Source organism: Bradyrhizobium sp. RDM12 (assembly GCF_051917485.1).
Taxonomy (GTDB): domain Bacteria; phylum Pseudomonadota; class Alphaproteobacteria; order Rhizobiales; family Xanthobacteraceae; genus Bradyrhizobium.
Map to the genome: position 1 here is coordinate 632,364 of NZ_CM133064.1, position 56,277 is coordinate 688,640.

The window sequence follows — 56,277 nt, forward strand, 5'->3', positions numbered from 1 at the left end:
ACACCCGCATGACGCGTGCCTCGATGCTGGAGGTGAAGCGGCTCGATTTCGTCAAGACCGCGCGCGCCAAGGGCCTCTCCGACGCCGTGATCCAGCGCCGCCACGTGCTGCGCAACGCGCTCCTTCCTGTCGTCACGCTCGCCGGCGTCCATGCCGGCACGCTGATCGGCGGCGCCGTCATCACCGAGACCGTGTTCGCCTGGCCCGGCATCGGGCGTCTGATGTACGACGCGCTGCTGCAGCGCGACTACAATCTGTTGCTCGGCGTGTTCGTGACCTGCTCGGTCATGGTGCTGATCTTCAATCTCATCACCGACCTCGTCTATCGTCTGGTCGACCCACGCATCGAATTCGCCGCATGAAACAATTCTGGAAATCGATGCTGAAGAGCCCGAGCGGCGTCATCGGGCTCGTCATCCTTCTGCTCGCGATCTCGGTTGCGGTGTTCGGGCCGTTGTTGTTCCCGAACTCGCCCTGGCGCATGGTGCAGCGGCCGTTCCTGCCGCCGTTCACGCTCTCGACCGTACCGCTCGGCACCGACGCGCTCGGCCGCGACGTACTCGCCGGCATGATCTTTGGCGCACGCGTCTCGCTGCTGGTCGGCCTCGTCTCGACGCTGGTCGCGCTCGTCGTCGGCGTGCCGATCGGCGCGATGGCCGGCTATTTCGGCGGCAAGGTCGACGACGCGCTGATGCGCTTCACCGAGTTCTTCCAGACCATTCCGAGCTTCGCGCTCGCGATCGTGCTGGTGGCAATCCTGCAGCCGTCGATCTACTCGATCGTGGCCTCGATCGCCGTGGTGAGTTGGCCGCCTGTCGCGCGCCTCGTCCGCGGCGAGGTGCTGTCGCTGCGCACGCGCGAATACGTCCAGGCCGCCGTGGTCACCGGACAGAGTAACACCTGGATCATCCTGCGCGAGATTCTGCCCAACGCGCTGTCGCCGGTGATCGTGCTGGCCTCGCTGATGGTGGCGACCGCAATCCTCCTGGAATCCTCGCTGTCCTTCCTTGGCCTCGGCGACCCCAATCTGATCTCCTGGGGCTATATGGTCGGCGCCGGCCGCACCGTGATCCGCCAGGCCTGGTGGATCACGGTGTTTCCCGGCGTCGCGATCCTGATCTCCGTGCTCGGGCTCAACCTGATCGGCGAAGGGCTCAACGACGCGCTCAATCCGCGCCTGTCGCGGGAAGGACGCTGATGATGACCGCCCCGCCCGCCGTCTCGATCAGGAACTTGCGGATCGCGTTGCCCAAGGGCGCCGAGCGGCCTTTCGCGGTCGACGGCGTGTCGCTCGATTTGCACCCCGGCAAGATCGTCTGCGTCGTCGGCGAATCCGGCTCCGGCAAATCGATGTGCGCGCACGCGCTGATGGGGCTGCTGCCGGACACGGTGAGCGTCACCTCCGGCGAGATCCTGTTCGAAGGCCGCGACCTGCTCAAGCTCGATGACGACCGCTGGCGCGACCTGCGCGGCCGTCGTGTCGCGATGATCTTCCAGGAGCCGATGACCGCGCTCAATCCATTGATGCGGATCGGCGACCAGATGGCGGAGATGTTCGAGGCCCACGGCCTGCTCACGCCCAGGGAGCGGCGCGCGAAGGCGCTGTCGCTGGCGCGCGAGGTCGGCCTGCCCGATCCCGAACGCATCGTGCGCGCCTATCCGCACCAGCTCTCCGGCGGTCAGCGCCAACGCGCCATGATCGCGATGGCGCTCGCGCTCGAACCGGCCGTCCTGGTCGCCGACGAGCCGACCACCGCGCTCGACGTCACCACGCAGGCGCAGATCCTGAAGCTGATCCGCAATCTCCAGCGCAACCGCAACATGGCGGTGATGTTCATCACCCATGACTTTGGTGTCGTCGCCGACATCGCCGACCAGGTCGTGGTGCTCCGCCATGGCAAGGTCGTGGAGGAAGGGCCCGCCGCGAGCGTCTTCAACGAACCGCAGCACGATTACACCAAGGCACTGCTCGCCGCCGTGCCGTCGATGCATCCGCCGGCGCGCGCGCCCGTCGACGATCACGCCAGAGCCGTCGAGGTGATCGGGCTGGACAAGACCTATGTCACCTCGGGCGGCTGGTTTCGCGATGACCGTCGCGTCGACGCCGCACGCGCGGTCAACTTCGACATCCTCAAGGGCGAGACGCTCGGCCTCGTCGGCGAATCCGGCTCCGGCAAATCGTCCGTGGCGCGATTGGTGATGCGGCTGATCGAGGCCGACCGCGGCACGATGCAGATCGGCGACACCGATCTCACGCAACTCTCCGGCAGCGCGCTGCGCACCGAGCGCCATCGCATCCAGATGATCTTTCAGGATCCGTTCGCTTCACTCAACCCGCGCCGCAAGATCGGCCACATCATCGCCGACGGCCCGATCGCGGCCGGCACCGATCGGAAGGTCGCATTCGACCGCGCCCGCGATCTCCTGAAGATGGTCGGCTTGGATGCCGGCGCGCTCGAGCGCTATCCGCATGAATTTTCCGGCGGCCAGCGCCAGCGCATCGGTATCGCGCGCGCGCTCGCGCTCGAGCCCGAAATCATTGTCGCCGACGAGGCCGTCTCCGCGCTTGACGTCTCCGTGCAGGCGCAGGTGCTGAGGCTGCTCGAGGACCTCAAGGCCCGCCTTGGACTCTCGATGCTGTTCATCACCCACGATCTGCGCGTCGCCGCCCAAATCTGCGACCGTATCGCGGTGATGCAGCGCGGCGCCATTGTCGAACTGAAGCCAACCGCGCAGCTCTTCGCCGCGCCGGAACATCCCTACACACGCGAGCTGCTCGCGGCTGTGCCGGGGCAGACGGAACGTGCGCCGGCAGCGTGAGGTTCCGTTTCGGTATCCAGGTCCGCCCTAGGAACGGAGCGGTCACGGGCTTTTTATCCCGTGTGACCGTGTGCACGGCGGCAAAGCCGCCGCTGGCACCCCACATGCGAATGGAATGATTGCCATCATCTGATGGTGGATTGAGGATCTATTTGGAGGCCGATGATATGGGTCAGGTTGTTCAGTTTATCTCGAAATCCGAGCGCGAGCGCATTCGCCTCATCCAGGAGGCCCGCGCGATCTACGACAGCATTTTCCCGCCGGCCGATCCAAGCGGCGAGCGGCACGACGCGGCGGCGATCAGCCGTGCGGCACGCGGCGACGTGGGAAATCTGGCGTGATCAGGATCATCGCAGTGCTCTGCAGTCTCTCGTCTCCGGGAAATTGCCACGAACAGACCGTCACCACGTCGGACTTCGCTGAGGTCTCGATGCAGTCCTGCATGATGGGCGCGCCCCAGCTAGCCGAATGGATGAACCAGCATCCAGCCGAGCGGCTGGCGGGATGGCGCTGCGAGATGGGTCAGCAGGGCGGCCGGGGAGCTTAGGCTCTATCGCATCGGCGGGTTCGTGTTGCTCCAGGTCGGGACTGCGTTGGTGACGCCGACCGACGGCCAATTATATGTTCCGACCGAGGGCGCCGTCACTGTTCCAACGGACGGACCGGATGTCCCGTAATATGTCCTCGGCTGCGCCGCAGTCGCTCCGGCGCCGCTATTGGTCGGCGCCATCACGCCCGTGGAATAATGTCGGCTCGACCTGTGCTTCTTCGCTTCAGCCGCAAACGGCGCGGCAAGCAGTCCAGTCGTGATGAGTGTGGCAATGACGAGTCTGATCGTTGTCATGACTGATTCCTTCATTCGCTGCGGGCCTGTTGCGCCATATGTTCATTCATCAAAGAATTCCCACAGACCCCCGTTCATAACTCCGTGTGCGCGGAAACGAGCCGGAGCGCCATGACACCGCACAAGCAGCGCCGCTTGGGCCGGCGCGCCGTACTACGACCATGGCTGCCTCCGGATGGACCCGAATCAGCATTAGTGCATTGGCTTCGGCAGCTCTCCCGAATGCGATGAACATGACCGGCCCAGAACTGAAGCAACTCCGCGCCGACCTCTCCGACGCCATCGAGCGCAAGCTCGCCGCGGCCGACATGGCGAAGCTGTGTGCCTTGCCCGAGAAAGGCGGTGCCGACACGATCCGGCGCTGGGAGGTGAGCGGGCCGACGCCGGCCGCAACCAAGGTGCTGCGCGTGCTCGCGATGGCGAGCGAGCGCTATCCGATCTTGGAGAAGTTCGACATTTTCGATCGCCACGACGTGCGCGTGGAAGACCGGCCAGCGAAGCGCGCGGCCTTTCGCGCGCAGATGCGCGACGAGGTGCTGCGGCGTCTTGGTTAACGAGACGCGCGCGCAGGTTACCGGACGGCTCTCGGATTAAGCCTTCCTTCACCCCTTCTTAAGCCGGCATTAATCACGAAAATCATTTAGCGCCCAATAAGTTAGGCTGGGCGCCGCTGTGCCATGCATGTGACAGCATTTTCGTCAAAAGCGAGCTATCTGCAAAACCGACGACGGCGCGGACAGAGGGCGCCTGCCGGGGACCTTAGTGTTGGAGTTAGGACTATGAAGAAGATTCTGTTTGCGACTGTTGCGCTGCTCGCATTGAGCGCGGCTGCACCGGCCCTCGGTGCCGATCTCGGCGCCCGCCCCTATTACAACAAGGCTGCGCCGGCCTATGCCGCGCCGATCTACAACTGGACCGGCTTCTATATCGGCGGGCATATCGGCGGCGCGTTCTCCAGCGACAACAATTTCAACGGCCTCTCCACCGGCAACAACGGCAACGGCCGTTTCCTCGGTGGTCTGCAGGGTGGTGCAGACTGGCAGTTCAACCCGAACTGGGTGATCGGTGCCGAAGCTCAGTATTCCTGGCTTTCCGGCAATGTCGGCGCAGTGTTTCCGGGCGGCGTGGCCTACACCAACGACCAGCGCGGCCTCGGCTCGATCACCGGCCGCGTCGGCTACACCTGGGGCCCGGGCCTGCTCTACGTGAAGGGCGGCTACGCCTATTCGGACAATAACGAGAAGGTGACGATTGGCGGCGTGCCGACCGGCTTCATCATCGCCGGCGACCACCGCAACGGCTACACCGTCGGCGCCGGCCTCGAGTACATGTTCGCGCCGAACTGGTCGGCCAAGGCCGAGTACCAGTACTACAATTTCGGCGACGCGCACTTCACCGCAGGTCCGCTGGTCGGCACCGGCAACTTCACCACCGACGACCACACCATCAAGGCCGGCCTCAACTACCGCTTCAACTGGGCGAGCCCGATGGTCGCGCGCTACTGATCTCGCCTTCCAAAACCTGCTTCGCTATCGAGGGCCGGCAGCACTGCCGGCCCTTTCTTTTTCGCTCTGCGGAACTGCCAAGCAATTGTGCAACTTGCGATTTTTTAACCCGCGCCGAGGATACTCCGCAGCGAAAACAAGAGATCACGGTTGTGGAGGAATTTCGATGGCGATCCGTCTGAGCATTGGCCTTTTCAAACCTCGTTTCAAAATGCCGAAATGGGGCCTGCGCGGCAGCCTGTTTGCGGCCTTCGCCGTGATTGCGGGCATGGGTCTCCTGATCGCAGCCGGCGCCGGCTTCGTCTTCAACCATCTCGGCTCGACCATGATGGACCTCAGCGGCCGCGATATCCCGCGCCTCTCCGCCAGCCTTCAGCTCGCCTCGCAAAGCGCGACGCTCGCAGCGCAGGGACCGGGCCTGCTCGCATCTCCAAGTGATGATGCGCTGAACGAGCGCACCAGGAACGTGAAGGACATCCAGCAGCTCGCGATGGCCAAGCTCGGCGAGATCATCGAGCTCGGCGCCGATCAGCAGACCGCGAACGCACTCCGCGACACCGCCAAGAGCATCGACGAAGCCACGCAGAGCCTGGTTTCTGCGGCCCGCGAACGGCTCGATACCGGCGCGCTGCACGACAAGCAGTATGAAGCGCTGCGCAAAGCCCAGCTCGCTTTCGTCGGCGCCGCCGGCCCGGCCATGCTGGATACCCAGACGCGCCTCAACGCGATCCTTGGTGCTGCAGAAGTGTCGGCAGACGATGCCACCGAAGCCGCCCGCACCGTCGCGCAGGTCTCGACCATCTCCGCCAATGGCAACCTGATGGCCGCCGACATGATGGCGGCGCTCTCGGCCAACAGCAGCGACACACTCGAGGCGATCGAGAAGGAATTCAAGGCGAGCCGCGACCGCGTCAAGTCGAACCTCGAGGACATCCCGAACATTGCCTCGATGCAGGCGGTGCGCGACGCCGTGCAGAAGCTGTTCGCCTTCGGCGAGGGCAAGACCGGCGTGTTCAAGATTCGCCAGAAGGAGCTCGACGCCATCGACTACGGCCAGACCATCCTGGACGAGACCCGTAAGCTCAACGTCGGTCTCGGCATCAGCGTGCAGCAGCTCGTCGACGGCGTGCAGAAAGAGACCAACGCGTCGACCTTCCGGGCGCGCCAGGAGATCTCGCTCGCCACCACCGCAATGCTGGCCCTGGGCGCGCTCACTCTGATCGGCTCGGCGCTGTTCGTCTGGCTCTATGTCGGCCGCAACATCCTGCGCCGCATCCGTGAGCTTCAGCGCGCCATGCAGATGCTCTCGGCCGGCGACCTCGACACCGAGATCGTCCGCTCCCGGCAGAACGACGAGATCGGCGCGATGAAGGAAACGCTGACGGTGTTCCGCGACAGCATGATCGAAGCCCGGGCGCTTGCGAGCGAGCAGGACAAGGATCGTGTCGTCAAGGCCGAGCGTGCCGCGCATATGGAGGCGAAGATCGCAGAGTTCGAGGGCACGGTGCGCGCCGCGCTCGACAATCTCGCGCAGTCGGCCAATTCGATGCAATCGACCGCGCAAAGCATGTCGAACACCGCGGACCAGTCCAACGCACTGGTGAACGCGGTCGCCTCCGCCGCCGAGGAAACCTCTGTCAACGTGCAGACGGTGTCGTCAGGCACCGAGCAGCTGTCGTCTTCGATCGAGGAGATCAGCAAACAGGTCGTCACCTCGGCCGCGATTGCCAAGAAGGCGGTCGACGAGGCCGGCGCCACCGACGCCACCGTGCAGAGCCTTGCCGACAGCGCAAGCCGCATCAGCGTGGTGGTCGATCTGATCCAGACCATCGCGTCGCAAACCAATCTGCTCGCGCTCAACGCCACCATCGAGGCGGCGCGCGCGGGTGAGGCCGGCCGCGGCTTTGCGGTGGTCGCGTCTGAAGTGAAGAGCCTCGCCAGCCAGACCGCGAAGGCGACGGAGGAGATCCGCACCCAGATCGCCAGCATGCAGCAGGTCACGACCTCTGCCGTCGGCGCCATTCAGGGCATCGGCCGGATCATCGGCGAGATCGACAACGTCACCACCACGATCGCGGCTGCGGTCGAGGAACAGGGCGCAGCCACCCGCGAGATCGCCCGCAACATCCAGCATGCGGCCGGCGGCACCAGCGAAGTCTCCAGCAACATCGTCGGTGTCTCCACCGCTTCGGCCGAGGCCGGCGCCGCGGCAACCGAAGTGCTGAGTGCCTCGGACGCCCTCCGCCGCGAAGCCGACATGCTGCGCGGAGAGATCGACGCGTTCCTCAACAACATGCGGGCGGCGTAGGGACGCCGTCCCTTGGGCCGGATCGAGCGCGTAATCCGGGCTACGGAAAACTGCGAGGAATGACCGCCATGCGGACGGGCCGCGCGTTGTTTTTCGGCTGGCGCCTCGCCCGCGCTGGGTTTAAGCCGGTAGCATGAACGCAAAAACCGACACCGTGCAGTCCTCCGCCGAGGCCCTGCGCTATCCGTGGGAACAGCATCCCGGCGCCGAAGAGGTCGTGGAGATCAGGCCCGGCGTGTTATGGGCGCGGCTGAAGCTGCCGTTCCGCCTCAACCATGTGAATATCTATCTGCTCGCCGACGGCGACGGCTATGCGATGGTCGACGCCGGCTTCGGCAACGAGGAGACGATCGAGGCCTGGACAAAACTGTTCGAGGGGCCGCTGAAGGGCGTCAACATCACGCGCCTGATCGTCACCCACTCGCATCCCGATCACGTCGGCCTTGCCGGCTGGATCGTCGAGCGCTTCAACTGTCCACTGGTGATGTCGCAGGTCGAGTACCTGCAATCGGTCTATCACCAGAACCGCGGTACCGAGGAACGGCGCGAGGCACAGCGGCTGTTCTTCCGCCGCCACGGCATGGATGAGTCGCTCACCGAAAAGCTGCTCGGCCGCGGCCAGGATTATCTCAAGCGCGTCTCGGTGCTGCCGCCGTCCTACCGCCGCATCTCGCATGGCGACGAGGTCGTGATCGGCACGCGCCGCTTCAAGGTGATCACCGGCGGAGGGCATGCGCTCGACCAGGTGATGCTGTATTGCGCCGACGACAAGCTGTTCCTCTCGGCCGACCAGGTGCTGAGCAAGATCTCGCCGAATGTCAGCGTGTGGGCGGTCGAGCCCGACCAGAATTCGCTCGGCGAATACCTGGCGTCGCTCGCGAGCCTCACCACCACCCTGCCCTATGATTTGCTGGTGCTGCCCGGCCACGGGGTGCCGTTCTACGGACTGAAGACCCGCATCAAGCAGCTCGCCGACCACCACGAGGAGCGCTGTCGCCTGATCGCGGAAGCCTGCCGCGAGGTGCCGCAGACCTCGCGCGCCTTGGTGCCTGTGGTGTTCAACAAGCATGTGCTGGACGAGCACCAGATGGGCTTTGCCGCCGGCGAGCTCGTCGCCCACGTCAATTACATGATTGTCGAGGGCCGGCTGACCGCCGAGACCAAGGACGGCGTGCTCCAGTTTCGGACGACGTGAAAGCAAGCGCCGGTTTAACACCGGCATATCGGCGGATGCTGCGGAGCAACATTGAAGCTCCGCGCGACTTGATCGGGAATCACGTTTCAGATCGCACGATGGGGCATTTTGCCCAAATGCCCCTCACGGCCAAATGTGGGATAGCGCATAGACATTAGAGCTGGAAAAGCTCTAGAACGATGCGCCCTTTTGGTCAGTTCCGTCTCAGGTTGCGCCGATGGATTACGCCCAGTTTTTCAATTCCGCCCTCGATCGGCTCCATACCGAGCGCCGCTATCGCGTGTTCGCCGACCTGGAGCGCACGGCTGGCCGGTTCCCGCATGCGGTCTGGCACGCGCCGAAGGGCAAGCGCGACGTCGTGATCTGGTGCTCCAACGATTACCTCGGCATGGGCCAGCACCCTAAAGTGGTCGGCGCCATGGTCGAGACCGCAACCCGCGTCGGCACCGGAGCAGGTGGAACTCGCAACATCGCCGGAACGCATCATCCGCTGGTGCAGCTCGAGGCCGAGCTCGCCGATCTCCATGGCAAGGAAGCCGCACTGCTGTTCACCTCGGGCTATGTCTCGAACCAGACCGGCATCGCCACCATCGCAAAGCTCATTCCGAACTGCCTGATCCTGTCGGACGAGCTCAACCACAATTCGATGATCGAGGGCATCCGGCAGTCCGGCTGCGAGCGGCAAGTATTCCGCCACAACGACCTCGCCGACCTCGAAGCGCTCCTGAAGGCTGCCGGTCCGAACCGGCCGAAGCTGATCGCCTGCGAGAGCCTCTATTCGATGGACGGCGACGTCGCCCCGCTCGCCAAAATCTGCGATCTCGCCGAAAAATATGATGCGATGACCTATGTCGACGAGGTTCATGCGGTCGGCATGTACGGTCCGCGCGGCGGCGGCATTGCCGAGCGTGACGGCGTCATGCATCGCATCGACATCCTCGAAGGCACGCTGGCCAAGGCGTTCGGCTGCCTCGGGGGCTATATCGCGGCCAACGGCCAGATCATCGACGCGGTGCGTTCCTATGCCCCCGGCTTCATCTTCACCACCGCGCTGCCGCCGGCGATCTGCTCGGCCGCGGCCGCCGCGATCAAGCATCTGAAGACTTCGAACTGGGAGCGCGAGCGCCACCAGGATCGCGCCGCCCGCGTCAAGGCGATCCTCAACGCCGCCGGCCTGCCGGTGATGTCGAACGACACCCACATCGTGCCGCTGTTCGTCGGCAATCCCGAGAAGTGCAAGCAGGCCTCGGATATGCTGCTCGAAGAGCATGGCATCTATATCCAGCCGATCAACTATCCGACCGTTGCCAAGGGCACCGAGCGCCTGCGCATTACGCCCTCGCCGTATCACGACGACGGCCTGATCGATCAGCTCGCCGAAGCGCTGTTGCAGGTGTGGGACCGTCTGGGTCTGCCGCTGCGCGAGAAGTCGCTGGCGGCGGAGTGATCGTCGTCCTGGCGGAAGCCAGGACCTTAACCACGTCCTGTGGCTATCGGTCCTGGCTTTCGCCAGGACGAGCCGGGGGCTGCACCTTAACGACAACCCCAGTTCCCGCCGCAACTCGGCATTTCGCTGTCGCCTCTGCCCGCCCAACGCGCTAGATTTACAGGGAAAATGAGAGCGGGCGCTTTCGCGCCTTAGGAAGATCGGGCGCTACCGCGCCATGGGAGAAGCACGCTCGCCATGCTGCACGACTGGGGCGTGATCGCTGCCGCCTTCGGCTATATCGGCTTCCTGTTCCTGGTGGCGAGCCATGGCGACCGCCGCTCGCCGGCCGGCCACGGCCGCGCGTCCGGGCTGATCTACCCGCTGTCGCTGGCGATCTACTGCACCTCCTGGACCTTCTTCGGCTCGGTCGGCTTTGCCACCCGCACCTCGACCGACTTCCTCGCGATCTATGTCGGCCCGATCCTGATGATCGGCCTCGGCGCCGGCGTGCTCCGCCGCGTGATCCAGCTTGCGAAAGCGCACAACATCACCTCGATCGCCGACTTCATCGGCGCGCGCTACGGCAAGAGCCAGGCGGTGGCGGCCACCGTGGCGCTGATCGCGATCATCGGCTCGGTGCCCTATATCGCACTCCAGCTCAAGGCGGTCGCCTCCTCGCTCGAAGTTATCCTGAGCGAGGACCAGGCGTTCTCCCACATCCCGATCCTCGGCGACATGGCGCTGATGGTGACGCTGGCGATGGCGGCGTTCGCCGTGCTGTTCGGCACCCGGCAGACCGACGCCACCGAGCATCAGCACGGCCTGATGCTGGCGGTCGCGACCGAATCCATCATCAAGCTGGTCGCCTTCCTCGCCGCAGGCATCTTCGTCACGTTCTGGATGTTCTCGCCGCACGAACTGATCGAACGCGCGATGAAGACGCCGGAGGCGGTGCGCGCCATCGACTATTCGCCGTCGATCGGCAACTTTCTCACGATGACGCTGCTATCGCTGTGCGCGATCATGCTGCTGCCGCGGCAGTTTCACGTCAGCGTGGTGGAGAATTCCTCGGATGCCGAGGTCAGTCGCGCGCGCTGGCTGTTTCCGCTCTATCTCGTCGCCATCAACGTGTTCGTGATCCCGATCGCGCTCGCCGGCCTCGTCAGCTTCCCGTTCGGCGCGGTCGACCCTGATATGTACGTGCTGGCATTGCCGATGGAGGGCGGCGCCGGATTGCTCAGCGTCGCCGTCTTCGTCGGCGGCCTGTCGGCGGCAACCGCGATGGTGATCGTCGAGTGCGTCGCGCTCTCTATCATGGTGTGCAACGACCTCGTGGTGCCGCTGGTGCTGCAACGACGGCCCGACGGCCGTGCCGGCGCCACCGATTTCGGCGACTTCCTGCTGCGCTCGCGGCGGCTTGCGATCTTCGCCATCATGGTGATGGCGTATTTCTACTACCGCGCGCTCGGCAACACCCAGCTTGCGGCGATCGGCCTGTTGTCCTTTGCCGCCATCGCGCAGCTCGCACCCGCCTTCTTCGGCGGCCTGTTGTGGCGGCGCGCCACCGCGCGCGGCGCCATCGGCGGCATGATAGTCGGCTTCGTGGTGTGGCTCTACACGCTGTTCATACCGAGCTTCATGGATTCCTCGACCGCGGGCATCATGCTGCTCCAGCATGGTCCATTCGGCATCGAGGCGCTGCGGCCGCAGGCGCTGTTCGGCGCCGACCTGCCGCCGTTGATGCATGGCGTCGTCTGGTCGCTCTCGCTCAACATCCTCACTTACGTGCTGCTGTCGCTGGCGCGGCAACCCTCGTCCATCGAGCTGGTGCAGGCCGATCTGTTCGTGCCCAACACGCTGGCCCCGATCGCCCCGAATTTCCGCCGCTGGCGCACCACCATCACGGTGCAGGACATCCAGACCACGGTCGCGCAATATCTCGGGCCCGATCGCGCCCGGCATTCGTTCGAGGCGTTCTCGGCACGGCGCAACATGCGGCTGGAATCCGGCGCACCCGCCGATTTCGAGCTGCTGCAGCACGCCGAGCACCTGATCGCCTCCTCGATCGGGGCTGCGTCCTCGCGCCTCGTGATGTCGCTGCTGTTGCGCAAGCGCACCGTCTCCGCGAAAGCCGCGCTGAAGCTGCTCGACGATTCTCATGCGGCCTTGCATTTCAACCGCGAGATCCTGCAGACCGCGCTCAACCATGTGCGCCAGGGCATCGCGGTGTTCGACGCCGATCTGCAGCTGATCTGCTCCAACCGGCAGTTCGGCGATCTGCTCAACGTGCCCCCGCACTTCATCCAGTTCGGCACGCCGCTCCGCGAGATCCTGGAGTTCATGGGCGTGAGCGACCCCGCCAATGAGGCCGACCGCGAGGCGATGATCGAGCAGCGGCTCGTGGCCTACACCACCGACAGCGAGCCTTATCTCGAACGTCTGCCGGAACGCCACATGGTGATCGAGGTGCTCACCAACCGGATGCCCGGCGGCGGCTTCGTCATCACCTTCACCGACGTCACGCCGACCTTCGAGGCGGCGGAAGCGCTGGAGCGCGCCAACGCGACGCTGGAAAAGCGCGTGCGCGACCGCACCGAGGAGCTGACCCGGCTGAATTCCGAGCTGGCGCTGGCCAAGAGCAGCGCGGAGGACGCCAGCATCTCCAAGACGCGCTTCCTCGCGGCCGCCAGCCACGACATTCTCCAGCCGCTCAACGCAGCCCGGCTCTATGTCACGAGCCTGGTCGAGCGCCAGCACAGTGGCGAGGAGACGCGGCTGGTCGAGAACATCGACGAATCGCTGCAGGCCATCGAGGAAATCCTCGGCGCGCTGCTCGACATTTCCAGGCTCGATGCCGGCGCGATGACGACCTCTATCTCGAGCTTCAAGATGGCCGATCTGATGCGCTCGCTGGAGATCGAGTTCGCGCCGATCGCGCGCGCCAAGGGCCTGGATCTCAGCTTCGTGCCCTGCTCGCTGCCGGTCGAATCCGACCGGCTGCTGCTGCGGCGGCTGTTGCAGAATCTGATCTCGAACGCGATCAAATACACCCCGCGCGGGCGCGTGCTGGTCGGTTGCCGCCGCCACGGCCCCTCGCTCAAGATCTGCGTTTACGACACCGGCGTCGGCATCCCCACGGTCAAGCGCGGCGAGATCTTCAAGGAATTCCACCGTCTCGAACAGGGTGCGCGGATCGCGCGCGGGCTGGGGCTGGGACTGTCGATCGTCGAACGGCTGGCCCGCGTGCTCAACCACGGCATCGCCATCGACGCCAATAAGAGCGGAGGTTCGCTGTTCTCCGTAACGGTGCCGACGGCGAAAGCCGTGACGCTCACCGCGGCGGTGACCAGCGCAACGCCGCTGGCGCGCACGCCGATCTCCGGCGCGCTGATCGTCTGCATCGAGAACGACGCCGCGATCCTCGACGGCATGCGGACGCTGTTGAAGGCCTGGGACGCCGAGGTGATCGCGGTCGCCGATCCCGAAGGCGCGATCGCCGCGATCGAAGCCGCCGGCGGGCGCGTCACCGGACTGCTCGTCGACTATCACCTCGATCGCGGCAACGGCATCGCCGCCATCCGCGAGATCCGCCGCCGCTTCGGCGACACCATCCCCGCGATCCTGATCACCGCCGATCGCAGCCCCGCCGTGCAGATGGCCGCGCGCGACGAGAAGATCGCGGTGCTGAACAAGCCGGTGAAGCCGGCTTCGCTGCGCGCCTTGCTCGGGCAATGGCGGACGCAGCAGATGGTGGCCGCGGAATAAGGCGCATGGTCGATCAATAATCGGTCGAGACGCTGAGCGCGCGCCATCTTTCCAATTCATCGAGGCGCTGCCGATCCGTCGCCGAGATGGCATTCACGGCATCGCTGCCGAGCGCGATGCGCTGGGGCGGTGGATCCATTTCCACGAGCTGCAGCACAACGGCAGCAGCCTTGGCGGGATCACCGGGCTGACGGCCGTCATAATCGCGTTGCATCCTGACAGCAGCACCGACGACGGCGTCATACTCCGCACGGCCCTCGTCCGTGTCATGTGCGGCCTGGGCGAAGCCGGTCCAGAATCCGCCGGGTTCGACGATCGTCACGCGCACGTCGATCAGCGCCATCTCGCGTGCCACGGATTCGAGAACCCCTCGATGCCCCATTTCGCAGCCGAATAAGCCGCGCGGGCCGGCGCGCCGATCCGCCCGCCGACAGAGGAGAGCTGCACGATGTGCCCGCGGCGCTGCCGGCGGAGCACGGGGATCGCGGCCCTCGTGACGATGATGGTTCCGAACAGATTGGAGTCGATCTGCCGACGAAATGATTCCAGGCTCGTGTCCTCGGCCGATCCGAGTTCGCCATAGCCTGCGTTGTTCACGACCACGTCGACGCCGCCGAACGCGTCGACCGCGAGGTCGATCGCAGCTTGCGCGGCCGCCTCATCGGTCACGTCGAGCGTTGCAAGCCGCAGCCTCTCACCGAAGCGTCCGAGCAAGGGTTCGAGCGGACCGAGATCGCGGGCTGTTGCAACCACCTGGTCTCCCGCATCGAGTGCTGCCTCCGTGATGGCACGCCCAAGTCCCCGCGAACTGCCACTGATGAACCATGTCTTCACGATGAGACCTCCTCAGGGCGCAAGCCGGGTGAAGACGTAGTCATGGCCGTTAGCGCGAGCCTCGTGGCAAGCAAAGCAGGTGCGGTGCTGCGCCTCGTCCACCGGTTTGCCGTTGATGAACCGGCCAAACCCCCAGCCGCCGGTCGCAGCATATCTCTTGGAATCCTTGACCATGACCTGGACCGTGGTGGGAGTGCCGGGGATTGTCGCGGAAGCGAAGTCGGGAGACTGCGTCCGCTTCCAGGCGCGCTTCACCAGAATGGTGCCGTCGGGGAATGGAAGCTTGCCGTCCTGATAGGCATCGATTGCAGTCTGGTTGCCGACCACGGCACGCAATTCGTTCAGGGCGCGGCCTCCTCCGCCGGCGCGATCAGCTCCCACTGCTTGTAGCCCGCAGGGATCGTGACGCCGAAGATCGGCGAGGCAGCCGCCGTCGCAGGACCTTCCGCAAGCACTGTCGTGACCAGATACGGCACGCAGGTCAGGAGAACGACGAGCAGGAGCACGGCCAACGCCGTGACCGTGGCATAGGAGGACTTTTTCTCTTCAGATCCGATTGACGGCATGACGTTTCTTCAAGTTGGGATCGCCGCGTAGCCCGCGGTCCGGCCCGCGCCGGACCGCGGTGTCGAATGAGCGCGGGGTCAGGCACCGCTGTCGGCATCGATGACGGCTTTGGCAAAGGCTTGCGGTGCTTCCTGCGGCAAATTGTGACCGATACCGCCGGTGACCAGGCGATAATCGTAGCGGCCGGAGAATCTCTTGGCGTAGGCGCTGGGATCCGGGTGCGGCGCGCCGTTGGCGTCGCCCTCCATCGTGATCGTCGGCACGTTGATAACAGGAGTTGCCGCGAGCTTCTTCTCGATCTCCTCGTACTTCGCCTCGCCCATGGCGAGCCCGAGCCGCCAGCGGTAATTGTGGATCGTGATCGCGACATGATCCTTGTTCTCGAAGGCCTTCGCGCTGCGATCGAAGGTGGCGTCGTCGAAGTTCCACCGCGGCGAGGCCAGCTTCCAGATCAGCTTCGCGAAATCATGCGTGTATTTCTCGTAGCCGGCGCGGCCGCGCTCGGTCGCGAAATAGAATTGGTACCACCATTGCAGCTCGGCCGCCGGCGACAGCGGCGCGTTGCCCGCGGCCTGGCTGGAGATCAGATAGCCGCTGACCGACACCAGCGCACGACAGCGCTCCGGCCACAGCGCCGCAATGATATCGGCGGTGCGCGCGCCCCAGTCGAAGCCGGCAACGACCGCCTTCTTGATGTCGAGCGCATCCATCAGCGCGATGATGTCGACGGCGAGCGCGGCCGGCTCGCCGTTGCGCAGCGTCTCGCCGGAGAGGAAGTACGTCGAACCATAGCCGCGCAAATAGGGAATGATGACGCGATAGCCGGCCTGCGCCAGGATCGGCGCGACATCGACAAAGCTGTGAATGTCGTACGGCCAGCCGTGGAGCAGGACCGCGACCGGGCCGGTCGCGGGCCCGGCTTCGGCGTAACCGACATTGAGGACGCCGGCATTGATCTGCTTGATCGTGCCGAACGATGCACTGGTTGATCGCGGCGTCTCGGTTTCGGCGCGTGCGAGGTCGATCACGCCGAGGCCGACGGCGACGGTCCCGGCTGCGAGGCCGAGGAACTGGCGACGATGCTGGTCGATAATCTGTGTCATGATCTCTTGCCTCGTTGATGGTTGTTGGAATCGTCAGATCAGATCGACAGTGACGTCGATGTTACCGCGAACGGCTCTGGAATAGGGACAGGTTTGGTGCGCCTCATCGATGAGATCGCGGGCGACGTCGCGATCGAGGCCGGGCAGGCTGACACCGAGGCGCGCTCTCAGCGCGTAGGCGCCCTCGTCGAGGACGAGATCGATCTCTGCCTCGATCGCGCTTTTGCTTGGAATCGCGATTTTCCGCTTCCGGGCCGCGATCTCCATCGCACCTTCGAAACAGGCGGACCAGCCGGCTGCGAACAATTGCTCGGGGTTGGTGCCGATGCCCGCGCCGCCGGGCGGCGACAGCCGCACGTCGAGTCGCCCATCCGAACTGCGGGACATGCCGTCCTGACGTCCGCCTGAGGTATGGGTCCGGGCCGTGTAGAGCAATCTTTCCATTTGGCTCATGAGAGTCTCCTTGCCGTCACGCAACTGACTATCAGCGACCACGCCGGGACACCCGTTTGGTGTTGTGAGAAGTTGTGAGGCCCGCGGGGAACCGGGCTTACGAGCCCTGCGAACGCAGCGTGATGCCGATGCAACGCCGGCCTTGCCGGATTGCTGCGCGCTGGCTATCCGGTTCTGCAAAGGGGCAAGATTTCGTGATGACCGAGCCGGCCGGGCCTGCGGCAGCAACGCTGTCGTTCGGGCCGTTCATCGTGAGGCCGCATGAGCGGCTGGTGACGCGCGACGGCGTCGCGCTGCCGATGGGCGCCAAGAGTTTTGACACGCTGATCGCGTTGATGTCGCGACCGAACGAGGTTGTCAGCAAATGGGATCTGATGGGCTTGGTCTGGCCCGGCATGGCCGTTGAGGAAACCAATCTGCGCTTCCACATCGCAGCGCTGCGGAAGGCGCTCGGAGACGGCAAGGACGGCGCCCGCTACATCACGACGCTGTCCGGCCGCGGCTATTGCTTCGTGGCGCCGATCTCGCAGGTCGGTATTCAAGCCGAGGCACATCTCGCGCCGCGCGCGGAATGGCCGCCCGTAAAACTGCCTAACCGATGGCAGCGGATGGTCGGACGCGCCGACGCGGTCGCCACCGTATCGGACAAGCTCGTTACATCCCGCTTCGTCACGATCGTCGGCCCGGGCGGCGTCGGCAAGACGGCCGTAGCTGTTGCGATCGCGCACGACCTGCTCGCGACGTTTGCAGAGGCCGCACACTTCGTTGATCTTGCCGCGCTCAGCGATCCCGATCTCGTGATCACCTCGCTGCTGCTGATGCTCGGACTGCCGGCCCAGACCGACGATCCGATGCCGGCCTTGCTCGCGCATCTGCACGACAAGCGAATGTTGCTGATCCTTGACAATTGCGAGCATGTCATCGCGGCGGCCGCACCGCTCGCCGCGGAGATTTTTCAGGCCGCGCCGCAGGTCCATATCCTGGCCACGAGCCGCGAGGCGCTGCGCGTCGAGGGCGAACAGGTGTACCGGCTGGCGCCGCTTGGCGTTCCACCCGATGATTCCGAGCTGACGGCCGCAATTGCCCGGACCTATCCGGCAATCGAGCTCTTCCTTGAGCGCGCAAAGGCGAGCGGCGCCCAGATCGCACTCGACGATTCCAATTCCGCCATTGCCGCCAGGATCTGCCGCAAGCTCGACGGCATGGCGCTCGCGATCGAGCTCGCCGCCGGGCGGGTCGAAGCTTATGGCCTGGAGCAGACGGCAGCGCTGCTCGACGAGCGCCTCAATCTGCTCTGGCAAGGTCAGCGCACCGCGCCGCCGCGGCAGAAGACGTTGCAGGCCACGTTGGACTGGAGCTACGGACTGCTGTCCGAGCTCGAACGCATCGTGCTGCGCAGGCTCGCGGTCTTCGCCGGCCATTTCACCATTGACGCAGCCCTCGATATCGTGCCCGACCACCAGGTCGACCGCGCGCTTCTGTTCGACGCCATCGACAGCCTCGTCGCCAAATCGATGGTCGCGCCGCGGCCGATCGGCGCCATGATGCGCTATCGTCTGCTCGACACCACGCGCGCCTATCTGCTCGCAATCGATGACGATGGATCGGCCCCCGCCGCGCGCCACGCCAGCTATTACCGGCGATGGCTGCAGCAGGCCGGCACCAAATGGGCGACGGTGCCGAGCGCCGACGAGCGCGCCATCCATTTCTCGGCGCTCCACAACGTGCGCGCCGCGCTCGACTGGTGTTTTGGCCCGAGCGGCGATGTCGGCATCGGCATCGCGCTCGCCGCCGCGGCAGCACCCATCTTTCTCGCGATGTCATTGCTGACCGAATGCCGGCGGTGGTCCGAGCGGGCGCTGGCGGCGATCGATTCCGCCTCGCACGGCAGCACGGAAGAAATGCATCTTCAAGCCGCGCTCGGATTGACTTTGATGTTCACGCGCGGCGGCAGTGAAGCGGCACGCGGCGCGTTGACCCGGGCCTTTGCCATCGCGGACAGGCTCGGTGATGCACCGAACCAGCTGCAACTCCTCGGCCGCATGCAGATCTTTCACGAGCGGATCGGCCAGTTCGATGCTGCGCTCGCCTATGCGCAACAGAGCCTCGTCCTTGCCAAAGCGCTGGGCGATCCTGCCTCGCTCGCTCTCGCGCAGTCGCTGCTCGGCGTCTCGCTGCATCTCGGTGGTGAGCATCGCGATGCGCTCAGAATGCTGGAGGCCGCCTGGCGCGGTCCCGGCACGGAGCAGATCAGCACGGTCTATGGCTTCGACCACCGCAACCGGGCCGGCATCTCGCTGGCGCGCGAGCTGTGGCTGCAGGGCCGGCCGGCGCAAGCGCGGCAACTGGCGCAGCAGACGGTCGCTGAGGCCGCGCAGATGGATCATCCGATCACGCTCTGCATCGCCCTGATCTGGGCGGTCTCTATCGATCTCTGGACCGGCGACCTCGCTGCCGCGGATGAGAACATCGACCGCTTCATCGCGCACGCCTATTCGCGCTCGATGGGGCCTTATCTCGCGGCCGGCCGAGGCGTCAAAGGCGAGATCGCAATCCGGCGCGGCGACGCCGAGGGCGGCGTGGCGACGATCGCGCACTGCCTGCAGGAGCTGCACGAGTCCGGCTACGAGCTGCTCACTACCACGTTCAGCATCGCGCAGGTTCAGGGCCATCTCGCGCTCGGACAGGTCGAGCGGAGCGCGCATTTGATCGACGATACGATCCGCCTCGTCGAACGGAGTGGAGATCATCTGTACATGCCCGAGTTGCTGCGCATGAAGGGCAAGGTCCTGCTGTCCCGCCTCGAGACCGAAGAAGCGGAAGCTCACTTCATGCAATCGCTGGAACTGAGCCGCGGCAGCGGCGCAAGAGCTTGGGAGCTGCGCGCCGCGATCGACCTCGCAACACTGATTGCCGACCGCGGCGAAGCGAAGCGATTGCTCCAATCCGCGCTCAAGGGTTTTGCCGAAGGCTCGGAGACGGCGGACATCAGGACCGCCGATGCGCTCCTCAAGAGGCGATAGGGATCACCCCGTCGGCGTGCCCTGCTTCCACTGGGCGCCGGCAATCCGGGCGGCGGCGATCACCGCCTGGGTCCGGCTCTCGACGCCGAGCTTTTGCAGGATGGCCGAGACATGGGCCTTGATGGTCGCCTCGGAGACGCCGAGCTCGTAAGCGATCTGCTTGTTGAGCAAGCCCTCCGACAGCATCATCAGCACCCGCACCTGCTGTGGCGTCAGTGTCACCAGGCGGTCGCGCAGGCGCGTCATGTCGGGGTCGGCGGCGGCCGACAGGTCGGTATCGGCGGGAACCCAGACGTCGCCTTCCATGACCTTGAGGATAGCGTCGCGCAGCGTCTCGACGCCGAATCGCTTGGGGATGAAGCCGGAGGCGCCGAAATCGAGCGAACGCCGGATCGTGGCGCTGTCGTCGGAGGCCGAGACGATCACCACCGGGATCGCCGGATATTGCGCTCGCAGATAGATCAGGCCGGAGAACCCGGAGATGCCAGGCATCGAGAGGTCGAGCAGGATCAGGTCGAGGTCGGAGGTCTGTTCCAGAAGTTTGGTCAGATCCTCGAACGACCCGGCCTCGTCGATCTTCGCCGTGCTGAGGACACTGGCCACCGCCTGCCGCAGGGCATCGCGGAACAGCGGATGGTCATCGGCAATGACCAGATGGGTGGAGGGAGCGCTCATCGATCTCTTGCTGTCGTTCACAACCGGGCCAGTAGTCCGGACCGGCGCAATGGTCAATTCTTCCCCGCCCGGCCGTGGCATGCAAGGGCACATTATTCCTTTGCCGGAAAGGGGTTAATCCGCAAATCGTGCGCCGAGGCGCAGCAATATACATCCGCGCCGTCAGTTGCGCGTCAGTGCGCAAGGCCGAAAGTCGTATTGGGGCCGGTTTCACGCCAATGTTACCTTGGGGGCAAGACCCGGGTTGATCCGGCAGGGCCGGACAGCCGGGACGCGAGGAAACGAAATTCGGGGAGTCTAACGATGACGATGACAGCGGCGGCCAGCGGCGTCGGGGCGCGGGGAATGACCGGCGAGGAGAAGAAGGTCATCTTCGCATCCTCACTCGGTACCGTGTTCGAATGGTACGATTTCTATCTGTACGGCTGGACTGCAGCCCAGATCGGCAAGGCGTTCTATTCGGCGTTTGACGCCAACACGCAGTTCATCTTCGCGCTGCTGACCTTTTCGGCGGGCTTCCTGGTTCGCCCCCTCGGCGCGCTGGTATTCGGCCGGGTCGGCGATCTGGTCGGCCGCAAATATACCTTCCTCGTCACCATCAGCATCATGGGCTTGTCGACCTTCCTGGTCGGCCTGACGCCGGGCTACCAGACGCTCGGCTGGCTGGCCCCGACCATCCTGATCGGTTTACGCCTGCTGCAGGGTCTCGCGCTGGGCGGCGAGTACGGTGGCGCCGCCACTTACGTGGCCGAGCATGCGCCGCAGGGACGTCGCGGATTCTACACGTCGTGGATTCAGACCACCGCGACGATCGGCCTGTTCCTCTCGCTGCTCGTCGTCTACATCGTCCGCAACAGCATGAGCGCCGACGCATTCGGTGATCCGAGCCTCTCGGGCGGCTGGCGCATCCCCTATCTGCTCTCAATCCTGCTGCTCGGCATCTCGATCTGGATCCGCATGCAGCTCTCGGAATCGCCGCTGTTCCGGAAGATGAAGGACGAAGGCAAGGGCTCCAAGGCGCCTCTGACGGAAGCCTTCGGCAACTGGCAGAACGGAAAAATTGCGCTGATCGCGCTGCTCGGCCTCACCGCGGGTCAGGCTGTGATCTGGTACGGCGGGCAGTTCTACGCGCGCGTCTTCCTCGTCAATACGCTCAAGGTGCCGGCGAACTCGGCTGACATTGCGCTCATTATTGCGCTCGCGATCGCGACCGTCGGCTTCCTGTTCTTCGGCTGGCTCTCGGACAAGATCGGCCGCAAGCCGATCATCCTGGCCGGCTGCCTGCTCGGCGCATTGACCTATCATTTCGCCTTCAGCCTGCTGACGACCGCCGCCAACCCGGCGCTCGAGAAGGCGCTGGCGAATGCGCCCGTGTCCGTCGTCGCTGACCCCAAGGACTGCAACGTGCTGTTCGACCCGGTCGGCGGCAGGGTGTTCACCAGCTCCTGCGACGTCGCCCGCAACGCGCTGATCGCCTCGTCGGTGAACTTCAAGCTGGAACCCGGCGCGCCAGGCAGCCTCGCCAAGGTCGTCGTCGGCAACAAGTCGTTCGATTCCGTGAACGGCAATGGTGCCGATCCCAAGGCCTTCGCAACCGCCCGCGCCGCGTTCACGACCGCCGTCACCGCTGCGGTCGGCGAAGCGGGCTATCCGGTCAAGGGTGCCGATCCGGCCGCGATCAACATGCCGCTGCTGATCGTCGTCCTGACCTACCTCGCAATCCTCGTGACCATGGTGTACGGCCCGATCGCTGCCGCTCTCGTCGAGCTGTTCCCGACGCGGATCCGTTACACCTCCATGTCGCTGCCCTATCATATCGGCAACGGCTGGTTCGGAGGACTGCTGCCGCCGATCGCGGTCGCGCTGGTCGCCGCGACGGGCAATATCTACGCAGGCCTCTGGTATCCGATTGCGATCGCGTCGATGACCTTCATTGTCGGCCTGATCTTCGTACCCGAGACCAAGGACGTCGACATCACCAAGACCTGATCCTGTTCGCGTCGCGAACATCTGATCAACCGGCCGCGGAGCGATCCGCAGCCGGTTTGCTTTTGAATGTTATTGATTGCCGCCGATGAATTGCAGCACGATTTCGCGCCGATGCGGGCGCGCGCGGTGCTCGACGAGATAGATCGCCTGCCAGGTGCCGAGCGCGAGCCTGCCGTTGAGGACGGGGATCTGAAGCGACGTCTGCGTCAGTATGGTCTTGACGTGCGCAGGCATGTCGTCGGGTCCTTCGGTATCGTGAGTCCAGGGCACGTTTTCAGGCGCGAGCCGCGACAGCGCGGTGGTGAGATCAACGAGCACCGAAGGATCGGCGTTTTCCTGGATCGTCAGCGAGGCTGAGGTGTGGCGGATGAACAGCGTCAGCGCGCCGTCGCCGGCGTGTGCCTCGTTGATGAACTTGGCGGCTTCGCTAGTGAGATCGGTGAAGCCGCGGCCGGGCGTCTGCACGGACAGCAATGACGATACGATGGTGGTGGCTTGCACCGACGATGGCGCCGAGCGTGTGACGGATCTGGCTGATGTCATGAAAGGTCTTTCAACTCGAAGGCTGCGGTGGGGTGGGCAAAGCGAAGCGTGCCCATCAATCCGCACAGCGATATCAAGGTGGTGGGCACGGCGCTTTGCGCCTTTGTCCACGCTACCGCAGCTCAACGCGTGGCTAGCGCGTTCGGGTCCTCAAATCTTCCCCGACACGTCCTTCTGTACGCGATTGGCCATGTCGATCAGCCGGCGCCACGCCTTTTCCAGGAACGACATCGCGCGGTCGAGGTCCTGATCGCTCGGCAGCGGGATCTCGAGCTTGCGGTCGCCCTCGGCGGCCTTCGGCTCTCCCTTCTTCAGGGAATCCGATTTCGGCAGCGCCTCGTCGATCTTGCCGGAGACGGTCGGACCGGCGGCGAGCTGTCCCTTCAGCGTCTCGACCTCGGCCTGGAGGCGGCCGATCTCCGCATCGAGCGCGGAGCGCTCGTCGGGCACGGCGTAGCAGGCCCAGCCGGCGCCATTCCTGGTGCAGGTCGAGACCATGCCGGTGCGGGTGTCGAGCCGCAGCACGCCCTCGGGGATCGGCGTCATGCTGTAGCGGCCGTTTTCGCTCTCTGGTGCTGATTGAGCGGCAACCATGCTCCCGCTGAGCGTCGTCACCGCAACGATCGTCGCAGCAATCCATGATCCTGTGGATGATTTTGCCGGTCGCATCGCGCTCTCCGCTACGCCGCACAGGTGGCACACCCTCGCATTCTACACCCGGGCGGGCGACGGCGCACCGCCGGCCCGCTCGAATCCGTCGCCCAAAGCGGCATCCGCAAAATCAACGGTGGCGGTTCGTCCCTTTGATCCCGAAAGCTGCAGCGAAATCTCGGCGATATCGGCGGATCGCGCGGAGCGCTGCTGCGGTGCGGCGTCGCGCTGTGTGCAGCGCTGGCCATCAAGGCAATATCATCAATGAAATCAGCTAGATAAACGAACACGACGCAATCGTGACTTGGCTTGACTTGATTATGAGCGGTCAGTATGGTCCGCGCGGCTTTTGAGGGTGGCGGGCGTAATTTCCATTCAACCGCGGCGTTTCGGGTCTTCGTGGCATGGCTCAAGACACGGGACACGGCGGGAATGGAGATCGCGATAGATCGTCCGAGGAAGCTGCGCTTTCCGAACGGCTCGGAAATCTTGATCAGCGGTTGTCCGAACTTCGCGGCCGCCACGTCAAGACCGAGCAACCCGCAGGTGACGGTGGAGACGGAGCGGCCAGAGCCTCGGCGATGGCGCTTGGTTTTCGGTTATCTTCCGAGTTGGTCGCCGGTGTCGTCGTCGGAGCGGGGATTGGCTGGGGTTTCGACCGCTTGCTGTCGACGTCGCCTTTCGGATTCATCGTGTTCATGCTGCTGGGCTTCGTGGCCGGCGTGGTGAATGTGGTGAGAACGGCGGGCGCGGGTCAGAACAGGCGCGGTGGTTCTTAACGCCGATCCGAACAGGAGAGGAATTTTCGCGCCGGCTTCGCCGGTGCGGGCCGGCCCGGCCGGCAGACCGAGACACGCCGGCTAGCCCGGCAGACCAAGAGATGCCGCGCCGATGAAAATCGATCCGATCCACCAGTTCAACATCGAGCCTCTCTTCACGATCGGCCATATCGGCAATCAAACGATCGCCTTCACAAATTCATCACTCTACATGCTGGTGGCAGTCGCGATCATCTCACTTCTGATGCTTGCCAGCGGCACGCAGCTGGTTCCCGGGCGCTTCCAGTCGCTCGCCGAGATCTCCTACGAGTTCGTCGCCTCGACCATCCGTTCGACCGCCGGCTCGGAAGGCATGAAGTTCTTCCCGCTGATCTTCTCGCTGTTCATGTTCCTGTGCGTCTCGAACCTGGTCGGCGTCATTCCCTACACCTTCACGATCTCCAGCCATTTGATCGTGACGGCAGCGCTTGCGCTGCTGGTCTTCTTCACGGTCCTGATCTACGGCGTCGCCAAGAACGGCCTGAAGTTCTTCAGCATTTTCGTGCCCCACGGCGTCCCCGGCTACATCCTGCCGCTGGTGATGTTCATCGAGATCCTGTCGTTCTTCCTGCGGCCGGTCTCCCACAGCGTCCGACTGTTCGCCAACATGCTGGCCGGCCACATTGCCTTGAAGGTGTTCGCGGGCTTCGTCGCGATGCTCGGCTTCTCGCTCGGCGCCCTCGGCTGGGTCGGCGGCGTGCTGCCGCTGGCGCTCACGATCGCGCTGTACGCTCTCGAGATCTGGTCGCGTTCCTGCAAGCCTATGTGTTTGCGATCCTGACCTGCATCTACCTCAACGACGCCATTCATCCGGGGCACTAAGCGGTCCGGGGAATCTCCACCCACAACCAAATCTTTCCTCCAAGGAGTCTAAAATGGATCCGGCATCAGCAAAACTTATCGGCGCGGGCATTGCATGCATCGGCATGGGCGGCGCGGGCGTCGGCGTGGGCGTGATCTTCGGCAACTACCTCGCCGCAGCCGTTCGCAACCCGTCGGCTGCTCAGGGCCAGTTCGGCAATCTGATCTTCGGCTTCGCCGTGACCGAAGCGCTCGGCATTTTCTCGCTGCTGATCGCACTGCTGCTGCTGTTCGTTCCGCTCTGAGGACGATTTTTCGCGTCGCATCAACCGACGCGGCGCGCATGACAGCAACAGGAGAACTCCATGGCTGAGAGTCATGGCGGGGCGAAAAGTCCGGCGGCGGGCGCCCACACCGAGACCGAAGGCGGTCACGGTGGCGGTTTTCCGCCGTTCGAGAGCAGCACCTTTGCTTCGCAGCTGGTGTCGCTCGCGATCTTCTTCGTCGTGCTTTACGTGATCGTGTCCAAGCTCGCTCTGCCGAAGGTCGGCGGTGCGATCGAAGGGCGTCAGAACAAGATCGAGGGCGACCTCGCCGAGGCGCAGAAGCTGAGGGATCAGTCCGACGCGGCGCTGAAGGCCTATGAAGGCGAACTCGCTTCGGCACGTTCGCGGGCGCAGGCGATCGGCAACGAATCCCGCGACAAGGCGAATGCGCTGGCGGACGCCGAGCGCAAGGCTCTGGAAGAGCAGCTGGCGGCCAAGCTCGCCGAGGCGGAAAAGACCATCGCCTCGACCCGCGCGACCGCCATGACCAACGTCCGCGGTATCGCGGCCGATGCGGCAGGCACGATCGTGCAGCAGCTCACCGGCGTCGTTCCGGATGCGGCGTCGGTCAATGCCGCCGTTGATGCGTCCTTGAAGGGTTAGTCGATATGTTCTTCGATCCTGAAACCTGGGTCGCCGTCGCTTTCGTCATCCTGATGATCGTGTTCGGCTATCTCGGGGTGTTCAAGAAGGCGACGGCTGCGCTCGACCATCGCGCCGACCGTATCAAGGCCGAGCTCGACGACGCGACGCGCCTCAAGCAGGAAGCGGCCAAGGTGCTCGCCGATTACAAGGCGCGCACCGCCTCGGCCGAACGCGAGGCCGCCGACATCATCGCCAACGCGAAGTCCGAAGCCGAGCGCATCGCAGTTGAGGCCAAGGCAAAGGTGGAAGACTTCGTCGCCCGCCGTACCAAGACCGCGGAGAGCAAGATCGCGCTCGCAGAGGCCCAGGCGGTCGCCGATGTCCGCGCCGCAGCCGCGGAAGCCGCCGTGCAAGCTGCCTCCACGATCCTGTCGCAGTCAGTCAAGGGCCGGGTTGCCGACGATCTGCTCGCCAAGGGCATCACCGAGGTTCGCCAGAAGCTGAACTGAGGGCAGAGCCTCATCAATCAAAAAGTCGGCGCGATGAGCGCCGGCTTTTTTGTTGGGCCGGTACGACCACCGCAAACTCCGTGTCATCACCCGCGAAAGCGGGTGATCCAGTACTCCGAGACGGTTGTGATGGATAGGCCGCGGATCGGGATAGGGGAAGCCTCACGGCTTCACCCCTCCCACACCACCGGACGTACGGGTCCGTATCCGGCGGTTCGCTGGATTAAGCGGGTCGCAGTGCTGCGATGGAGCGTAGGCCGAGTGAACGCAAGAAGGCGTTTGGCAAAGCAGTGTTGAGCGCGGGGCTTTGAGCGAGCCGCCAAGGGCCACGTGGGCTGCCGGCGGTTTTCGCCGCTAGGTCCCGGCCGACGCCGCGGCGTCGCAGCTCATCGAAGCGGGTGCGTCCGCATCTCCACTGTTTCCAGACGATGGCGCGCAACCGTCGCCTGATCCACTCATCAAGGGCGCGCAGCACCGACGGCGTTTGGCAGAAGCCGAAGTAGCCGCGCCACCCGATCAGGTAGATTGACAGCTCCTTGACGATCTGCACGAGGCTTCGCCCGCCCGTGCGCCGCGTCAGCTCCCGAACTCTCGCCTTGAAGCGGGCGATCGCCTGCGGCGCAATGCGCCGCCGCGGTGCTGTCCCGCCGGTGAAGCTAAAGCCCAAAAACTTGCGGGCGCTCGGTTTGGCGACCGCACTCTTGGCCCTGTTGATCTTCAGCTTGAGACGCGTTTCGAGGAACTTTTCGATGCCCGCCAGCACCCGTTCGCCCGCCTTCTGACTGCGCACATAGATGTTGCAGTCGTCGGCGTAGCGCACGAAGCGATGGCCGCGCTTCTCCAGTTCCTTGTCCAGCACATCCAGCATCAGGTTCGACAACAGTGGCGAGAGCGGTCCACCTTGCGGCGTGCCCTCCTCCGTCGGACTGACCAATCCTCCTCCATCACACCCGCATTCAGGAAGGCGCGGATGAGCTTCAGGAGATGCTTGTCAGCAACCCGTTTGGCAATGAGCCCCATCAGGATGTCGTGGTTGACCCGGTCGAAGAACTTTTCCAGGTCGATGTCCACAACGAAGGCGTACCCGGACGCGATGTACGCCTGCGCCCGTTCCACCGCCTGATGCGCCGAGCGGTTCGGCCGGAAGCCGAAGCTCGCCTCGGAGAACGTTCCGTCCCAATCTGCCTGCAGCACCTGCAACACCGCCTGCTGAATGAAGCGGTCAAGCACCGTCGGGATGCCGAGCGGCCGCAGGCCACCCGACGCCTTCGGTATCTCCACCCGCCGTACCGGCTGTGGCTTGTAGGTGCCGCCAAATAGCTGGGTCCGGATCGCGAGCCAGTGCTCCTTCAGATAGGCCGGCAGTTCGCCGACGGTCATCCCATCGACGCCTGCCGCGCCCTTGTTGCGCGTCACTTGCGCCAACGCTTTCTTCAGGTTCTCACGCTCGACAACTGCTTCCATCGACGGTCCTGCGACCGCCGGGTGTTCGAGGCTGGCCTTCGCCGCACTTGCTTCGGTCTCTCGGGCGGCGGCGGTCAGGGCTTCACCCTTCGCTCCGGTGCCCGAGTTCAGTTCAATCTGATTCTTCTGCCGCATGGCTCGCACGAGATCGACCGCTCTACTGACCACTTCCAGCGTTCAGGCCTTCGGCGGCGCGCCGCCGCCTACTATGCCCTCTGCTGACTTCTGCGCGGCGATCAGGCCGCCTTGCGGCGACCTCAGTCCCGTTGCCGGGACACCGTGCAGACCTCCCGAGGTAAGACCGACCGCCTTCGCCGCACGCCCGCCGGATCTACCACCCCGGCCCTTGATGACCGTGGACTTCGCGATCAACGGCTCGCTCGTCCGGCCGGGTAGGCCTCGTTATCCGGTGTTTGTCCATCGAGCCGCGGCTTTGCTCCACGCTGTCTTCAGACCCCACCTCACGATGACGCCCTTGCGCTTCGCTAATCCTTCGCCGTCATCAGGCTGGATAGAGGACTTCCACCTCCAAGCTGTCGTTCATACTCGGCACACCGTACTGGATGCCCCGGTCAAGCCGGGGCATGACAGCAGAAGTTGTGGCGCCCTACTTCTTCTTCCCCCGCGCCTTCGGCTCGGGCGAGAGCGCTTGCGGGTCGAAGCCGACATAGAAGATGTAGGAATCGGCGGCGGCAGCTGAAGGCACCGGGTAGGACAGGTCCTCGGCGACGAAGGTAAAGGGCACGCTGCCGCCCTCGGACATCTCGACCGTGGTCCGGTAGGCCTTCGAGGCGATGACCTTCTCGCCGACGCCGCCCTGCACCACGGCGACACGGAGCGGCACCTCGACACTATTCGGCGCACCCGCCGGGCCGGCGATGACACGGCCCTGGATGCCGATACGCGCGGTGATCTCGCTCCCGTTGCGGATGCATTCACGCGCCATCTTGGTGATCGATGCCTGGAAGCGCACGTCGTTGCCGACGGCCGGCTTGCCTGTCGCCCCGACCCCGTAGGTGGACGCTCCGGAGCGCACCGTGACCTGCGGGCAATCGATGTCGTCATCGGCCGCCGGCTGGCCCGGTGGGCGCAGGGTTGGGCTGAGCGGGTTCGTCGGACTTGCCGCCGAACAGGCTCTTGAAGCGGTCGGTCAGCGACTGCGCCGCGACCGGCGACACGGACGCGAATGACACCGACAGCGCCAGCGCGATCACCGGACCCCGCCGCAGCGCATGCCGCAATGATCGAAGCTCTTTCATGAACGGCAGTACTCCATGACACATTCCGGCCGATCGGCCGACCAGCGGGTTATATCGCCAAAATCGGCGATCCCAAGGCGAGAAAACAAGACAGGAAAAACGGTGATCCCGGCGCGCGAACAAGCCCGGCTCAGCGGCGGAAATCCTCGTGCAGCAGGCCGAACAGGAGATGGTCCTGCCAGACCCCGTTGATGCAGAGATAACGGCGCGCAAGTCCCTCGCGCGAAAAGCCGCACTTCTCCAGCACCCGGATCGACGGCGCATTGGTGGGGATGCAGGCGGCCTCGACCCGGTGCAGGTTGAGCTCGCCAAATAGCGTCGGCAGCAGCACCCTGAGCGCCGCGGTCATGTAGCCGCGATGGGCGTGGGGCTGGCCGACCCAATAGCCGATGGTGCCGGCCTGAACGATGCCGCGCCGGACGTTGGCGAGCGTGATACCGCCGACCATGGCGCCGTCGAGCTCGCGAAAGATCAGAAAGGGATAGGAGCGGTCCGCGGCAATATCCTCGGAATAGCGGCGCAGGCGGCGACGGAAGCCAGACCGGGTCAGGTCGTCAGACGGCCAGATCGGCTCCCACGGCGTCAAATAATCACGGCTGGTCTCGCGCAGATGCGCCCACTGCAGGAAATCCGACATCTGCGGCGTCCGCAGCAACAGCCCGTTGCCGCGGGGGGCGAGAGCAGCAGGTCCACTGGATGGCAGGCGAAAGAGGGCCATTGTGATGCTTCCCGAGGCGCGAGGCGCTGGTTGCGCGGCTCCTAGTGCAGCCGCGCCTTGGCGCGCGCCTTTGTCAATCCTTCCGCAAAAGACACCGCCGTGTCCAGACCCCTGCCGCTGCCCAATGCAACCACCGCAGGCCGGCTGCGCGAAAGCAGCGCACGCGCCGCGTCGCGGGTCGATTCAATACTGACGTCATCGATCCGGGCCACCAGCTCCTGCACCGTCTGCGGCCGGCCATAGGCCAGCACGTGCCGGGCGAGCTGCTCGGCGCGCGAGGAGCAGCTCTCCAGCGCCATCAGAAGGCCCGCCTTCATCTGCGCCTTGGCGCGGGCGATCTCGACCTCGGTCAGGGTCTCGACCGAATCATTCATGATGTCGACCACGACCTCCATCATCTCGGGCGCGTCGGCGGGATCGGTCCCGGTGTAGAGGCCGAAGAAACCGGTGTCGGCATAGGGCGCGTGGAACGAGTAGATGGAGTAGCAGAGGCCGCGTTTTTCGCGCACCTCCTGGAACAGCCGCGACGACATTCCGCCGCCGAGGATGTTGGTGAAGACCTGCAGCGAGAACAGCGACAGGTCGGTCTGCGGCACGCCTTCCAGCGCCAGCGTCAGATGCGCCTGCTCGAGTTCGCGATGCACGACCTTGACGCCGCCCTTGCCGAACATCGCCGCCTGCGGCTTCGGCCCCGGCGTCGCGTCAAAGCTCGCAAAGCGCTTCTCGACCTCGGCGACGACCTGCTTGTGATCGACGGCGCCCGCCGCCGCCACCACCATGTCGGGCCCGCGGTAGTGCGTCGAAAGATAGTCGCGCAGCGCGTCGCGGTTGAAGGCGCGCAGGGTCTTGGCGGTGCCGAGCAGCGAGCGGCCCATCGGCTGGTCGGGATAGCAGAGCTCGTTGAGATGCTCGAACACCACGTCGTCGGGCGTGTCCTGGGCCGCGCCGATCTCCTGCACGATGACGTTCTTCTCGCGCTCGAGCTCTTCGGGCTCGAAGGCGGGGTTGGCCAGAATGTCGGCAAGCACGTCGAGCGCGAGCGGCACGTCGGCCTTCATGACCCGGGCATAATAGGACGTGGTCTCGGTCGAGGTGCCGGCATTGAGGTCGCCGCCGACCGCCTCGATCTCTTCGACAATCTCGCGCGAGGAGCGCCCCGTCGTACCCTTGAACGCCATGTGCTCGAGCAGATGCGAGATACCGTGCTCGTTCGGCTTCTCGTCACGGCCGCCGACGCCCGCCCAGACGCCGAGCGCGGCCGTCTCGAGATGCGGCATGTTGTCGGTGACGACGGTCAGGCCGGAGGCAAGCTTGGAGATCTCGACGCTCATCCGGCAACTCCCTGTTTTGCGGCACGGCTGACCGACAGCACGAAGCGCTCGACCTCGGCCTGATCGTTCTTCATGACCTTCATATGTTCGGATTTGGTCATGAGACCATCGAGCCAGGCCGGCAGTTGCGGCCGGTGGCCGCAGGCCGCATCCACGGCATCAGGGAATTTGGCCGGATGCGCGGTCGAGAGCACGATGTTGGGCACGGTCGTGTCGGTGGTGTCGCGATCGGCCACCGCGAGCGCCACGGCCGTGTGCGGATCGACGAGCTCGCCGGCCTCGCGCCACGCAGCGCGGATCGCAGCCGCGGTTTCGGTCTCGTCGGCGCGCCCGGCGTCGAATTCTTCGCGGATCGCAGCGAGCGTGGCGTCGGGCAGAACGAAGCGGCCCGACTGTTTCAGCGAATCCATCAGCCGGCGCACGCCGGCCGCGTCGCGCTTGCCGGCTTCGAACAGCAGCCGCTCGAAATTCGAGGAAATCTGGATGTCCATCGACGGCGAGGCGGTGGCGTGCACCTCGCGCACTTCGTAGATACCCGTCTTGAGCGTGCGGGCGAGAATGTCATTGACGTTCGCCGCAATGCGCAGGGTTCGCACGGGAAGCCCCATGCGCTTGGCGACGTAGCCTGCAAAAATATCGCCGAAATTCCCGGTCGGCACGATGAAATCCACCGCGCGCGCCGGTGCGCCCGCGGCGACTGCGGAGGTGAAATAATAGACCACCTGCGCGACGATGCGGGCCCAGTTGATGGAATTGACGCCGGACAGCGAGGTCGCGTCGCGGAAGCGGTGGTTGTTGAACATCCCCTTCACGAGCGCCTGGCAGTCGTCGAAATTGCCCTCGACGGCAAGCGCGTGGACATTGGCAGCGCCCGTCGTCGTCATCATGCGCTGCTGCACCTCGGAGATGCGCTTGTGCGGGAACAGCACGATGAGATCGACATTCTCCAGACCTGCGAAGGCCTCAACCGCGGCGCCCCCAGTGTCGCCGGAGGTCGCGACCACGATGGTGGTGCGCTGGCCGCGTTTGGCCAGCACATGATCCATCAGCCGCGAGATCAGCTGCATCGCCACGTCCTTGAAGGCGAGCGTCGGACCGTGGAATAGCTCCAGCATGAATTGATGCGGCGACATCTGGCGCAGCGGCACCACGGCCGGATGGCGGAAGGTGGCATAAGCCTCGTTCGCCATGCGGCCGAGGTCGGCGTCGGAAATCTCACCACCCACGAAGGGACGGATGACGTCGACCGCGACCTCCCAATAGGGGCGGCCGAAGAACCCGGCGATGGTCTCGACCGAGAGCTGCGGCCACGTCACCGGCACATACAGGCCGCCGTCGCGGGCAAGCCCTGTCAGCATCACGTCGCAGAAGCCAAGCTCAGGGGCCTCGTCCCGGGTCGAGATATAACGAGTCAAACTGCCCTCCAAAGGCCGGCCCGACCTGAATCCGGGGCCTTAAGCCTTTGATTTAATGATGTTCCTAGTTCGCAGCCAGAGGCTTTGCGGCACCATAGAGTGTTTTGCAGGGTCACACCATGCCCAACGAAAACGGGCTGCGGCGATGCCGCAGCCCTCTTGGAAGGTCTGTCGTTGATGTGTGCAGACCGGTTTCCGCGTTGGGACGCCTGCCCAAAAATCGTTCGTTCGAGCTATCGTCACCTGCCACGTGATCGTCAAGGAGAAAACGGCGCGCAACGCCGAATGTTCCAGTTTTTCCCGATATGCCCCAGCGGGCCGACGATCGGACTGTCCGAAGCCCGGTCCTCTTGCCGCATTTTCCCGAATCGATGCGCCTGATGAGGAACGAACGCGTCGTCGGCCCATTGTGTCGGCGGATGGTATCTGCCGTCGTCCACGCATTGCCCGGACGCGCGGCGGCGCCGATCCGTCGGCCGAACCGGCTGCCTCCTGGAGCAGCCGGTTCGGCTCCTGACGGTGTCAGTTCATCCCGATTTCCACCGCGATCCGGATCAGGTCAGAGTGGTTCTTGGCCCCTAGCTTCTGCTTGAGCAGGGACGTGGTGTTGGCGACGGTCTTGTAAGAGATGCCGAGCGCCTCGGCGACCTCGACGATCTTGTTGCCGCGCCCGAGCAGCCGGAGAATCTCGAGTTCTCGCGGCGTCATCTGCGAAGCCGGATTGGCCTTGATCGCGGCACCGGAGAACGTCACGGCCTCCGCAAGCTGCGGCGAAATGAAATTGTCGCCCGCGACCACCTTGCGCACGGCCTTGAGCAGGATCCGGGGATCGTCGCCCTTGGAGACATAGCCCTGCGCCCCGAGCTCGACCGCGCGCACCACGAAGGCCGGATCATCGTTCATGCTGAACATGATGATCTTGGCGTCCGGATCGTCCTTGCGGATCCGGCGCATCAGCTCGAAGCCCGAGACGTCAGGCAGGCTGATGTCGATCACGGTCACGTCGGGTCGCTTGCTGACATAGGCGCGGTGGCCTGATTTCGCGTCGGTCGCCTCGTCGATCCGGATCGAATGGTCGGAGGCGAAAAGGGTGCGGCAACCGGACAGCACCACTGGGTGGTCGTCGACAATCAGGACCCTGGTCGCCGGCTTGGCGGTATCTTGCATCGCGCGCTCTCGTGTTTTCTGGACTCATAAACCGGCGGGAACAAATGGAAAGAGAAAATCCCGCCAATGCGCGTTAGAATTGACCTAATGTGGCAACGGCTCTCATTCAGGACCCAGCTGTTTCTGCCGCTCGGCATGAGCTTTGTTGCCGCGCTGGCGATGGGCGGCGTGCTGCTCCAGACCTTCGCGGCCGGCCAACTGGCCGACGAGAATGAGCCTGGTCGACGCTCGACCCAGGCCGTCGCAGCCGCGCTCAACAGCACCCTGAACGCGTCGGATAATCCGCGGAAGATGCTCGACACATTTGTCAGTTCTTTGGGCACCTCCTCTGATATCCAATTCCGCCCGGTCGAAGCGGGTCCCTCGCCTACCGTACGGAACGGCCTGCGGGATGCGCATGGCGTGCCGCAATGGTTCGTGGACCTGATTGGCATCCCTGACGTGGACGCGGCGTCTCCCATCGTCATCGACGGCAGGCACATCGGCGATATCGTGTTCATGCCCGATCTGTCGGCTGATCTGTTCGAGAAATGGATCGCCTTCCTCGCACTGACGAGCCTCGTCGCCATGCTCATGGTGCTGACCGGAACTATCGCCCATCTTTTCGCAGGATCCGCGCTGCGGCCCCTGCAAGATCTCGGTGCAGGCCTCACCCGCATGCGGCGCGGCGATTATGCCATTCCGATCCGGTCTCAGGGCCGCCGGAAATCCGGCAAAGCTGCGAGGAAGCCAACGCGCTGGCGAAAACGCTCGCGCAATTGAGTCAGGACAATCGCGACCTGTTGCACCGGCTGGTGTCGCTCCAGGACAACGAGCGGCGCGATCTCGCCCGCGAGTTGCATGACGAGCTTGGCCCGCTGCTGTTCAGCATCCGTGCCGGCACCATCGCGCTGAGCGAGGCCTCGCCGCAGACGGGAGATCTCGGCAACACCGTCCAAGAGGTGATGCGATCCGTCGAGGCGCTGCAGCAAACCAACCGCCGCATCCTCGATCGGCTGCGGCCGCTCTACATCGAGGAATTGGGGCTCGAGGCCAGCGTACAGACGCTGCTCCGGAATTTTCGCAGGCAGGCGCCGCATATCGGCCTTACTGCAACGATCGATCCTGATCTCAACGGCATCGACGGGCCGCTGGCTCAGACCGTCTACCGCGTCATCCAGGAGACCTTGACCAACGTGCTGCGCCACGCAGGAGCGCGCAACGCCCATGTGGAGACGGCGATTGCCGGCGATGTGCTCGCGGTCGAGATCTCCGACGACGGCGGCGGCTTTCGCGCCGACAATGTCTTCGGCCGCGGCCTGACCGGCATGCACGAGCGCGTGCGCGCGCTCAGCGGATCGCTGTCACTGCTGCGGGCGGACGAACGAACCTATGTGCGTTGCCGCCTTCCGCTCGGCGAAATCCGCGACCCTGTCTCAGGCTAATTAGCACGCGCCGCAATCGTGCGAGCCCTGCGGAGCCGGCTTGCATAGCATGCTGTGGATCTTGCCTTCCGCACTGAAGCGGAACGTAGCCCGGACACGCAGCGCGCCCGCGACGGAATATTCCAGATCAATGCCGTTCTGCGCGGGATGGATTTCCTCCAGACCGAAGCCCGCCGAGGAGAAGGCACTGAGTCTCGGTCCCCAATAGGTTTCGAGTTCGCGCCGGCCGCGATAAAGATGCGTGCCGTTGCACGCGCATTCCACCTCGCCATCGTCTGTATAGAGGTCGAGCAGCGTCGCGAGGTCGCCCTTGCGGCAGGCATCCACCCAATCGACAACAAGTCCCATCTGATCGAAATCGCGCACGCCAGCAATCCTGTTTGCCGCGGAAAATTTCAGAAGCGGCTTACGATCACCCTCGTGAATACGCGCTGAATAATAAAGCCCGGACGATCCCGGGTTCCCACCGGAAACCTACGGGTTTGCGCCGCCATGCCGTCGTCCCCTCACCCATACGCCGAATGCAATCAGCACGGCGCCGGCGAGCGCGAACCAGGTGATCGCATATTGCAGATGGTCGTCCTTGAGATGCACGTCGAGCGGCCCCGGGCGCGGAATGCCGTTCTCGGGCACCGGCTGTTCGAGATCGACGTAGAACGGCGCGGTCGCGCCCCAGCCGAGCGCACTTGCGATCGCCGGATGATCGCGCACGAACCAAAGCCGCTTGTCCCGGTTTGCGGCCGGCGTGAGCCAGCCCGGCTCTTCCGGGAAGCGCAGGTAGCCGGTGAGCGCGACGGGCGCGCCGGTGACGAGCTTCTTCACCGCGCGATCCTCGATGCTGCGCTCCTGCATCGTATTCTCGACGAAGCCCGCATCGATCACGACGATCTCGCCGGTCGGCAGCCGCGCCGGCAGGAAGGCCCAGGTGCCGGGGCCGGAGGCATCCTTGCGCACGGCGGAGCCGGGCGAATAGACCATCGCATCCGGCGCGGCGGCGTAAGTGGCCGTGAAGCTGACGCGGCGAAATTCGTCCCGTGCGGGCGTCAGCGCCGCCCATTGCGCCGACGGCGGCAGCGCAACCGGTTCGGCCGCGAGACGTTCGGTGAGTGCGGCGATCAACTCGTGCTTGGCGGTGCGGCGCTGCAATTGCCAGACACCGAGCGCGACGAAGGCCGCGGTCAGCAGAAGCGTGAACAGCGTGAAGCCGGCCACGCGAGGCGTGCGTGCGGTCTCGCTCATTTCGCCCGGTCGACCAGCTGGCCAGGTGCTGCCTTGTGGTGGAATTGCAGGGCGATCAGCAGCGATTTCATCGAACGCAAGGGCAGAAGCGTGGTGGCGAGGATCAGCGGCAGCCACAGCACTGCATGCAGCCAGTACGGCGGCTGATATTTGACCTCGACGACGAGCGCGCAGCCGACCACGATCGCACCGGCCAGCATGATGATGAAGATCGCCGGACCGTCACCGGCGTCGATGAAGGCGTAATCGAGGCCGCAGCGGCCACAGGATGGCGCGAGCGTGAGAAAGCCCGCATAGAGCTTGCCCTCACCGCAACGCGGGCATTTGCACGCGAGCCCGCGCAGTGCGGTTTGCAGGAGCGCGGGCTGGGACTTGGGTGTGCCGGCAGGTTCGTTCATGACGAACGGGTCTATCACAATTTCAGTTGAACGTCGGCACACAAGCAAAGGGCGACCCTGCGGCCGCCCTTTCTCAAGCGATCGACCGCGCCTCAGTGGGCGCCGTGGGCCATGGTCTCGGCACCGTGTCCCCAGACATAGATGCACAGGAACAGGAACAGCCACACCACGTCGACGAAGTGCCAGTACCAGGCGGCAAACTCGAAGCCGAGATGCTGGGTTGGCGTGAAGTGGCCCGCATAGGCGCGGAAGAGGCAGACCAGCAGGAAGATGGTGCCGACCAACACGTGGAAGCCATGGAAGCCGGTCGCCATGAAGAACGTCGCGCCGTAGACATTGCCGCCGAACGAGAACGCCGCGTGGCTGTACTCATAGGCCTGCACGCCGGTGAAGGTCGCGCCCAGGAGGACGGTAAGAATCAGGCCATACTTCAGACCCTGGCGATCGTTCTCGAGCAGCGCGTGATGCGCCCAGGTGACCGTGGTGCCGGAGGTGAGCAGGATCAGCGTGTTCAGCAGCGGCAAATGCCAGGGATCGAAGGTCTCGATGCCGTGCGGCGGCCAGGTGCCCGGCACCGAGCAGGCGCCGGCCGCAGTGCCGAGGCCGCAGCCGAACACGGCGTCACGGGTGGCGTGGACGGCATCGGCGGGAAACAGCGCTGCGTTGAAATAGGCCCAGAACCAGGCAACGAAGAACATCACCTCGGAGGCGATGAACAGGATCATGCCGTAGCGATGGCTGATCTGTACGACACGGGTATGGTCGCCCTTGTACTGGGCTTCCTTGATCACATCGCCCCACCAGCTCGCCATGGTGTAGAGCACGCCGACGGTGCCGATACCGAAGATGATCGGCGCGGCCGAGACCATATGGTGCATCCAGGTGATCGCGCCGACCGCCATGATGAAGGCCGAGACCGAGCCGACCGCCGGCCACGGAGAAGGATCCACCAGGTGGTAGTCGTGATGCTTGCCTTGCGCGGTAGCCATTGCGGTCTGTCTCCTCAATCCCGTGCCCGTCCGGCACTTATCCCCTTAGTCCAACCGCTGAGTGTCAACCCGGCGGCTGGAGATTTCCCTTGCGTTTGTTGTCATCGCCGGATGCGAGCGGCTTCACCACCGGATCGCGCACCGGATAGAACGTGTAGGACAGCGTGATGGTGCCGAGCCCGTCATTGTCGTGGTCGTCGACGATCGACGGATCGACATAGAATACCACGGGCATCTCGCGCTTCTCGCCGGGCGCCATGGTCTGCTCGGTGAAGCAGAAGCAGTTGATCTTCTGGAAATAGGATCCGACCGTCAGGGGCGCGACGTTGTAGGCAGCTTGCCCGGAGGTGGTCCGCGCGGCCTGGTTGGTCACGGTGTAATAGATCGTGGTGACCTGGCCGATATTGACCTCGACCTCGGTCTGCTCCGGCTCGAACTTCCAGGGCAGGCCCGGCGCGACGTTGGAATCGAAACGCACCGCGATCTTGCGTGCGATCGGGCCGCTGGCGGGCGCCGAGGTCGCAACCTGGGTCGTGCCGTTGAAGCCGGTGGCGCGGCAGAACCAGTTGTAGAACGGCACCGCCGCATAGGACGCGCCGACCATCAGCGCGACCACGCCGCCGCAGATCGAGGCGACCAGCGCGTCACGACCCAAACCACGGCGCACCGTCTTTGGGGTCACGTCCTGCGATATGGCCGGCTCTCGATCCATCTCTCTCACATCGGCCGTACTAGAACCGCCGGTCCCTTGACCATGGTGACGGCGAAAAACAGGATGACGAGAACACCGAGCGCAAGTGCGATCGCGATCGAGCGCTGACGACGGCTCTTCTTCTGCGCCTCCGTGAGGACGATTCCATCTGGCTCGGGTTTGTCAGCCATTCCTGCCTCATGCGCCCCCAACCATCGGAGCAAGCGCCCGGTACACGACCTCGGCCAGCAAGGTCGCGAACAGCGCGAACAGGTACAGGATCGAGAAGGCAAACAGTTTTCGCGTCGCGCGCAACGATTGGCTGCGCTCACGACGGAGATAGACGTTGATGGCGAGCACCAGCATGCCGGCGCCGAGTACCAGCGAGGTCACGCCGTAGATGGCGTCGAAATAGCCGAGCGCCCAGGGCGCGGCAGCCACTGCGATCAGCACAATGGTGTAGAGCAGGATCTGGAGACGGGTCGCGTCGGGGCCGGCGACATTGGGCAGCATCGGAATGCCGGCGCGCGCGTAGTCGTCGGAGCGGAACAGCGCCAGCGCCCAGAAGTGCGGCGGCGTCCAGAAGAAGATGATGGCGAACAGCAGCAGCGGCTCGACGTCGACCGTACCTGTTACCGCGGCCCAGGCCACCACCGGCGGCAGCGCACCGGCGGCGCCGCCGATCACGATGTTCTGCGCGGTCCAGCGCTTCAGGCCCATCGTGTAGATCACGACGTAGAAGAAGATGGTGAAGGCGAGCAGCGCGCCCGCGATCCAGTTGACGAGGATGCCGAGCGTCATCACCGAGAAGAAGGCGAGCGTCATGCCGAACGCCATCGCCTCGGGCCGGGTGATGCGGCCGCGCGGGATCGGACGGTTCGCGGTGCGCGACATCTTAGCGTCGATGTCGCCCTCGAGCGCCATATTGAGCGCGCCGGAAGCGCCGGCGCCGACCGCAATGCAGAGCAGCGAGGTGATCGCGAGCACCCAGTGGAAGTGTCCCGGCGCCATCGCCATCCCGACCAGCGCAGTGAAGATCACGAGCGACATCACCCGCGGCTTCAGCAGCGCGAGGTAGTCGCCAACCTCCGCCTCGGAGATGCGGGGATTGATGTCGACGGCGTTCTGGTCGAGGACGGACACTGATTTCACTCGCTTCGTTACAGAGCCGCGGCGCCCGTTTCGGGCGCCGCGGAATCGGCTTACTGCACCCGGGGCAGCACCTCGAACTGGTGGAAGGGCGGCGGCGAAGGCAGAGTCCACTCCAGCGTGGTGGCGCCCGCCCCCCAGGGATTGGCGCCGGCCGGGACCTTCTTCATGAAGGCGTCGAGCACGCAGTAGAGGAAGATCAGCACGCCGAAGCCGGAGATGTAGGAGCCGATCGACGAGATCAGGTTCCAGCCCGCGAACGCGTCTGGGTAGTCGACATAGCGGCGCGGCATGCCCGACAGACCGAGGAAGTGCTGCGGGAAGAACACCAGGTTGACGCCAACAAAGGTAAACCAGAAGTGCGCCTTCGCGATCGTCTCGTTGTACATGTAGCCCGACATCTTCGGGAACCAGTAGTACCAGCCGGCGAAGATCGCGAACACCGCGCCGAGCGATAGCACATAGTGGAAGTGCGCGACGACGTAGTAGGTGTCCTGGAGCACGCGGTCGACGCCCGCATTCGCCAGCACGACGCCGGTGACGCCGCCGACCGTGAACAGGAAGATGAAGCCCACGGCCCAGAGCATCGGGGCGCGGAATTCGATCGAGCCGCCCCACATCGTGGCAATCCATGAGAAGATCTTCACGCCCGTGGGAACCGCGATCACCATCGTCGCGGCGACGAAATAGGCCTGCGTCGCCGAGGACATGCCGACCGTGTACATGTGGTGCGCCCACACCACGAAGCCGATACCGCCGATCGCGACCATGGCATAGGCCATGCCGAGATAGCCGAACACGGGCTTGCGCGAGAAGGTCGAGACTATCTGGCTGATCATGCCGAAGCCGGGCAGGATCAGGATGTACACCTCGGGGTGACCAAAGAACCAAAATAGGTGCTGGAACAGCACGGGGTCGCCGCCGCCGTCGGGCGCGAAGAACGTCGTGCCGAAATTGCGGTCGGTGAGCAGCATCGTGATCGCACCGGCGAGAACCGGCAGCGCCAACAGCAGCAGGAACACCGTCACCAGGATCGACCACACGAACAGCGGCATCTTGTGCAGGGTCATGCCGGGCGCGCGCATGTTGAAGATCGTGGTGATGAAGTTGATGGCGCCAAGGATCGAAGAGGCGCCCGCCAGATGCAGCGACAGGATCGCGAAGTCGACGGCCGGACCCGGATGCCCGGTGCTCGACAGCGGCACATACATGGTCCAGCCGGCGCCGACGCCATTCGCGCCCGGCTCGCCCTCGACGAAGGTCGACATCAGCAACAGGCTGAAGGAGGCCGGCAGCAGCCAGAACGAGATGTTGTTCATGCGCGGGAACGCCATATCAGGCGCGCCGATCATCAGCGGCACAAACCAGTTGCCGAAGCCGCCGATCATCGCGGGCATGACCATGAAGAAGATCATGATCAGCCCGTGCGAGGTCACGAACACGTTATAGGTGTGCGTCTCGTGGAATATTTGCACGCCCGGAAACATCAACTCGGCACGGATCGCGATCGACATCGCAGCACCGATGATGCCGGCGATGACCGCGAAGATCAGGTACATCGTGCCGATGTCCTTGTGGTTGGTCGAATAGACGTAGCGCCGCCATCCGGTCGGATGGGCGTGCTCGTGGTCATGCGCGTGATCGCCGTGTGCCGCTGCGCTGGTTGCCATTTTCAAATCCTGCCTTGCGTCCCATTCGGACCTTTGGAGGTCCCGCCCTTTATGTCGCTTTCAGTCCCTCAAGCCGTCGCCCGGCGCCTACTGCGTCGGGCCGGCTGCGGAGGCGAAAGTGCTGGTGCCGCCGCTCGCATACTTTTTCTTCGCCGATTCAACCCAGGAGGCGAACTCCTGGTCGTTCACCACGCGAATGGCGATCGGCATGAAGGCATGGTCCTTGCCGCACAATTCCGAGCACTGGCCGTAGAACATGCCCGTCTTGGTGGCCTTGAACCAGGTCTCGTTCAACCGGCCCGGGATGGCGTCGATCTTCACTCCGAAAGCCGGCATCGCGAAGGCGTGGATGACGTCGGCGCCGGTGACTTGAACGCGGATCACCTTGTTGACCGGCACCACCATCTCATTGTCGACGCCGAGCAGCCGGGGCTGCTTGTCCTGGGCCATCAGCGAATCGAATTCGAACTTGCCGTTGTCCGGATAGGCGTAGGACCAGTACCACTGCTTGCCGGTGGCCTTGATGGTCAGGTCCGCCTTCGGCACGTCGAGCTCAAGGAACAGCAGGCGGAACGACGGCACCGCGATGCCGACCAGAATGAGCACCGGGACCAGGGTCCACGCCACCTCGATCAGCGTGTTGTGGGTGGTCCGCGACGGCACCGGATTGGCCCTCGCGTTGAACTTTACGACCACGATCACGAGCAGTGCCAGCACGAACAGCGTGATCACGATAATGAGCACGGACAAGAAGTTGTGGAACCAGACGATATTGTCCATCACCGGAGACGCGGAGCCCTGAAGGTGCCATTCCCACGGCTCCGGCTGCCCGAGTTCGGCAAATGCCACGCCGCCCGTCGCCAGCGTGATGCCAGCCGCCACCAAGGCGATGGTGGCCAATCCCAGCAAATGCCGGCCCACCCGACTCTTCGACATCGTCATGCCGCTCGCGCTCCCCTTACGAAATCACCCCAGATGCATTGCCCTATTTCCGGGAAATGCTTATTCGACCCGCCCGTCCGACAAACCGCCGCGCAAGAATACCTCTAAGAGGAATTGGGGCCAGATCGCTCAAACGCCGAAATCAAGCCTCTCAAACCATAATTCTTGATCTATCGCAATGCAGTCTTGAGGCCTCTCTTTCTGCCATCACCCGTAAGAGATTTCCCAGCAAGATCAGACAAAAATACCGTTTCCCGGGATGCCGCGGCTTGACAGCTGAATTGCCCGCGGTAGGCACTGGCGGACAGTTGCGCAGGAACCTGATTCGTGCCGGCGATGGCGGGCTTGGGCGGCGCGGGATTTGCTTGGGAATTGCCTTCAAGACGCCGTCATTGCCGTATCAGTCCAGCAGCGCGAGCGACCCAAGCGAGCAGAGGGACCGACCCCGATGGGGCTTTCGAGATGCATGGCAAGACCGGCTGATGGCCTGATGGCGCTGATCGGCTTCCTGGCTGTCGCCCTTTTCCTGGCCCTGCCCACCCTCGCCCATGCACAGGGCGCGGTGCGCTCCGTCCATGGCGACTGGCAGATCCGCTGTGACACCCCGCCGGGCGCCCAGGCTGAGCAATGCGCCCTGATCCAGAGCGTGGTGGCGGAAGACCGCTCCAACGCCGGTCTCACTGTGATCGTGCTCAAGACTGCCGACCAGAAGAGCCGCCTGATGCGGGTGGTCGCCCCGCTCGGCGTGTTGCTGCCCTCCGGCCTCGGGCTGAAGCTCGACAATCAGGACGTCGGCCGCGCCGGCTTCGTCCGCTGTCTGCCCAATGGCTGCGTCGCCGAAGTCGTCATGGACGACAAGCTGCTCGGCCAGCTCCGCAGTGCCAAGACCGCGACCTTCATTATCTTCGAGACGCCTGAGGAAGGCATCGGCTTCCCGTTCAGCCTGAACGGGCTCGGCGAGGGCTATGACAAGCTGCCGTAGGCGCTGATCAGCGGCGAGGCTACCTATTGTTTCCGTAATGTGAGGCTTCGCGCCCTCGCGGAACCAGTCCAAAACCATTATCTTGCCTCACATCCCCCCGATAATGGACGGACGCATGACAAATCCTGCCACAACTTCCCTGCTCGACCGCGCCAATCTCGACCGCGATCAGGTTCGCCATGAGGTCGCACGCGGCCTTGCCGGTGCCGACGACGGCGAATTGTTCCTGGAATACAGCCAGACCGAAGCGCTGATGTTCGACAATGGGCGGCTGAAGCAGGCGACCTATGACACCTCGCAAGGATTCGGCCTGCGCGCGGTCAAGGACGATGCGGTCGGCTATGCGCATTCGTCCGACGTGTCGCTGCCGGCGCTGATTCGCGCCGCCGACGCGGTGGCCGCCGTCCGCGGCGGCTATTCCGGCAGCTTTGCCGCGCCGCCAGCGCATACCAACGTGCGGCTTTATAGTGACGACAATCCGCTGGACGCGCCGGGCTTCGAGACCAAGGTCAAGCTGCTCGCCGAAATCGACGCCTATCTGCGCGACAAGGATCCGCGGGTGCGGCAGGTCAGCGTCAGCCTGGGTGCGACCTGGCAGGCGGTCGAGATCCTGCGGCCTGACGGCGAGAGCTATCGCGACATCCGCCCGCTGGTGCGCGTCAACGTCTCCGTCGTCGCCGGCCAGGGCGACCGCCAGGAGAGCGGCAGCAAGGGTTATGGCGGCCGCGCCGGCTATGCCGAATTCATCGAGAGCAAGAACTGGCGCGACGCTGCCGACGGCGCGCTGCGCGAGGCACTGGTCAATCTGGAATCGATTCCCGCCCCTGCCGGCGAGATGGACGTCGTGCTCGGCGCCGGCTGGCCCGGCGTGATGCTGCATGAAGCGGTCGGTCATGGCCTCGAGGGCGACTTCAACCGCAAGAAGACGTCGGCCTTCGCCGGCCTGATGGGCCAGCAGGTCGCGGCCAAGGGCGTCACCGTGGTCGACGACGGCACCATAGCCTCGCGCCGCGGTTCGCTGTCGATCGACGACGAGGGCACGCCGACCAATCGCACCGTGCTGATCGATGACGGCATCCTGGTCGGCTACATGCAGGACCGCCAGAACGCGCGTTTGATGAACATGAAGCCGACCGGCAACGGCCGCCGTCAGGGCTATGCCCATGTGCCGATGCCGCGCATGACCAACACCTACATGCTCGCAGGCGACCGCGATCCGGCCGAGATTCTCGCGTCGGTAAAGAATGGCGTGTTCGCCGCGAATTTCGGCGGCGGACAGGTTGACATCACCTCGGGCAAATACGTCTTCCAGTGCACCGAGGCCTACAAGATCGAGAACGGCAAGATCGGCGCGCCGCTGAAGGGCGCCATGCTGATCGGCAACGGGCCGACCGACCTGCATCGCATCCGCATGATCGGCAACGATCTCGCGCTCGATACCGGCATCGGCACCTGCGGCAAGAACGGGCAGGGCGTGCCGGTCGGCGTCGGCCAGCCGTCGCTGCTGATGGAACGCATTACGGTGGGTGGAACGGGCGCATGAGCGTTGAAAAAGTAACTGTCAGCACCAAGCGGAAGAGCAGCGGCTGGGCCGGTCAGCTCATGCAGCTCGCCGGCATCGTCGCAGCCGTCTTCATCGCCAAGGGCGCGCTGGCTGAACCTTTCTACGTGCCATCGGGCTCGATGGAGCCGACGCTGCTGATCGGCGATGCCCTGCTGGCTTCGAAATTCCCCTATGGCTACGGCACATCGTCGCTGCCGATCCAGATCAACCTGCCGGAAACCGGCCGCGTCTTCGCGGAAACGCCGAAGCAAGGCGACGTCGTCGTATTCCGCTGGCCCGGCGACCGCTCGCAGGCTTGGGTCAAGCGCGTCGTGGGCCTGCCCGGTGACCGCATCCAGATGCGCCAGGGCCAGCTCTTCGTCAACGATCGTCCCGCGGAATTGAAGCCGGATGGCGTTGGTGCCGCCGAGGACGACAATGGCGGCAGCGAGCCTGCCTACCGCTATGTCGAGACGCTGCCGAACGGCGTCAAGCACCTGATCTTCAAGATGCGCGACAACGGTCCGCTCGACAACACGCAGGAGGTGACAGTGCCGGCCGGGCATCTGTTCGTGCTGGGCGATAACCGAGACAACTCGGCCGACAGCCGCGTGCCGCTGCGCTCCGGCGGCGTCGGCCTGCTGCCGATCAACAATCTCGTCGGCCGTGCCGATGCCGTTCTCGGCTCATGGGATCTTGGCATGCGCGGCCAGCCGGTGTGGACCTGGCTCTCCGGCTTCCGGCTCGCGCGGTTCTTCACCGCGGTGCACTGAGCTGATCCCCAGGCGTTGATCCAATGACCTTCGACGACGTCAGAAAATTTGCGCTGACGTGGCCGGAGGTCGAGGACGGCACCTCTTACGGCACGCCGGCGCTGAAAGTGCGCAAGAAGATGTTGGCGCGCCTGAAAGAGGATGGCGACAGCCTGGTGATGCCGGATGTCCCAGTCGACGAGCGTGCGATGCTGGTCGAGAGCCAGCCGAAGATTTTCTATTTCACCGATCACTACCGAGACTATCCGATCGTGCTGATCCGCCTGTCCAAGGCCACGCACACGACCGTGGAGCCGCTTCTACGCCGACGTTGGCGCGCGCTGGCATCGAAGGCGGCGCGAGCGGATTTCGAGGCGCGTGAGTGGCGCAATGGATGAGGCGCGCTTCCTTGCGTTGGCGCTGAAAAACCCGATCAACGTCGCGATCCTTGACGAAGTCCACCGCCTCGCACTGCCGGATGCGTGGCTGGTGGCGGGCTGCCTGGCGCAGACGGTCTGGAACGTGCTGACGGGCCGCGCAATCGACTACGGCATCTCCGATTACGACGCGTTCTATTTCGACCCTGACACCTCGTGGGAAGCTGAAGACGCCGTGATCCGCACGCTTCATGAACGGCTCGGGCATCTCGGCGCCAGGATCGAGATTCGCAACCAGGCGCGCGTGCATCTTTGGTATCCCGGCAAGCATGGCCTGCCCTATCCGCCCTTGATGCGCGCGACCGACGGCATCGACCGGTTCCTCACGCAGAACACGCAAGTCGGCCTGAGGCGTGTGGACGACGGCCATCAGGTTTACGCGCCGCATGGGTTCGACGACGTCGAGAGACTGGTCGTGCGGCCCAACCTGGCCGTGAATTTTTTCCGCGGCGAATTACGCCGCGAAGGCAGCGCGATGGAAAGCGCTGTGGCCGGAGGCCACGGTGATGCCTGCGGAATGAGATCTCGTAGAGTGGCCCAAGCGATTTGTCCGCCGAAGCTAGGAGCGAAAGTGGAAGCATGCCCACCACGTCTCGCCGCGATTGCGAAAAGATGGTGGGCACGACGGTTCGCGCCTTTGCCTACCCTACGGCAGCTCTAACGCAGGCGGGCCTATCTCACCACACCTGACGTGAACCCCGCCTTCCGCCGCGGTGGCTTGATCTCCTTTTTCAGGAAGCAGCGCGCTTCTCGGCCCGTATAGCCGGGACGGGCATAGGTGAAAGCGCGGCATTTGTTGTCGGCGGTGCAGGCGGCCTTGCAGAGGTTCTCGCCTTCGCCTTCCTTGAGCTCGAAGTTGCGCAAATCGCCACCGGGCCTGTCGATCGAAGTCTCCACGCCCTCGACGCGCGGCTCGATCACTCCGGCGCCGCGCACACCGGAGATACAGCAATTGGCGGGCTGTCGCGGCGGCACGGTATTTTTGAGCCAGCACACCGCCGCAGCGCCGTCGATATCGGGATAGCTGAAGCTCCACGATCGACATTTGCGATCGCGCTCGCAGAGCAGCGCGCAATCCTCGGGATCGCCCGATGTGACCGGCGCGTTGAAATAATCGCCGCCGGGGCGGTCGAACGCCGTCTGGGCGCGCGCAAGCCCGCTCGCAAAGACGAGCGACAGCAGCGTGACGCAAGCCACGACGCTGGCCAAGACCTTGGCCATGACGGCCCCGGGCAGGCGGCCCTTCCCCATCGGAACAGCTTTCGAATTATTGACGGCGCTCAGGTTTTTCGGCCCGTCATTTGATCGCCGCAAACCTGTATGGGCGATGAACGGCCTAAAACCCGGTCGTGGACCTAAAGCATGATCCAGAAAACCGTGACGCCGGTTTTCGGCGAAGATCATGCTCGAACAAGCTCTAGAACGCGTATTCCGCGTAGGCCGGTTCCACCGAACCGTTCCAGGCGCCGTTGAACTTCTCGAGCATCTCCTCGGCCGGGGTTCGGCCGGAATCGATGATGCGATCGAGCGGCTCCAGATGCCGGGTCTCGTCGCGACCGATCGCATCGATGCGGCCGCGGCGACGCAGCCCCGCATGTGCCAGAACGAGGCACTCCTTGGCCACCTCGAACAGATAACGGTCCTTGATCCGCGCCTTGAAGCCGAAGCGCGGCACGTCGTCGCGCAGGGCCTGGCGCTCCGGCGCGGTCCAGTGCTTCACCAAGTCCCAGGCGGCGTCGAGCGATACGTCGTCATAGAGCAGCCCAGCCCAAAACGCAGACAACGCCGGCAGACGGCCCCACGGGCCGCCGTCGGAGCCGCGCATCTCGAGGTAGCGCTTGAGCCGCACTTCGGGGAAGATCGTCGAAAGATGATTGGCCCAGTCCGACAGGGTGGGACGCTCGCCCGGCAGATTGTTGTTGCGGCCGTCGAAGAAGGCGCGGAACGAGGAGCCCGACACGTCGATGTAATCCTCGCCGCGCTTGACGAAATACATGGGTACGTCGAGCGCATAGTCGACGTAACGCTCGAAACCCATGCCGTCCTCGAACGCCCAGGGCATCATGCCCGCGCGCGCATTGTCGGTGTCGCGCCAGATCTCGGAGCGGAAGGACAGGAAGCCGTTCGGCTTGCCTTCGGTGAACGGCGAATTGGCGAACAGAGCGGTCGCGACCGGCTGCAGCGCGAGCGAGACGCGCAGCTTCCTGACCATGTCGGCTTCGGACGAGAAGTCGAGATTGGTCTGCACCGTGCAGGTCCGGTACATCATGTCGAGGCCGTATTGACCGACCTTCGGCATGTAATTGGTCATGATCTTGTAGCGGCCCTTGGGCATCACCGGGATGTCGGCGCGCGACCAGGACGGCGTCATGCCGAGACCAAGAAAACCAATGCCGAGCGGGGTCGCGATCTCGCGCACCTGCGCCAGATGCGCCATCAGCTCGCTCTGGGTCTGATGCACGTTCTCGACCGGCGCGCCGGAGAGCTCGAATTGTCCGCCGGGCTCGAGCGAGATCGCACCGCCGCCGGTGACGTCGTAGAGGCCGATGATGTTGCCCTTCTCCATGATCGGCTCCCAGCCGAGCAGGAGTTTCATGCCTTCGAGCAGTGCGCCGATACCGCGCGCGCCCTCATAAGGTACCGGACGGTGGCCCACGAGCGTAAACGGCGTTTTCTCGTGCTCGGTGCCCATGCGGAATTCGGACGGGTCCTTGCAGCCGGCCTCGAACCACGCAACGAGTTCGTCGCGCGATTGCAGCGGCGTCATATCGATCTGGTCTCGCGCCATATCAAATCAAACTCTAATCAGAAGCGCTTCGATCGAATGCGCGCGGGTGATGGGATGATCCGCGAACCCACCGGGCGCGCAGACGTGCTGGTTTGCCGCGCGGTCATCGCGACGGCGAGGTTTCGTTGGCGTTGACGACGGGCGGCAGCTTCATCTCGCCGCACGAGCAACCCAGGCGGTCGAGCAGACCGCTGAGCTTGACGGCATCGGCATCGGACAGCTTCGAGCCGACATATTTCTCGATCGCAGCCGAATAGGCGCCCCACATCCGCTTCTGCAACTCGCGGCCGGCCTCCGTGATCTCGACGAACTGGCCGCGCTTGTCGATCTTGCATTCGCGCCGGGAGGCAAGTCCCTCATCGACCAACCGGTCGATCAGGCGCGAGGTGGAGTATTGCGGGATCAGCATCTGCCGCTCGAGTTCGACCGGGCGCAGCTCTCCGCTCGGCGCGCGAGACAATTCGAGCAGCGCGTCGTACCATGCCAGCGGCGGGAAGCCGGCCTTCTTCAGATCCTGCTCGACGCAGTCGAGCACACGGCTCTGCACCCGCATCAGGCGGATCCAGGCACTGGTTGCCTCGGTCGATGGTTTGCGTTTCATGGTCCCGCTCAAACTCGTCGTCCGCTTCTTATCTCACTCGATGCACCTGCATCAATCTTGACTATTGCATGCAGGTGCATGTAGGCGTTCTTTCGCCCCAACCAAGCGTCAAGAGGAGGAAATTCCATGAAACTGTATTATTCGCCCGGCGCCTGCTCGCTATCCCCCCATATCGCGCTCCTGGAGGCCGACCTACCCTATGAGCTGGTGAAGGTCGATATCCGGGCCAAGAAGCTCGAGAACGGTGAAGACTATCTGAAGGTCAATCCGAAGGGTCAGGTCCCGGCGCTGGGCCTCGACAGCGGCGAGATCGTGACCGAAGGCCCGGTCATTGTCCAGATGATCGCCGACAGGGCCCCGGCCAAGGCTCTGGCGCCCGCGCGCGACAGTTCCGAGCGCTATAAGCTGCTCGAATGGCTGAACTTCCTCACCTCCGAGGTGCACAAGAGCTTCGGCCCGCTGTTCGCGCCGGCGCTGAACGACGAGGCCAAGGCGTTCTTCAAAGACCGCGTCATGGGCAAGCTGAAATATATCGACAGCCAGCTCGCCGGTCGCGACTACCTCATGGGCAAGCATTTCACGGTCGCCGACGGCTATCTCTTCACAATGCTGACCTGGGGCGACCGGATGAAGTTCGACCTGTCGGCGATGCCGAACCTCATGGCCTACAAGGCCCGCGTCACGGCCCGGCCGAAAGTGCAGGAAGCCCTGAAGAAAGAAGGGTTGGCGCAGACCGCGTGATGCGGGGATTCCTTGAATAACGAAAAGGCCGGATTGGTTGATCCGGCCTTTTTTGTCGTCACGAATGTGTGAGGAGCTTCGAGTCAGGCTTACGCAGCCGCCTTCTTCGGCGCGAAGCGGCCATAGAAGGTTTCGCCCTTTGCCGCCATCTCCTCGAGAAGTTTCGGCGGCGTGAAGCGCGAGCCGTATTTGGCTTCGAGCTTGTGGCAGAGCTCGACGAACTTTTTCGTGCCCATAAAGTCGATGTAGGACAGCGTGCCGCCGGTGAACGGCGCGAAGCCGAAGCCGAGGATCGAGCCGACATCCGCCTCGCGCGGATCGGTGATGACGTGATCCTCGACTGTGCGCGCGGCTTCCACCGCCTGCACCACAAGGAAGCGCTGCTTCAGCTCCTCGACGTCGAGCGTGTCGGGATCGAGCTGCTTCGGCTGCAGCGCGGACAGGCCCGGCCATAGGCTCTTCTGACCCTTGCCCTTCTCGGGATAGTCGTAGAAGCCCTTGCTGTTCTTGCGGCCCAGGCGGCCCTGCTTCTCGACCATTTCGACCATCAGCTTCTTCTGGTCGGGGTTGATGGCGTTGGGGCCGAGATCGGCTTCGGTCGCCTTCATGATCTTGAGGCCGAGGTCGAGCGCGACTTCGTCCGAGAGCGACAGCGGGCCCACCGGCATGCCGGCCATCTTGGCGCAGTTCTCGATCATCGCCGGCGGTACGCCTTCCAGGAACATCTCGTTGCCCTCGGCGACGTAGCGGCCGACGCAGCGATTGGCGAAGAAGCCGCGGCTATCGTTGACAACGATCGGCGTCTTGCCGATCTGCCGGACGTAGTCGAGCGCCGTTGCCAGCGCGACATCGCCGGTGTTCTTGCCCTTGATGATCTCGACCAGCATCATCTTCTCGACCGGCGAGAAGAAGTGGATGCCGACGAACTTGCCCTTATCCTTGAAGCCCTCGGCCAGCGAGGTGATCGGCAGCGTCGAGGTGTTGGACGCAAAGATCACGTCCGGCTTCAGATACTCCTGCGCCTTGGCAAAGGTCTCCGCCTTGACCTTGCGGTCCTCGAACACGGCCTCGATGACGAGGTCGACGTCCTTCAGCGCGGCATAGTCCGCGGTCGGCGTGATGCGCGCGAGCAGCGCCTCGGCGTCGGTCGGCTTGGCGCGGCCCTTCTTGATCTGATCCTCGATCACCTTCTGCGCGTGCGCCTTGCCCTTGTCGGCGCTCTCCTGGTCGCGGTCGATCAGGACGACGTCGAGGCCGGCACGGGCCGAGACGTAGCCGACGCTCGCGCCCATGAAGCCGGCGCCGATCACGGCAATCCTCTTCACCTTGGTTGCGGGCACGTCCTTCGGACGGCGCGCGCCCTTGTTGAGCTCCTGCATCGACAGGAACAGGCTGCGGATCATCGCGGCCGCTTCCTTCGAGCGCAGCACGGAGGTGAAATAACGCGACTCGACGCGCAGCGCGGCGTCGATCGGCAACTGCAGGCCTTCATAGACGCAACTCATGATCGCGCGCGCGGCCGGATAGTTGTCGTAGGTCTCGCGGCGATAGATGGCGTTGCCGGCCGGGAACATCATCATGCCGGCCTTGGAGAACACCGGCCCGCCGGGCAGCCTGAAGCCCTTCTCGTCCCAAGGCGCGACGGCCTTGCCGCCGCCCTTGATCCAGTTCTTCGCCGCCTCAATCAGATCAGAAGCGGGGACGATGGCGTGAATCAGGTTCAGCGCCTTGGCCTTCTCGATCGTGACAGGGTCACCCTTGAGCAAAATCGTCATGGCGTCCTGCGGCGGCACCAGGCGCGGCACGCGCTGGGTGCCGCCGGCGCCGGGGAACAGACCGACCTTGACCTCGGGCAGGCCGAGGCGCGTCTTGGGGTTCTCCGCGGCCACCCGGTAGTGGCAGCACAGCGTGATCTCGAAACCGCCGCCGAGCGCGAGGCCGTTGATCGCGGCGGCCCAGGGTTTGCCGGACGTCTCGATCGAGCGCAGCACCTGCGAGAAGCGGCGGCTCTGGTCGAACAGCATCTGGTTCGCGGCGGTCTCGCCCTGCTCGCCAAAGACCTTTGCGTAGGCCTGGTTCATGCCTTCGAGCATGGACAGATCGGCACCGGCGCAGAACGCCTCCTTCGCCGAGGTGATGACGACGCCCTTCACCGCGGCGTCAGCCGTGGTTGCCTTGACAATCGCGTCGAGCTCGCTGGTCGAGGTGTCGTCGAGCACGTTCATCGAGCGGCCCGGGATGTCCCAGGTGACCAGCGCGATGCCGTCGGAATCGGTCTCGACGCTAAAGTTCTTGTAAGCCATATTGCTTGCTCCCCTACCCTTACACGCGCTCGATGATGGTCGCGGTGCCCATGCCGCCGCCGATGCACAGCGTGACCAGAGCGGTGGACTTGTTGGTACGTTCGAGCTCGTCGAGCACCGTGCCCAAAATCATCGCGCCGGTTGCGCCGAGCGGATGGCCGAGCGCGATGGCGCCGCCATTGACGTTGATCCTGGCGTTGTCGATGTCGAACGCCTGGATGTAGCGCAGCACGACCGAGGCAAAAGCCTCGTTGAGCTCGAACAGGTCGATATCCGACTTCTTCATGCCGGACCGCGCGAACAGCTTTTCGGTGACGTCGACCGGACCCGTCAGCATCATCGCCGGCTCGGAGCCGACATTGGCGAACGCGCGGATCTTTGCGCGGGGCTTGAGGCCGTACTTCGCACCCGCTTCCTTGCTGCCGAGCAGCACGGCGCCGGCGCCGTCGACGATGCCCGACGAATTGCCGGCGTGGTGCAAGTAGTTGACGCGCTCGATCTCGGGATGCGACTGCACCGCGACACCGTCGAAGCCACCCATCTGCGCCATCATCGTGAACGACGGCTGCAGCTGCGCCAGCGACTGCATCGTCGTCGAGGGTCGCATGTGCTCGTCCTTGGCGAGGATGGTGAGGCCGTTGATGTCCTTCACCGGCACCACGGACTTGTTGAAGCGGCCTTCGTCCCAAGCCTTGGCCGCGCGCTGCTGGCTCTGTACCGCATAGGCATCGACGTCATCGCGCGAGAATCCGTATTTGGTGGCGATCAGGTCAGCCGAGACGCCCTGCGGCATGAAGTAGGCTGGCACGGCCATGGAGGGATCCATCGGCCAGGCGCCGCCCGAGGCGCCGATGCCGACGCGGCTCATGGATTCGGCGCCGCCGCCGATCACCAGTTCATGCTGACCGCTCATCACCTGCGCGGCCGCAAAGTTCACGGCGTCGAGACCGGAGGCACAGAAGCGGCTGATCTGCACGCCGGGGACAGCCTCGCCGAGACCTGCCTTGAGCGCAGCGAAACGCGCGATGTCGGAGCCGGCCTCGCCGACCGGATCGACCACGCCGAGCACGACGTCGTCGACGGAATCCTCCGGCAAATTGTTGCGGTCCTTCAGCGCCTTCAGCGGCACGGTGGCGAGCGCGAGCGCCGTGACTTCATGCAGCGCGCCGTCCGCCTTGCCGCGGCCGCGGGGGGTGCGGACGTGATCGTAGATAAATGCCTCAGGCATGACGCCCTCCTGATCTGTTGTTCGAAATTTGATAGCGCGGAAGCAGACTCAGAACGCTTCCGCCGGCAGTTCCATGATGGTGGCGCAGCCCGACTGGATGCGCGCGAGATTGGCCGCGGTCTCCGGCAGCATCCGCTCCATGAAGAAACGGCCGGTCACGAGCTTGGTCGAGAGATAGGGCGTCGCCCTGCTGGCGGCAATCTTGGCCTGCGTGACCTTAGCCATCTTCGCCCACATGTAGCCGAGGGCGACGAAGCCGAAGAGATGGAGATAATCGGTCGCGGCGGCGCCGGCATTGTCCGGCTTCGCCATCGCGTTCTGCATCAGCCACGTGGTGGCCTGCTGGAGATGGCCGAGCGAAGCCGAGAGCGGGGTGATGAAGGGCTTGAGCGCCTCGTCGCCGCCGTTCTCCTTGGCGAAGGCCATGACTTCGCCGAAAAACGCCATGATGGCGCGGCCGCCGTCGCGCGGCAGCTTGCGGCCGACGAGGTCGAGCGCCTGGATGCCGTTGGCGCCTTCATAGATCATGGCGATGCGCGCATCGCGCACGAACTGCTCCATGCCCTGCTCGGCGATGTAGCCGTGGCCGCCATACATCTGCTGGGCCTGCACCGCGTTGGCGAAGCCGTAATCGGTGAGGAAGCCTTTCAGCACCGGCGTCATCAGGCCCATGTGGTCGTCGGCGGCCTGACGGTCCTTCGGGTCCTCGGAACGGTGGGCGACGTCGCTCTTCAGCGCGGTCCACATCACGAAGGCGCGCGCGGCCTCGTTGAAAGCGCGGATCGAGAGCAGCGTGCGGCGCACGTCGGGATGCACGATGATCGGGTCGGCCGGCTTGTCCGGCGCCTTCACGCCGGTGAGCGAACGGCCCTGGATGCGCTCGCGGGCATAGGCGACCGCGTTCTGATAGGCGACCTCGGATTGCGCGAGGCCCTGCACGGCGACGCCGAGGCGGGCCTCGTTCATCATCACGAACATGCCCTGCATGCCCTTGTTCTCTTCGCCGATCAGCCAGCCGGTGGCGCCGTCGTAATTCATCACGCAGGTCGAATTGCCGTGGATGCCCATCTTGTGCTCGATCGAACCGCAGACGACGCCGTTGCGCTCGCCGACCGAACCATCGGCATTCACCAGAAATTTCGGCACCACGAACAGCGAGACGCCCTTGATGCCGGCGGGTGCGCCCTCGATGCGGGCGAGCACGAGGTGGATGATGTTCGGAGCGAGATCATGCTCGCCGGCCGAGATGAAGATCTTGGTGCCGGTGATCTTGAAGCTGCCGTCCGCCTGGCGCACCGCCTTGGTGCGGAGCATGCCGAGATCGGTGCCGCAATGCGGCTCGGTCAGGTTCATGGTGCCGGTCCATTCGCCGGCGACCATCTTCGGCACGTAAGTCTGCTTCTGCTCCGGCGTGCCATGAACGATCAGCGCGGCGGTCGCGCCCATGGTGAGGCCGCCATACATCGAGAACGCCATGTTGGCGGAGATCTGGAATTCGTTGACCGCCTGCGAGAGCGTCACCGGCAGGCCCTGGCCGCCGAACTCGGTCGGCGCCGACAGGCCGAGCCAGCCGCCCTCGGCGACCTGCTTGAACGCGTCCTTGAAACCCTTCGGCGTGGTGACGCTGCCGTCATCGGCGCGCTTGCAGCCTTCGAGATCGCCGACGCGATTGAGCGGCTGGAGCACCTCTTCCGCGAGCTTGGCGGCTTCGCCAAGGATCGCTTCGCGGACGTCGCTCGACGCATCGGAGAAGCCGGCGAGATTGTCATAGCGGTCGATCTGGAAGACGTCGTTGAGCAGGAAGTTCACGTCTTCGACGGGGGCTTTGTAGATCGGCATGGTGGTCTCCCGGCAAGCCTTGAAATGATGATGTCGGTTTATGATTGAGCGGCGGCGAGCTGCTCCGCCATCAGGCGATGCAGCATGTTGATGGCCTTGAGCGGACGCACCATCACCTTGAAATTCGTGATGCGGCCCTCGGCATCGAAGCTGATGATGTCGACGCCGTTGATCTCGATGCCGTCGATGATGGTCTTGAATTCGAGCACGGCGCCGTCAGCGCTGGTCCACTCGCCGACATAGCTGAAGCCGGGACCGCCGAGCACCTTCTCGGCGCTGGCGAGATATTTGAACGTGATGTCGCGCCCGCGCTGCGGCGAGTGCACGACCGGGCTTTCGAAGATGGCATCCGGATGGAGCAAGTCCCAGAGCGCTTTCGCATCATGGGACTTCATGAAGGCGTACCAGGAGTCGAGGCCGGTCATTGTCAGGATGCCTCCCGTGGATCAAAGGCCTTGGCCAAA

49 protein-coding genes and 7 pseudogenes (1 of these 56 cut by a window edge) are annotated in these 56,277 nt (G+C 64.4%); 25 read left to right on the forward strand and 31 right to left on the reverse strand.

The window, feature by feature from the left end; all coding sequences use genetic code 11:
• The 5 genes from ACTGJ9_RS03040 to ACTGJ9_RS03060 form a co-directional block, all read left to right on the forward strand.
• Positions 1 to 362: the final stretch of an ABC transporter permease gene (locus ACTGJ9_RS03040; protein WP_456675871.1), read on the forward strand. The gene continues 610 nt to the left of window position 1, outside the view; only the last 362 of its 972 coding nucleotides appear in the window; the start codon falls outside the window, past its left edge; it ends in the stop codon at positions 360 to 362.
• Positions 359 to 1,198, forward strand: coding sequence for an ABC transporter permease (locus ACTGJ9_RS03045; protein ID WP_456675872.1), 840 nt, complete (start codon positions 359 to 361; stop codon positions 1,196 to 1,198). The genes ACTGJ9_RS03040 and ACTGJ9_RS03045 overlap by 4 nt, the downstream gene beginning before the upstream one ends.
• A gap of 2 nt (positions 1,199 to 1,200) precedes the next feature.
• Positions 1,201 to 2,820, forward strand: coding sequence for an ABC transporter ATP-binding protein (locus tag ACTGJ9_RS03050; protein ID WP_456678429.1), 1,620 nt, complete (start codon positions 1,201 to 1,203; stop codon positions 2,818 to 2,820).
• A 152-nt stretch (positions 2,821 to 2,972) separates the two neighbouring features.
• Complete coding sequence (locus tag ACTGJ9_RS03055) at positions 2,973 to 3,161, forward strand: hypothetical protein (protein ID WP_456678786.1); 189 nt, start codon at positions 2,973 to 2,975, stop codon at positions 3,159 to 3,161.
• Entirely contained in the window at positions 3,158 to 3,367 is a 210-nt protein-coding gene (locus ACTGJ9_RS03060) for a hypothetical protein (protein ID WP_456675873.1), read from the forward strand. Before ACTGJ9_RS03055 ends, ACTGJ9_RS03060 begins: the two co-directional genes overlap by 4 nt.
• Positions 3,368 to 3,370: 3 nt before the next feature.
• Here the strand turns inward: ACTGJ9_RS03060 and ACTGJ9_RS03065 are convergent, their stop codons facing one another.
• Positions 3,371 to 3,664 (reverse strand): hypothetical protein, encoded by a 294-nt coding sequence (locus tag ACTGJ9_RS03065; protein WP_456675874.1) that lies wholly within the window; start codon positions 3,662 to 3,664, stop codon positions 3,371 to 3,373.
• A gap of 233 nt (positions 3,665 to 3,897) precedes the next feature.
• Between ACTGJ9_RS03065 and ACTGJ9_RS03070 the strand changes: the two genes are divergently transcribed.
• From ACTGJ9_RS03070 to ACTGJ9_RS03095, 6 genes are all read left to right on the forward strand, one after another.
• A complete protein-coding gene (locus ACTGJ9_RS03070; RefSeq protein ID WP_456675875.1) occupies positions 3,898 to 4,218 on the forward strand; it encodes a hypothetical protein in 321 nt (106 codons plus the stop codon).
• Between the two features lie 225 nt (positions 4,219 to 4,443).
• A complete protein-coding gene (locus tag ACTGJ9_RS03075; protein ID WP_456675876.1) occupies positions 4,444 to 5,169 on the forward strand; it encodes an outer membrane protein in 726 nt (241 codons plus the stop codon).
• Between the two features lie 166 nt (positions 5,170 to 5,335).
• Complete coding sequence (locus ACTGJ9_RS03080; RefSeq protein ID WP_456675877.1) at positions 5,336 to 7,477, forward strand: methyl-accepting chemotaxis protein; 2,142 nt, start codon at positions 5,336 to 5,338, stop codon at positions 7,475 to 7,477.
• A gap of 133 nt (positions 7,478 to 7,610) precedes the next feature.
• Positions 7,611 to 8,672: an MBL fold metallo-hydrolase gene (locus tag ACTGJ9_RS03085; protein WP_456675878.1), complete on the forward strand. Its 1,062-nt coding sequence runs from the start codon at positions 7,611 to 7,613 to the stop codon at positions 8,670 to 8,672.
• A 217-nt stretch (positions 8,673 to 8,889) separates the two neighbouring features.
• Entirely contained in the window at positions 8,890 to 10,119 is a 1,230-nt protein-coding gene (hemA, locus tag ACTGJ9_RS03090) for a 5-aminolevulinate synthase (protein ID WP_456675879.1), read from the forward strand.
• Positions 10,120 to 10,356: 237 nt separating this feature from the next.
• On the forward strand, positions 10,357 to 13,866 hold the full coding sequence (locus ACTGJ9_RS03095) for a PAS domain-containing hybrid sensor histidine kinase/response regulator (protein ID WP_456675880.1): 3,510 nt from the start codon (positions 10,357 to 10,359) through the stop codon (positions 13,864 to 13,866).
• A 13-nt stretch (positions 13,867 to 13,879) separates the two neighbouring features.
• Here ACTGJ9_RS03095 and ACTGJ9_RS03100 read toward each other — a convergent pair.
• The 4 genes and pseudogenes from ACTGJ9_RS03100 to ACTGJ9_RS03115 all read right to left on the reverse strand — a co-directional run bounded on the left by ACTGJ9_RS03100 (position 13,880) and on the right by ACTGJ9_RS03115 (position 16,823).
• Positions 13,880 to 14,703 (reverse strand): annotated as a pseudogene (locus ACTGJ9_RS03100) (SDR family NAD(P)-dependent oxidoreductase).
• Positions 14,704 to 14,712: 9 nt separating this feature from the next.
• A pseudogene (locus ACTGJ9_RS03105) lies at positions 14,713 to 15,266 on the reverse strand (cytochrome P460 family protein).
• 78 nt (positions 15,267 to 15,344) lie between these two features.
• On the reverse strand, positions 15,345 to 16,370 hold the full coding sequence (locus ACTGJ9_RS03110; protein WP_456675881.1) for an alpha/beta fold hydrolase: 1,026 nt from the start codon (positions 16,368 to 16,370) through the stop codon (positions 15,345 to 15,347).
• A gap of 33 nt (positions 16,371 to 16,403) precedes the next feature.
• Positions 16,404 to 16,823: an organic hydroperoxide resistance protein gene (locus ACTGJ9_RS03115; RefSeq protein ID WP_456675882.1), complete on the reverse strand. Its 420-nt coding sequence runs from the start codon at positions 16,821 to 16,823 to the stop codon at positions 16,404 to 16,406.
• A 197-nt stretch (positions 16,824 to 17,020) separates the two neighbouring features.
• Between ACTGJ9_RS03115 and ACTGJ9_RS03120 the strand changes: the two genes are divergently transcribed.
• On the forward strand, positions 17,021 to 19,846 hold the full coding sequence (locus ACTGJ9_RS03120; RefSeq protein WP_456675883.1) for an ATP-binding protein: 2,826 nt from the start codon (positions 17,021 to 17,023) through the stop codon (positions 19,844 to 19,846).
• Positions 19,847 to 19,849: 3 nt separating this feature from the next.
• Here ACTGJ9_RS03120 and ACTGJ9_RS03125 read toward each other — a convergent pair whose 3' ends face one another.
• Positions 19,850 to 20,521 (reverse strand): response regulator, encoded by a 672-nt coding sequence (locus tag ACTGJ9_RS03125; protein WP_456675884.1) that lies wholly within the window; start codon positions 20,519 to 20,521, stop codon positions 19,850 to 19,852.
• Positions 20,522 to 20,824: 303 nt separating this feature from the next.
• On the opposite strand from ACTGJ9_RS03125, the gene ACTGJ9_RS03130 reads away from it, so the two are divergent.
• A complete protein-coding gene (locus ACTGJ9_RS03130; protein WP_456675885.1) occupies positions 20,825 to 22,510 on the forward strand; it encodes an MFS transporter in 1,686 nt (561 codons plus the stop codon).
• Between the two features lie 69 nt (positions 22,511 to 22,579).
• Here the strand turns inward: ACTGJ9_RS03130 and ACTGJ9_RS03135 are convergent, their stop codons facing one another.
• A complete protein-coding gene (locus ACTGJ9_RS03135; RefSeq protein ID WP_456675886.1) occupies positions 22,580 to 23,053 on the reverse strand; it encodes a secondary thiamine-phosphate synthase enzyme YjbQ in 474 nt (157 codons plus the stop codon).
• Between the two features lie 150 nt (positions 23,054 to 23,203).
• The gene (locus ACTGJ9_RS03140) at positions 23,204 to 23,722 is read right to left on the reverse strand and encodes a hypothetical protein (RefSeq protein ID WP_456675887.1); all 519 of its coding nucleotides are present in this window, start codon (positions 23,720 to 23,722) and stop codon (positions 23,204 to 23,206) included.
• 386 nt (positions 23,723 to 24,108) lie between these two features.
• Between ACTGJ9_RS03140 and ACTGJ9_RS03145 the strand changes: the two genes are divergently transcribed.
• The 5 genes and pseudogenes from ACTGJ9_RS03145 (at position 24,109) to ACTGJ9_RS03165 (ending at position 26,743) form a co-directional block, all read left to right on the forward strand.
• The gene (locus tag ACTGJ9_RS03145; protein ID WP_456675888.1) at positions 24,109 to 24,483 is read left to right on the forward strand and encodes an AtpZ/AtpI family protein; all 375 of its coding nucleotides are present in this window, start codon (positions 24,109 to 24,111) and stop codon (positions 24,481 to 24,483) included.
• Between the two features lie 112 nt (positions 24,484 to 24,595).
• A pseudogene (locus ACTGJ9_RS03150) lies at positions 24,596 to 25,344 on the forward strand (F0F1 ATP synthase subunit A).
• Between the two features lie 53 nt (positions 25,345 to 25,397).
• Positions 25,398 to 25,628, forward strand: coding sequence for a F0F1 ATP synthase subunit C (locus ACTGJ9_RS03155; protein ID WP_200457466.1), 231 nt, complete (start codon positions 25,398 to 25,400; stop codon positions 25,626 to 25,628).
• A 60-nt stretch (positions 25,629 to 25,688) separates the two neighbouring features.
• Complete coding sequence (locus ACTGJ9_RS03160) at positions 25,689 to 26,252, forward strand: F0F1 ATP synthase subunit B family protein (RefSeq protein ID WP_456675889.1); 564 nt, start codon at positions 25,689 to 25,691, stop codon at positions 26,250 to 26,252.
• 5 nt (positions 26,253 to 26,257) lie between these two features.
• On the forward strand, positions 26,258 to 26,743 hold the full coding sequence (locus ACTGJ9_RS03165; protein ID WP_456675890.1) for a F0F1 ATP synthase subunit B family protein: 486 nt from the start codon (positions 26,258 to 26,260) through the stop codon (positions 26,741 to 26,743).
• A 223-nt stretch (positions 26,744 to 26,966) separates the two neighbouring features.
• Here ACTGJ9_RS03165 and ACTGJ9_RS03170 read toward each other — a convergent pair whose 3' ends face one another.
• From ACTGJ9_RS03170 to ACTGJ9_RS03200, 7 genes and pseudogenes are all read right to left on the reverse strand, one after another.
• Positions 26,967 to 27,293, reverse strand: a complete 327-nt coding sequence (locus tag ACTGJ9_RS03170) for a group II intron maturase-specific domain-containing protein (RefSeq protein ID WP_456677611.1) — start codon at positions 27,291 to 27,293, stop codon at positions 26,967 to 26,969.
• Between the two features lie 165 nt (positions 27,294 to 27,458).
• Positions 27,459 to 28,342, reverse strand: a pseudogene (gene ltrA, locus ACTGJ9_RS03175) (group II intron reverse transcriptase/maturase); the annotation flags it as partial.
• 472 nt (positions 28,343 to 28,814) lie between these two features.
• A pseudogene (locus ACTGJ9_RS03180) lies at positions 28,815 to 29,466 on the reverse strand (hypothetical protein).
• A gap of 130 nt (positions 29,467 to 29,596) precedes the next feature.
• Entirely contained in the window at positions 29,597 to 30,184 is a 588-nt protein-coding gene (locus tag ACTGJ9_RS03185; RefSeq protein WP_456675891.1) for a GNAT family N-acetyltransferase, read from the reverse strand.
• A gap of 41 nt (positions 30,185 to 30,225) precedes the next feature.
• Complete coding sequence (locus ACTGJ9_RS03190; protein WP_456675892.1) at positions 30,226 to 31,515, reverse strand: M16 family metallopeptidase; 1,290 nt, start codon at positions 31,513 to 31,515, stop codon at positions 30,226 to 30,228.
• On the reverse strand, positions 31,512 to 32,930 hold the full coding sequence (gene thrC / locus ACTGJ9_RS03195) for a threonine synthase (protein ID WP_456675893.1): 1,419 nt from the start codon (positions 32,928 to 32,930) through the stop codon (positions 31,512 to 31,514). Before thrC ends, ACTGJ9_RS03190 begins: the two co-directional genes overlap by 4 nt.
• A gap of 522 nt (positions 32,931 to 33,452) precedes the next feature.
• The gene (locus ACTGJ9_RS03200) at positions 33,453 to 34,097 is read right to left on the reverse strand and encodes a response regulator transcription factor (RefSeq protein WP_148770108.1); all 645 of its coding nucleotides are present in this window, start codon (positions 34,095 to 34,097) and stop codon (positions 33,453 to 33,455) included.
• An 87-nt stretch (positions 34,098 to 34,184) separates the two neighbouring features.
• Here ACTGJ9_RS03200 and ACTGJ9_RS03205 point away from each other — a divergent pair.
• Positions 34,185 to 35,521, forward strand: a pseudogene (locus ACTGJ9_RS03205) (histidine kinase).
• Here the strand turns inward: ACTGJ9_RS03205 and ACTGJ9_RS03210 are convergent.
• From ACTGJ9_RS03210 to coxB, 9 genes are all read right to left on the reverse strand, one after another.
• Positions 35,522 to 35,887, reverse strand: a complete 366-nt coding sequence (locus ACTGJ9_RS03210; RefSeq protein ID WP_456675894.1) for a nuclear transport factor 2 family protein — start codon at positions 35,885 to 35,887, stop codon at positions 35,522 to 35,524. It abuts the pseudogene before it with no gap.
• Positions 35,888 to 35,995: 108 nt separating this feature from the next.
• Entirely contained in the window at positions 35,996 to 36,760 is a 765-nt protein-coding gene (locus ACTGJ9_RS03215) for an SURF1 family protein (protein WP_456675895.1), read from the reverse strand.
• On the reverse strand, positions 36,757 to 37,158 hold the full coding sequence (locus tag ACTGJ9_RS03220; protein WP_456675896.1) for a DUF983 domain-containing protein: 402 nt from the start codon (positions 37,156 to 37,158) through the stop codon (positions 36,757 to 36,759). The genes ACTGJ9_RS03215 and ACTGJ9_RS03220 overlap by 4 nt, the downstream gene beginning before the upstream one ends.
• A gap of 92 nt (positions 37,159 to 37,250) precedes the next feature.
• Complete coding sequence (locus ACTGJ9_RS03225) at positions 37,251 to 38,147, reverse strand: cytochrome c oxidase subunit 3 (RefSeq protein WP_456675897.1); 897 nt, start codon at positions 38,145 to 38,147, stop codon at positions 37,251 to 37,253.
• A gap of 64 nt (positions 38,148 to 38,211) precedes the next feature.
• Positions 38,212 to 38,859, reverse strand: coding sequence for a cytochrome c oxidase assembly protein (locus ACTGJ9_RS03230; RefSeq protein ID WP_456675898.1), 648 nt, complete (start codon positions 38,857 to 38,859; stop codon positions 38,212 to 38,214).
• Positions 38,860 to 38,864: 5 nt separating this feature from the next.
• On the reverse strand, positions 38,865 to 39,029 hold the full coding sequence (locus tag ACTGJ9_RS03235; RefSeq protein ID WP_148754405.1) for a CoxF protein: 165 nt from the start codon (positions 39,027 to 39,029) through the stop codon (positions 38,865 to 38,867).
• Between the two features lie 7 nt (positions 39,030 to 39,036).
• Positions 39,037 to 39,981, reverse strand: a complete 945-nt coding sequence (locus tag ACTGJ9_RS03240; protein ID WP_456675899.1) for a heme o synthase — start codon at positions 39,979 to 39,981, stop codon at positions 39,037 to 39,039.
• Between the two features lie 59 nt (positions 39,982 to 40,040).
• Positions 40,041 to 41,657 carry a cytochrome c oxidase subunit I gene (gene ctaD, locus ACTGJ9_RS03245; RefSeq protein ID WP_456675900.1) on the reverse strand — a complete coding sequence of 539 codons (1,617 nt, stop codon included), beginning with the start codon at positions 41,655 to 41,657 and terminating at the stop codon, positions 40,041 to 40,043.
• A gap of 87 nt (positions 41,658 to 41,744) precedes the next feature.
• Entirely contained in the window at positions 41,745 to 42,599 is an 855-nt protein-coding gene (gene coxB / locus ACTGJ9_RS03250) for a cytochrome c oxidase subunit II (protein ID WP_456675901.1), read from the reverse strand.
• Between the two features lie 448 nt (positions 42,600 to 43,047).
• Between coxB and ACTGJ9_RS03255 the strand changes: the two genes are divergently transcribed.
• The 5 genes and pseudogenes from ACTGJ9_RS03255 (at position 43,048) to ACTGJ9_RS03275 (ending at position 46,834) form a co-directional block, all read left to right on the forward strand.
• Positions 43,048 to 43,581: an invasion associated locus B family protein gene (locus ACTGJ9_RS03255; protein WP_456675902.1), complete on the forward strand. Its 534-nt coding sequence runs from the start codon at positions 43,048 to 43,050 to the stop codon at positions 43,579 to 43,581.
• 115 nt (positions 43,582 to 43,696) lie between these two features.
• Positions 43,697 to 45,124, forward strand: coding sequence for a metalloprotease TldD (tldD, locus tag ACTGJ9_RS03260; protein ID WP_456675903.1), 1,428 nt, complete (start codon positions 43,697 to 43,699; stop codon positions 45,122 to 45,124).
• The gene (gene lepB, locus ACTGJ9_RS03265; RefSeq protein WP_456675904.1) at positions 45,121 to 45,897 is read left to right on the forward strand and encodes a signal peptidase I; all 777 of its coding nucleotides are present in this window, start codon (positions 45,121 to 45,123) and stop codon (positions 45,895 to 45,897) included. Before tldD ends, lepB begins: the two co-directional genes overlap by 4 nt.
• A 23-nt stretch (positions 45,898 to 45,920) precedes the next feature.
• Positions 45,921 to 46,274, forward strand: coding sequence for an MmcQ/YjbR family DNA-binding protein (locus ACTGJ9_RS03270; RefSeq protein WP_456675905.1), 354 nt, complete (start codon positions 45,921 to 45,923; stop codon positions 46,272 to 46,274).
• Positions 46,267 to 46,834, forward strand: a pseudogene (locus tag ACTGJ9_RS03275) (nucleotidyltransferase family protein). Before ACTGJ9_RS03270 ends, ACTGJ9_RS03275 begins: the two are co-directional and overlap by 8 nt.
• A gap of 151 nt (positions 46,835 to 46,985) precedes the next feature.
• Here the strand turns inward: ACTGJ9_RS03275 and ACTGJ9_RS03280 are convergent.
• The 3 genes from ACTGJ9_RS03280 to ACTGJ9_RS03290 form a co-directional block, all read right to left on the reverse strand.
• Entirely contained in the window at positions 46,986 to 47,564 is a 579-nt protein-coding gene (locus tag ACTGJ9_RS03280) for a PAN domain-containing protein (protein WP_456675906.1), read from the reverse strand.
• Between the two features lie 166 nt (positions 47,565 to 47,730).
• Positions 47,731 to 49,101: a glutamate--cysteine ligase gene (locus ACTGJ9_RS03285; protein ID WP_456675907.1), complete on the reverse strand. Its 1,371-nt coding sequence runs from the start codon at positions 49,099 to 49,101 to the stop codon at positions 47,731 to 47,733.
• Between the two features lie 103 nt (positions 49,102 to 49,204).
• Entirely contained in the window at positions 49,205 to 49,702 is a 498-nt protein-coding gene (locus ACTGJ9_RS03290) for a MarR family winged helix-turn-helix transcriptional regulator (RefSeq protein ID WP_456675908.1), read from the reverse strand.
• 126 nt (positions 49,703 to 49,828) lie between these two features.
• Between ACTGJ9_RS03290 and gstA the strand changes: the two genes are divergently transcribed.
• On the forward strand, positions 49,829 to 50,443 hold the full coding sequence (gene gstA / locus ACTGJ9_RS03295) for a glutathione transferase GstA (protein WP_456675909.1): 615 nt from the start codon (positions 49,829 to 49,831) through the stop codon (positions 50,441 to 50,443).
• Positions 50,444 to 50,532: 89 nt separating this feature from the next.
• Here the strand turns inward: gstA and ACTGJ9_RS03300 are convergent, their stop codons facing one another.
• The 4 genes from ACTGJ9_RS03300 to ACTGJ9_RS03315 are packed head-to-tail and all read right to left on the reverse strand — an operon-like array spanning position 50,533 to position 56,238.
• Entirely contained in the window at positions 50,533 to 52,746 is a 2,214-nt protein-coding gene (locus tag ACTGJ9_RS03300; RefSeq protein WP_456675910.1) for an FAD-dependent oxidoreductase, read from the reverse strand.
• 19 nt (positions 52,747 to 52,765) lie between these two features.
• Positions 52,766 to 53,974 (reverse strand): acetyl-CoA C-acetyltransferase, encoded by a 1,209-nt coding sequence (locus ACTGJ9_RS03305; RefSeq protein ID WP_456675911.1) that lies wholly within the window; start codon positions 53,972 to 53,974, stop codon positions 52,766 to 52,768.
• Between the two features lie 48 nt (positions 53,975 to 54,022).
• Positions 54,023 to 55,813 carry an acyl-CoA dehydrogenase C-terminal domain-containing protein gene (locus ACTGJ9_RS03310; RefSeq protein WP_456675912.1) on the reverse strand — a complete coding sequence of 597 codons (1,791 nt, stop codon included), beginning with the start codon at positions 55,811 to 55,813 and terminating at the stop codon, positions 54,023 to 54,025.
• Between the two features lie 38 nt (positions 55,814 to 55,851).
• Positions 55,852 to 56,238 (reverse strand): nuclear transport factor 2 family protein, encoded by a 387-nt coding sequence (locus ACTGJ9_RS03315; RefSeq protein WP_456675913.1) that lies wholly within the window; start codon positions 56,236 to 56,238, stop codon positions 55,852 to 55,854.
• Between the last annotated feature and the right edge of the window lie 39 nt (positions 56,239 to 56,277).

Excerpts from the sequence above, each read along its gene's own strand:
- ACTGJ9_RS03045 (WP_456675872.1), top strand. The coding sequence starts at position 359 with ATGAAACAATTCTGGAAATCGATGCTGAAGAGCCCGAGCGGCGTCATC.
- ACTGJ9_RS03050 (WP_456678429.1), top strand. The coding sequence starts at position 1,201 with ATGACCGCCCCGCCCGCCGTCTCGATCAGGAACTTGCGGATCGCGTTG.
- ACTGJ9_RS03065 (WP_456675874.1), bottom strand. The coding sequence starts at position 3,664 with ATGACAACGATCAGACTCGTCATTGCCACACTCATCACGACTGGACTG.
- ACTGJ9_RS03070 (WP_456675875.1), top strand. The coding sequence starts at position 3,898 with ATGACCGGCCCAGAACTGAAGCAACTCCGCGCCGACCTCTCCGACGCC.
- ACTGJ9_RS03075 (WP_456675876.1), top strand. The coding sequence starts at position 4,444 with ATGAAGAAGATTCTGTTTGCGACTGTTGCGCTGCTCGCATTGAGCGCG.
- ACTGJ9_RS03080 (WP_456675877.1), top strand. The coding sequence starts at position 5,336 with ATGGCGATCCGTCTGAGCATTGGCCTTTTCAAACCTCGTTTCAAAATG.
- ACTGJ9_RS03085 (WP_456675878.1), top strand. The coding sequence starts at position 7,611 with ATGAACGCAAAAACCGACACCGTGCAGTCCTCCGCCGAGGCCCTGCGC.
- hemA (WP_456675879.1), top strand. The coding sequence starts at position 8,890 with ATGGATTACGCCCAGTTTTTCAATTCCGCCCTCGATCGGCTCCATACC.
- ACTGJ9_RS03095 (WP_456675880.1), top strand. The coding sequence starts at position 10,357 with ATGCTGCACGACTGGGGCGTGATCGCTGCCGCCTTCGGCTATATCGGC.
- ACTGJ9_RS03110 (WP_456675881.1), bottom strand. The coding sequence starts at position 16,370 with ATGACACAGATTATCGACCAGCATCGTCGCCAGTTCCTCGGCCTCGCA.
- ACTGJ9_RS03115 (WP_456675882.1), bottom strand. The coding sequence starts at position 16,823 with ATGAGCCAAATGGAAAGATTGCTCTACACGGCCCGGACCCATACCTCA.
- ACTGJ9_RS03120 (WP_456675883.1), top strand. The coding sequence starts at position 17,021 with ATGACCGAGCCGGCCGGGCCTGCGGCAGCAACGCTGTCGTTCGGGCCG.
- ACTGJ9_RS03125 (WP_456675884.1), bottom strand. The coding sequence starts at position 20,521 with ATGAGCGCTCCCTCCACCCATCTGGTCATTGCCGATGACCATCCGCTG.
- ACTGJ9_RS03130 (WP_456675885.1), top strand. The coding sequence starts at position 20,825 with ATGACGATGACAGCGGCGGCCAGCGGCGTCGGGGCGCGGGGAATGACC.
- ACTGJ9_RS03135 (WP_456675886.1), bottom strand. The coding sequence starts at position 23,053 with ATGACATCAGCCAGATCCGTCACACGCTCGGCGCCATCGTCGGTGCAA.
- ACTGJ9_RS03140 (WP_456675887.1), bottom strand. The coding sequence starts at position 23,722 with ATGCGACCGGCAAAATCATCCACAGGATCATGGATTGCTGCGACGATC.
- ACTGJ9_RS03145 (WP_456675888.1), top strand. The coding sequence starts at position 24,109 with ATGGCTCAAGACACGGGACACGGCGGGAATGGAGATCGCGATAGATCG.
- ACTGJ9_RS03155 (WP_200457466.1), top strand. The coding sequence starts at position 25,398 with ATGGATCCGGCATCAGCAAAACTTATCGGCGCGGGCATTGCATGCATC.
- ACTGJ9_RS03160 (WP_456675889.1), top strand. The coding sequence starts at position 25,689 with ATGGCTGAGAGTCATGGCGGGGCGAAAAGTCCGGCGGCGGGCGCCCAC.
- ACTGJ9_RS03165 (WP_456675890.1), top strand. The coding sequence starts at position 26,258 with ATGTTCTTCGATCCTGAAACCTGGGTCGCCGTCGCTTTCGTCATCCTG.
- ACTGJ9_RS03185 (WP_456675891.1), bottom strand. The coding sequence starts at position 30,184 with ATGGCCCTCTTTCGCCTGCCATCCAGTGGACCTGCTGCTCTCGCCCCC.
- ACTGJ9_RS03190 (WP_456675892.1), bottom strand. The coding sequence starts at position 31,515 with ATGAGCGTCGAGATCTCCAAGCTTGCCTCCGGCCTGACCGTCGTCACC.
- ACTGJ9_RS03200 (WP_148770108.1), bottom strand. The coding sequence starts at position 34,097 with ATGCAAGATACCGCCAAGCCGGCGACCAGGGTCCTGATTGTCGACGAC.
- ACTGJ9_RS03215 (WP_456675895.1), bottom strand. The coding sequence starts at position 36,760 with ATGAGCGAGACCGCACGCACGCCTCGCGTGGCCGGCTTCACGCTGTTC.
- ACTGJ9_RS03220 (WP_456675896.1), bottom strand. The coding sequence starts at position 37,158 with ATGAACGAACCTGCCGGCACACCCAAGTCCCAGCCCGCGCTCCTGCAA.
- ACTGJ9_RS03225 (WP_456675897.1), bottom strand. The coding sequence starts at position 38,147 with ATGGCTACCGCGCAAGGCAAGCATCACGACTACCACCTGGTGGATCCT.
- ACTGJ9_RS03230 (WP_456675898.1), bottom strand. The coding sequence starts at position 38,859 with ATGGATCGAGAGCCGGCCATATCGCAGGACGTGACCCCAAAGACGGTG.
- ACTGJ9_RS03235 (WP_148754405.1), bottom strand. The coding sequence starts at position 39,029 with ATGGCTGACAAACCCGAGCCAGATGGAATCGTCCTCACGGAGGCGCAG.
- ctaD (WP_456675900.1), bottom strand. The coding sequence starts at position 41,657 with ATGGCAACCAGCGCAGCGGCACACGGCGATCACGCGCATGACCACGAG.
- coxB (WP_456675901.1), bottom strand. The coding sequence starts at position 42,599 with ATGACGATGTCGAAGAGTCGGGTGGGCCGGCATTTGCTGGGATTGGCC.
- ACTGJ9_RS03255 (WP_456675902.1), top strand. The coding sequence starts at position 43,048 with ATGGGGCTTTCGAGATGCATGGCAAGACCGGCTGATGGCCTGATGGCG.
- tldD (WP_456675903.1), top strand. The coding sequence starts at position 43,697 with ATGACAAATCCTGCCACAACTTCCCTGCTCGACCGCGCCAATCTCGAC.
- lepB (WP_456675904.1), top strand. The coding sequence starts at position 45,121 with ATGAGCGTTGAAAAAGTAACTGTCAGCACCAAGCGGAAGAGCAGCGGC.
- ACTGJ9_RS03270 (WP_456675905.1), top strand. The coding sequence starts at position 45,921 with ATGACCTTCGACGACGTCAGAAAATTTGCGCTGACGTGGCCGGAGGTC.
- ACTGJ9_RS03280 (WP_456675906.1), bottom strand. The coding sequence starts at position 47,564 with ATGGGGAAGGGCCGCCTGCCCGGGGCCGTCATGGCCAAGGTCTTGGCC.
- ACTGJ9_RS03285 (WP_456675907.1), bottom strand. The coding sequence starts at position 49,101 with ATGGCGCGAGACCAGATCGATATGACGCCGCTGCAATCGCGCGACGAA.
- ACTGJ9_RS03290 (WP_456675908.1), bottom strand. The coding sequence starts at position 49,702 with ATGAAACGCAAACCATCGACCGAGGCAACCAGTGCCTGGATCCGCCTG.
- gstA (WP_456675909.1), top strand. The coding sequence starts at position 49,829 with ATGAAACTGTATTATTCGCCCGGCGCCTGCTCGCTATCCCCCCATATC.
- ACTGJ9_RS03300 (WP_456675910.1), bottom strand. The coding sequence starts at position 52,746 with ATGGCTTACAAGAACTTTAGCGTCGAGACCGATTCCGACGGCATCGCG.
- ACTGJ9_RS03305 (WP_456675911.1), bottom strand. The coding sequence starts at position 53,974 with ATGCCTGAGGCATTTATCTACGATCACGTCCGCACCCCCCGCGGCCGC.
- ACTGJ9_RS03310 (WP_456675912.1), bottom strand. The coding sequence starts at position 55,813 with ATGCCGATCTACAAAGCCCCCGTCGAAGACGTGAACTTCCTGCTCAAC.
- ACTGJ9_RS03315 (WP_456675913.1), bottom strand. The coding sequence starts at position 56,238 with ATGACCGGCCTCGACTCCTGGTACGCCTTCATGAAGTCCCATGATGCG.